The sequence below is a fragment of the Pseudomonas parafulva genome (assembly GCF_002021815.1).
Lineage (GTDB): Bacteria > Pseudomonadota > Gammaproteobacteria > Pseudomonadales > Pseudomonadaceae > Aquipseudomonas > Aquipseudomonas parafulva_B.
The window spans coordinates 1,649,675-1,706,920 of record NZ_CP019952.1 but is presented as its reverse complement, the minus strand read 5'-3'; the positions used below and the strand labels follow the sequence as shown (position 1 = coordinate 1,706,920).

Here is a 57,246-nt window from a genome sequence, read left to right as displayed (position 1 = left end):
CAGCCAAGTCAAGGTGCATTTATCGCCTGCAATAATAAGTCGTGGGACGCGCTGTACAGCATCTAAATACTTGGCCAGGAGCCATGACACTGCATTGAAGAAAACCTACTACACAACTAAATGCGTATCCGTTTCTTCTTGTTACAACAGAATAGACACAGAAGCCGCAATAGGAATATGTTTCGTTTTATCTCATTATCTTGCGTGCGCCCGGGTTCTTTTTTAAGGTTCCTGAGCCGAGAGCAACCTCACGGCACCCCACTCAAACGTAACATCTAGATAATGGTCATTTAAATGCCAAGAGAGCTACCTGCCACGGTCATTACTGATCGTCGTCCCGATTTTTCGCCACTCACTGTCCGTCCAGTTGTGGAACCTCTTGACCCCCAAGCACAGGACACATTGGACTGGTTGATTCGCGCTAACGAATATGTCCAAGACTGGATGACACAGAAAGAAAATGAAATTAATCAGCAACATGATGAAAACTTAAACGCATTGGATGCCGAACTAGATGCTGACATCTTGGAGGCAGGCGGACTAAACACGACCATCGACATATTAACACCCATCAATATTGTCAGGAACGAGAAAAATGTATTAATCAAACTCTACATGGCCAAAGAATCAACCGCCACTGAAAAAAACGCCATTGCACTGCGTTTCGCCAGCAATCACGGCTTTGATCCGGCCAGTGCCAAACCCTCCAGCTTTGTACGCGCCAAAGGCTACAAGGTGGTAGTCGACCAAAAGCGCCTAGCGGACTGGGCGGACAGTTTACAAGCTGTTAAACTTTTTCAAATTTACACTGAAATGGCACAACGTCTACGAGCGCGTGTAGAAACCCTTTTAGCTATCGAAAGCACACAAAATATCCGCGCAGCGGAAGCACTAAGCGCGGCAATGGAACAGATTCGTCTGAATCAGTATCCTTCTCCACCCCCAGGTGTATCACTTGACCAGAACCTCGAAGAATCCAAAGCTCAAAAAGAGCACTTCAAGAATGGTGGTACCGCTTTTCTACTGAGCTGGTTTTATAAGAAAGTGCGTAATCGTGGTGAGTGGGATTACAAGCAGCTGGGCTCGCAGTTTGAAAGCTTTGGAAATTTCAATTATGGTGCTACAGGTACTGCAAGCGGGATATCCGAAGCCGTCCTCTTAAGAGCTGCAGGGGCTGCACAGTTGGTTTCAGGCACATCGCAAGCGGATTTCGACGCTTGGTGGGCAGAGGCGCCATACGGTGACGATCCAGTAGATCAAGCATGGATTAAAGCAGGTATTGATTATGCCAAGTCCAAAGAACACTAGGATTTGCCTCTGGTTATTAACACTGCTCTGCCTAGGCCAGATGATCTACATTTATGCATCCAACCGTACTTTGCCAGATCCCGATGAAATCATTTCCGTGTCCCGTGTCGGAGAGAACGGCGCCATCTATGAAGTTCGGTACAGTGGTGGGGGCGCTACAGTCCCTCACGTGTACAGGCACTTCGTGATGGAGGTCCAGCCCAGTCATGAAGCCGCCTTGCAAAGAAGCAAAGATTCAGTTCCTTTTTTGGTGACGAGAAGTACGGGTGCGGTCTACGAGATTACGAGCCGATCCGTAAAACTACGCACCCTAAATAAGATCTACGAATTCCACAATACGGCCTATTACAAGGTCGAAGGTAACTTGAATGAGGTGAAATTCGAACTGGAGGCACGAATGCCATAATGGAGGTATATTAAGGCACACCAGTGCTGCAAAAAATCGTTCCCAGCGGGAGAAACGGACACCCCGCTGACTATCAAAGTCATGATCTTAACTGCCCTATCGATTAGCCTATAGAAATAAGGAAAATCCGACCCGACTCAGTCGGCAATGCTTCAGGCAGAAACTCACTTAACCATAGTGTCTGGGCAAGCACACATTAATGAAGCAACGACGCGAACCCTGACTCTGCTCGCACGCCACGTATTAACTCCTGACCTTACATCGTCAACTTTTTGCTGTTGCTGTTGATCTTGATCTTGCTTTGGCTTTTGATCTTGCTTTTGATCTTCGCGACTTCAGAAGGCCGAACGCAGGTCTTGCGGAGGGAGGTGACAGGCATGGATGCCTGTCAAGCGCTGGGCCCCAGGATGGGGCCTACAGCGCGCTCCTCCCGGGAGCAAGACCGGAGTGAGGGAACCCCGAAGCGCAGCGTAGGGGCCGTATGAATGGAGCGCAGCGTTTTTTGGTTACTTTTTGTCGCGTTTGACAAAAAGTGACTCGCCGTAATGGCGAAAAGGTGATTAAGCGTCGCCATCGCAAATGGACTATGCTCTCTTTCAACACCCACACCAACGCAATCAAACTTAAACTTAAAACTTAAAACTTAAAACTTAAAACTTAAAACTTAAAACTTAAAACTTAAAACTTAAAACTTAAAACTTAAAACTTAAAACTTAAAAGCGTGGGCGCACATAGCAAGTTGGTATTCATTGGCGCGAGTGGCGCACAGTCACCTTTCCGCCCTTACGGCGGCTCACTTTTTGTCTTGTCAAAAAGTAAGCAAAAACCGCCTGCTCCTATCATCCGGCCCCTACGCTACGCTCCGGGGTTCCCTCGCTCCAGGCTTGCTCCCGGGAGGACCGCGCTGCAGGCCCCATCCTGGGGCCCAGCGCTTGACAGGCATCCATGCCTGTCACCTCCCTCCGCAAGCCCTGCGCTCGGCCTCCTGAAGTCGCGATCTGCGGCGCCTGGACGACCGCGCGCTTAGAAGCAAGAGCAAGAGCAAGAGCAGCGGCAGCGGCAGCGGCAGCGGCAGCGGCAGCGGCAGCGGCAGCGGCAGCGGCAAGGATTAAAAGCCACTTTGGCTACTTGATCAATGCCTCCGACTCTAGCTGCGGCAAACGCCGCTCGTCCTGCAACATGATCTCAACTGTCGTCTCGGTAACCCGCCGCTCAGGCTGCACCGCCTGTTGCTGCGCTTTGCGCGCTTCAACCCTGCGCTCGATCATGCTGGGATACCGAGACGCCAACATCATAAGCGCAGCAACAAACAGGAACACCAAAAGTATCGCACCTGCATCACCCTGAGCGCGACGCTTCTTCATCCTTGAACCACCGTGCAAATCCCTGCAAAACGCCCCCATCAACGATCCTTGAATTGCGCCTCACGCTTGGCGATGAACGCGGCCATGCCTTCTTTCTGATCTTCGGTAGAGAACGCCGCATGAAACACCCGCCGCTCGAATCGCACACCTTCGCTGAGGGTGACTTCGAACGCGCGGTTAACGCTCTCCTTGACCATCATGCTTACCGGAATGGACTTGGCAGCGATAGTGGCGGCCACTTTCAGCGCCTCCTGCAACAGCTCGTCCTGCGGCACGACACGCGCCACCAGCCCTGAGCGCTCCGCTTCCTCAGCACCCATCAGGCGACCGGTCAGGCACAACTCCATGGCTTTGGCCTTGCCCACCGCACGGGTCAAGCGCTGCGTGCCTCCCATGCCCGGCAACACCCCAAGGTTGATTTCAGGCTGACCGAACTTGGCATTATCGCCAGCCAAAATGAAGTCGCACATCATCGCCAGCTCACAACCACCGCCCAGCGCAAACCCCGACACGGCGGCAATGATCGGCTTGCGCCGGTTGGCGATGCGGTCGGCATCGCTGAACAGGTCGTCCACGTAGATTTGCGGGTACTTGAGCTCAGCCATTTCCTTGATGTCAGCGCCAGCGGCAAACGCCTTCGCCGAACCTGTGAGCACCACGCAGCCAATGCCAGGGTCGCGCTCGAGCTGATCCAAGGCCTGGTTCAGTTCGCTGACAATCTGCGCGTTCAAGGCGTTGAGCGCCTGCGGGCGATTGAGCGTGATCAGGCCAACCTTGCCATGAATGTCCAACAGGATGGTTTCAAATGCCATGTGGTCTGCTCCTTCAAAGATTGCGCGCAATGACCATGCGCTGAATATCGCTGGTGCCTTCGTAAATCTGGCAAACCCGCACATCGCGATAGATGCGCTCCAGCGGGAAGTCGCTCAGATAGCCATAACCGCCCAGGGTCTGCAAGGCGTGTGAGCACACCTTCTCTGCCATTTCCGAAGCAAAGAGCTTGGCCATGGACGCTTCCACCAGCGCAGGTTGCCCCGCATCGCGCAAGGCGGCAGCGTGCAACACCATCTGCCGGGCGACGGCGACCTGGGTTGCCATGTCCGCCAAGCGAAAAGCCACAGCCTGATGCTCAATCAGCGGCTTGCCAAAACTCTGCCGCTCCTTGGCATAGTCACGGGCCACTTCGAAGGCGGCGCGCGCCATGCCTACCGACTGGGCCGCGATGCCGATGCGCCCGCCCTCAAGGTTGGCCAAGGCAATCTTGTAGCCCTCACCTTCCTCACCCAGTCGGTTGGCCACAGGCACGCGCACGTTGTCGAACACGATCTGACAGGTATCGGAAGCATGCTGGCCGAGCTTGTCCTCGACACGGGCCACCTGATAACCCGGTGCGTCGGTCGGCACGATGAACGCGCTGATGCCGCGCTTGCCGGCCTGCGGATCCGTCACGGCGAACACGATCACCACCCCGGCATTCTGGCCGGAGGTGATGAACTGCTTGCTGCCATTGAGCACGTAGTGCTCGCCCTCACGGCGCGCGCGGGTTTTCAGGCTGCTGGCATCGGAGCCTGCCTGTGGCTCGGTCAGGGCGAATGCCCCGAGCATGGCGCCGGTTGCCAGGGGCGTTAGAAACGCACGCTTTTGCTGTTCAGAGCCAAAACGCAGAATAGGCACACACCCGACCGAGTTGTGCACGCTCATGATGGTCGAGCAGGCACCATCGCCGGCCGCGATCTCCTCCAGAGCCATAGCATAGGCCACATAACCGGTGTCGCTTCCGCCCCACTGTTCAGGCACCAGCATGCCGAACAGGCCGAGCGCTGCCATTTCCTCGATGGCTTCGCGGGGAAACCGATGCTCCTTGTCCCACTGTTCGGCAAAAGGGCGCAGCCGCTCCTGAGCAAAGCTGCGCACGGCATCGGCGATCTGTTGTTGTTCTTCGTTGACCAGCATGGTTTACCTCACTCCAGGCATTCGACAGCCATGGCCGTGGCTTCACCACCGCCAATGCAGATGGCCGCCACCCCACGACGCAGGTTGTTCTGGCGCAGGGCGTGCAGCAGCGTGACCAGGATGCGCGCCCCTGAAGCGCCGATCGGGTGGCCCAGTGCGCAGGCGCCGCCATGGATGTTGACCTTGCCGTGGGGCAGGTCCAGATGCTTCATGGCTGCCAGGGTCACCACGGCGAACGCTTCATTGATTTCAAACAGGTCGACATCGGCAAGCGCCCAACCCGTGCGCTTGATCAGCTTGTCGATTGCCCCGATAGGCGCGGTCGGGAACAGGGCCGGTGCATCGGCGAAGGCCGCATGACCGTGGATAACGGCCATCGGTTTCAAACCTCGCTTGTGCGCCTCGGAGCGACGCATCAGCACGAGTGCCGCCGCGCCATCTGAAATGGAGCTGGCGTTGGCAGCCGTTACCGTACCGCCGTCTCGAAACGCCGGGCGCAATTGCGCGATCTTGTCCAGGCGCGCCTTGGGCGGCTGCTCGTCGTCCTTGACCAGACGGCGTTGCTTGCTTTCAGTCACCTCCACCGGGACGATTTCATCCGTAAAGCGACCATTGAGAATGGCCTGCTGGGCACGGGTAAGCGATGCGATGGCAAAATCGTCCTGGTCTTTACGGCTGAAACCATTGGCCTGGGCACAGTCTTCGGCAAACGTGCCCATCAAGCGACCCTTGTCATAGGCGTCCTCAAGACCATCCATGAACATGTGATCGATCACCTTGCCATGGCCCATGCGGTAACCGCCGCGGGCCTTGTCCAGCAGGTATGGGGCGTTGCTCATGCTCTCCATGCCACCGGCGACCACCACGTCGGCGCTGCCTGCCGCCAGCAGGTCATGGGCAAGAATGGCGGCCTGCATGCCGGACCCACACATCTTGTTAAGCGTCGTACAGGTAGTGTGCTTGCCCAGGCCAGCGCCCAGTGCAGCCTGACGCGCCGGCGCCTGCCCAAGGCCTGCCGGCAACACGCAGCCGAACAGCACTTGATCGACGCTGTGCACCTGCACACCAGCGCGCTCAATCGCGGCGCCAATGGCCGCACTGCCCAACTGCACGGCAGACAGGCTGCTAAGCTCGCCTTGCAACCCCCCCATCGGGGTGCGTACTGCGCTGACGATGACGATGGGATCTTCTCGGGTATTCATGGGTGTAATCCTCACTTGGCTGCCATGCGCAAGGCACCGTCCAGACGGATGACCTCACCATTGAGCATGCTGTTCTCGATGATGTGGCGCGCCAGCGCCGCGTATTCCTCCGGACGCCCAAGGCGCGGAGGAAAAGGCACGCCCGCTGCGAGCGAGTCACGAACCTCGGGCGTCATCCCGGCCATCATCGGGGTTTCGAAAATGCCCGGCGCAATGGTCATCACGCGAATCCCGTAGCGCGCCAGCTCGCGCGCTGCGGGCAACGTCAGGCTGGCAACGGCCCCTTTGGACGCTGCATAGGCACATTGCCCGATCTGACCATCGTAGGCCGCGACGGAGGCCGTGTTGATGATCACGCCCCGTTCGCCTTCGTCGTCCGCCTCTGCGTCGGCCATCGCCTCGGCACATAACCTCAGCAAGTTGAAGCTGCCCACCAGGTTGATATTGATGACACGGGCAAAACTGGCCAGGCCGTGCGGGCCTTGTTTTCCCAATACCTTTTCAGCGCCCACGATGCCTGCGCAGTTCACCAGACCGTGCAGACTACCGAACGCTGCAAGTGCTGCCGATACGGCCGCTTTTGCAGCTGCTTCGTCACTGATGTCGGCCACGCTGAAACGCGCGCGCTCGCCCAGCTCGCGGGCTTTGGCTTGCACGGCGTCGCCGTTGAGGTCCACAAGCATGACCGAGGCGCCTGCCTCGATGAGCATGTGCGCGGTGGCGGCGCCTAGACCGGAGGCAGCGCCGCTGACGATGAAGTGTTTGTTGGCTATTTGCATGGTCGGTTTCCTTTCAAGCGCTGGCCGTGGTGGCGAGCTGCGCGTGTTGTCGAGCTATTTCCTGATTGCGCAGGATGAAGCGTTGCAGCTTGCCGCTGGGGGTCTTCGGCAACTCGCTGACGAACTCGACTTCTCTGGGGTAGGCATGGGCGTATAGGCGCTGGCGAACATGCTGGCGCAGCTGCTCTTCAAGCTCGGCGCTGGCGCCGTAACCCTTGGCCAGTACCACGAATGCCTTGATCACCTCGGTGCGCTCAGGATCAGGCTTGCCGATCACTGCAGCCTCAATAACGGCTGGGTGCTCGATCAATGCGCTCTCCACATCGAAAGGCCCAACCCGATACCCGGACGTGGTAATCACATCATCGCTGCGCCCGACGAAGCTGATGCTGCCGTCGGGGTTCAGTTCGACGGTATCGCCGCTCAGGTAGTACTTGCCGACAAAGGCCTTGGTCGGCAACCCGTGGTAACCGGCGAACCAGCATAAGGGCGATTGTTCGCGATCCACCGCCAGGATACCCGGCTGACCGGCGGGTAGTTCGCGTCCCTGCTCATCGAGCACCACAATCCGATGCCCCGGTACGGCAAAACCTGCAGAACCTACGTGCACCGGGTGGCCCAGCCCGTGATGGTTACACAGCACCATGCCCAGCTCCGTCTGCCCGTAGTGATCATGAATGGTTACCCCGGCATGCTCGGCGAACCAGCGGATCACTTCCGGGTTCAACGGCTCCCCTGCACTGCTCACCACGCGCAGGCGTCCTTTGACTGGGGTACTGAACTGCTCGCCGGCTGCAATGAGCATGCGAAAGGCCGTTGGCGAGCCGGCCAGGTTGTTGATGCCCAACTGGGTAATGACCTGCGTGCAGCTGTCGACACTGAAGGGGCCATTGTAGAAGGTGGTCGCGTGGCCCAATGAAAGCGGCCCGGTGACTGCGTAATACAAGCCATACGCCCAGCCCGGATCAGCCAGGTTCCAGAACCTGTCCTCGGGGCGCAGATCGATGGCATCACGCATGTAGCCTTGGAACGCTACGATGGCCCGTAGCGGTACTTCAAGGGGTTTTGCAGGCCCGGTGGTTCCAGATGTGAACATCAACAGGAAGGGATCGTCACCTGTGAGCATGACCGGCTCGCAATCAGGCGAGGCGTTTTCAAGACACCGCTGGAAGTCCGGTTCGCCATCGCGGGCATCGACCGTGATCGTGAGCGGGCAAGCTTTGACATCATCGAGCTTTATCCGATTACTGCGGTCAGTCACCACAACACGGGCATGCGACTGATGCAGTCGGTGCTCGATCGCAGCAGGCCCGAAGGCGGTGAACAACGGCTGATAAACGGCACCCAGGCGCCAGGTGGCGAGAATGGTGATCAGCAGTTGCGGGGTGCGAGGCAACAGCCCCGCTACGCGGTCGCCCACACTGACACCATGGGCACGCAGGACACTGGCAAAGCGGGAGGCCAGCGCTTGCAGCCTATCGAAATTCAGCTGCTCGTAGTTGCCTTCACTGTCCAGCCAGTGCAGGGCCACCTTGTCGACGCCCGTGTGGCGATCACAACACTCGACACAGGCGTTAAGGGCCTGCAGCTCGCCCTGCAAGGCCGCCTGCGCGGCACCAAGGTAATGGAACGAGCGAGCGGCCTCGGCGTAGTCACGCATCGTCAGACTCCTGCTTTTTTATTGTTGGAGTGCACGGTTAAGTCCGGACGATGTTCGCGCCGCTCAGGCGTAACCACAATGGCCAAACCATTCATTGTGGATGATCGGTTTGGCCACAACGGCGGTTAGCCCAATCCGCGTTCGCGCCCCAACAGCAATTGCCGGGTCAATTCGAATACCAGCGACTGGTCCTGAGCGGCTTGTTCGGTGTCCAGGCTGTCGAGCTGGAGCTGATAATCGCCAGCGTCCATCGTCGACTGACGCAAGGCCAACGCTGTTCGACGTGCGACAAACTGGGCCTGGTGCGCATCGAACACCTCGGGGTGCCGTTCATGGATGAACCTTGTCCAGAACACACGTTGGGACAGGCTCATTGATAGCGCGTCAGGGGTCATCGCTGCCATCACCTCACGGTAGGCGTTCTCAAGCTGAATGCTGGTCAGCTCGGCAGCATCGGCGTAGAGCATGCTATGGGGCTGACACGGCAAGTTCAGGCGAGCCCGCAACCTCACACGGTAGGCCAGGCTGACGGCAGCCTGGTCCACCCTTTCCCGCGCAGCCAGGCGCTGCAATACATCGCGCCTGGCGACCTGCTCAAGTCGGTCCAGGCGAAACAGTTGCTGCCCGATACCCAATAGATCATTGCCACGCTCCGGCGCGACGTTGCGCTCAGCCCCATCGACGAGTGCTCTGAGTTGTAGCTCACTGAACCGATCAGCAACGGTGTTCATGCAGGTCAATGGCAGACGAGCCAGACTTTGGATTCGCTGCCGCAGTTGCTCGTTGCCATCAATGGCTTGGAGTAGAGCCCACACCCGCTCCGCCAGCTGGAACGATGCAGTGTCGTAATCACCGGTATCTTCAAGAAGCCCTAGCAGCCGTACCAGGCCATCGCTGTCCGAATCAGTCATCAGGCGCGACCAGAGAGCCTGACGGCTTACACGCAATTGCGGATCGCCTGCATCGAGCCAAAGATCACAGGTCACCTGCGGGTCGATTACTCGCCGCGGCTCGGGAAGATGGAAATGCTCGGCGATTGAATCAAGGGCAAAGAGCCGCTGCATCTCGACGCTGCTCAACCGGTTTCGCTCCACCATGAAGCTCATTCGGCGGGCGTGTGGCAGCTGTAGAATTTCCGCAGGCACAATGTGCAGGAGGTTGTCACGCAGGTCGACGCGTTCTAAGGTGCTGCACAACTCCAACCCGTGAGGCCATCCACCCAACCTGCAGTGACGCAAGTTGAGTTCCACCAGGCGCGTCAACTGGTTATAGCGCATCCCAAATGCCCCCAGCGGGTTGTAGCTCAGATCCAGGTGAGTCAACTGCGGCAGGCGGGTGAGCGCGTTCAAGGCGTGATCGTCCAGCCGAATGCTGTTGCGTGCAAGGCGCAGGGTTCGCAACTCGACCAGGTAGGCAATTTCCGTAGGCACGCCCAGCAGACCGTTGCTGCTCAGGTTCAACTCTCTCAAACGGGTGAAGCATGAAAGGAATCCAGCGGGCATGTGCGTAATCGGCACGTCACTGATGACCAATGATCTTGTGAGTTCGAACTCGATATGGGCAGGCAGCTCGGGCAAGCTGCCCACATTCAGATTGACAAGGCTCAGCCGCTGACCGGCCGCCTCATCGCCCAGAGGTTCGCTCGTCTGTCGCCAGGCCCGGCGGATCTGGTCGGCGACCTGCCGACGGACCCGCTGACGGGCCGGATTGGACTCGAAGTCTGTCCAGCGGCTCAGGTGTCGTTCGAGATCAGCATGGTCCTCTTCCAGCTCCAACAAGGCGTCATAGGGAGCATGAGGGCCCTCAAGCAAACGCGCTAAGCGGTTGTCGATTGCACTTTCATCCAGGCCAGGGTACAGATTGCGCAAACGGTTCCTTAGCAGGCTGTCGGGGCTACGCCTTAGAGCCGGACGACCGCTGAGTGGGTAGCCTACGCGACCGTCGGGCATACGTCGGCCTGGATTGAACCAACGATCCTTTCCAGGCCAGCCGAGTAGTTGTTCGACCTCGGCGTGCGTTTCAGGCATCTGTGCAATGAGGCGATCACGCAAGGTCGCGGCAGCGTGGTCGCCATCCAGATCAAGCGCTGTGCGCTGGGCAGGCTCCAGCAATGCGAGTAGCGTCTGGTAGAAGTCGTGCGACTCGTCTATCAAAGCTCCATAGCCTACACTTGCCTCTTCGATGGCCCGGAAACGCCCCTCCTTGTGAACGATTTTGATCAGATTTGCATCCGGCGACTGATCACCTATCGTCGCAATCCGGCGTGCACCCGGGCCGTCTGTCCAGAGCTCTATGTGCAAGGCCGGCCATGCGTCCAATCGCTGCAGCAGGGCCAATGCGAGTTCGCCCGCTTCATCGCAGTAAGCGTTGGGCAGGTACACACCGCACATGGCCCGGGTCAGCCTGGCAACACGCAGCAACGACGCACCCTGGCACAGGCAACGCAATGGCAGTTTTCCCGTGCTCAGGGCAAGATCACGCTCGGTTCGCCCAATGTCAGCGGCCAGAGCTTGGACATAACGCTCGGGCAGACCTGGCATGTCGGATCTGATGACTGAGGACAATGGATCATCGCCCTTCGGTATCTGGCAGAGGTGCTTGAACATGAGCCCGCGTAAGCGACCTGCATCTTCAAGAAGGCGCTCATGCAACTGCGACCCTCCACCAGCAACGGTTTGCTCCAGGCACCACTGCATCAACGCTTCTTCGTTTCGTGGGCTTGCACCAGCTTGCAGGGTTGTAAAAAACCTGCTGACACGCGCATCGGCTTCGAAACGCTCCAGGCTGTCACGCAGACTGGCTGGAATGTCCCGCGCCTCTACCAGTAAACCCCGTAGCGCGGCAACATCGATTCCGGCGGCCTGTAACACTTTGCTCGCCTGCTGGTGAGTGAGCGGTCTTGCCTGAGGCCAAAGCTGTTCGAGCATGAGATCGGGCTGATCCGCTTCCAGTGGTCGACCATCGTTCAACCGCCAGCTTCGCTCGCCAAAGTGTTCGAGAACAGGCCCGAAGCCTTCCGGACGCTGAGCATGACGCAAGCGCCATGGCCCACTAGGATCAGGGCGATGCGCCTGGAAATAGCGTTTGCCACTACGGAAGAACGCTCGCCCCCAGTCCCTGTACAAACCGTCGCTCCCAAGTTGTGGGTCCTCCGGCAAGCTGGCGTAGACCTTGAGGTCGTTGGCCCATAGCCGCGACTTCCCATCGAACCCGCGCACCGGTTCCAGTCCTTCTACAAAATCAGTGGTTGCATATCCCCTGGCCAGTATGTTGGCTCCGGCGCCGATAACGGCAGTCACTGCTATCGTCTCGGCCACACCAAGCATGTGCTCCAGAGCTTCGTGCTGATGACCGTGATGCCAGTCCGCTGCGCCCTCGAAGACTTCCGAAAGCGTTTGCACTACCAATTGTCCAAGCAGCATTGCGCCCATCACAGGTATGAAAAGTCCAGCCAGATTGACCAGATTCCAACCCAACGAGCGCCACTGGTTGCGTCGCACTTCAGAAGCGTGTCGGTCCACCTGCGCGGTTGGCACCAACAACAGACGCGCGTCGTCCTTGATTCGCTGAACCTGCTGGTCGACCAGCCTTGAGAAAATATCCTCCGTTCCTGTGACGCCTTCAAGCGACAGGTCAGGCACGGGGTCGCTCAAGCGCTTGTTCAATGTATCGAGAAAGGAAGCGCGCCCCTCCACAGAGACCAACTGACTGAAGTAAGCCCGGTAATTCTCTTTCTGCAGAGCGGTCGCGAGCACGGCGTTCATTTCCTGGATGGACGTGAAATGGCGCAATGCCTGGCCAGGATCGCTGGGCCTGTAGAGTATGCTCCCTCGATCCGTACCGTGCTCATCGCGCAACTGGACGAGCACGACATCGCACAGGGTATGCCCCAGCATGCTCAGCAAGCCTGGGTAGGCACGCAGCTCGCCGTGATCGACCTCATCGCTCGCCAAGCCCGCCAACGCAATCTGTTGTCCAGCCGTCAGATCGCCGCGCAGTGCTGCCACTTCGGTAGCTAACTCAAGCGCCGCTCGCTTGTCTGCAATCAGTGCGTTGCAGGTGTCGTCGGTGAACACCTGCGACAAGAGCTTCTGATAGCGCCCGCCAGCATTCAGGTCCCGGCATGCCTGCACCAGGGCATCGATGTCTGCGGTGAGCAAGCTGTCTTCACCTGTATTCACCAGACCAGTGCCCAGGTAGAAGCTAGCCTGCTCGTGAAAATTCTGCATCAGGCGCAAAACGGCAGGCTCTCTCAACTCGATTACCTCATCGATCGGGAGGCCGGTGCCTTGCGGGACTTTGAAATTGCGCCGTATCTCCCGCCACTGCAGCGCATCCAGGGCCGGGCTGCCCGGCAGATCTGCAACCAGCCTCTGCATATGCAACTCAGCGAAGCTTTGCAGTGGAATCAACCGCCGCGTAGAGGCGCGCACGCGTTCCTGGCTGGCCTGGTGCGCTTTGAAGCGGTCACGCAGCCGGTTGAGCTGAGCGGGAGAAGCGCGCTTGAGCCACTCAGGCAGGCGCGCGGCTATGAAGTCATGGGTAGCGCTTGCGACCTTGGCAGAGGACGCATTGAAGCCGGAAGCAGTCGTGAGGGAAGCTGACATCGTGTAGGTCCTGTCGATGCTGATTCAACCTGGACTGTGTGATGGGCGCTCAGCGAGTGGCAGACGGAAACCCGACCTAATCGACCTTCCCTGCACCCAGGACCAACGTTCGGTAGTGACCCGGATTGCAGCCAAACCACTTGCGGAAGGCCTTGTAGAACGAACTGCTGTCGGCAAAGCCCAAACGCGCTGCGATTTCCAGCATCCCAACCTGCTCCTGCGCCAACCAGCTGATAGCCAATTGGCGCCGCACGCTGTCCTTGAGGGCCTGATAGCTATGCCCCTCCTCTGCCAACCTGCGCCGCAGCGTGGAAGCCGACAGGCATAACCGGCGGGCGAGCCCATTCGCATCGGGCCACGACGCTGGGTCTTGCTCACTCAGCTCGCGTCGAATGCGTCGAGCGAGGCTGTCGGGATCTCGATACTTGACCAGGATGTTGGCAGGCGCCTGGGCCAGGAAACGGTGCAGCTCGTCATCGCTGCGCCGGATGGGCTGATCGAAGCAATCGGCGGCCAGGATCATACGGGTGCGCGGTCGAGAGAACTGTAGGTTTTCCGAAAACATGACACGGTAGTCATCGCAGAATGCAGGTTCGGTACAGCGCAATTCGATGGCCAGAATCGGAATGCGACGCCCTGCCAGCCAACACGCCACACCATGGACGATCATCCAGAATGTGAAGTAGGTGAAGGCTCGTCGAGGCTCATCAGTGGGCTCGACGATGACGATCTCGGCCAGGCTTTGCTGGCGAATCAAGTGAGGCTGTAGATAATCCAGGGTCAACGACAGGAAAGCCAGTGCGGTTTCGATGCCTGCCCCGACCGTTGGTTGCCCCCTGCTGGCACGGCAGAGAAATGCCAGGCTGCCGCTGCGTAGCCCGCGCGGGTCCATGGCAAAGAACTCATCGTTGCAGCGCCGCGCCAGCAGGCGCCAGAGGCGCGCGTAAGCAGTTGCCGGCACACGCGCACCTGGCAGCGAAAGCAGGTGCGGCTCGATGCCTGCCTTGCGTAGCACCAGAGGCGCGTGGCCTGCTTGAGGACAAGCCTGCAACAACGCCTCGCGTACCAATTCGATGGAGATAGTGTCCTTGTCGCTCATTGGCGGCCCAGTTTGCTCGAATGCAGCCATCTTAGGACCACTGGACAAAAACGCTAGCCTTCATGGCTATTGCTCTTGCGGTTGCCCACCCTCCCGCGCCAAGGATTGACGCGTCAGTTCAAGCGCCTTGGCTTTGACTGCCTCATCACTGGCCTTGGCAATCGATCTGGCCTGGGCATCGTAGTCGGCATCCGTGAGGCTTTCACGCCCTTCGTAGAGCGCTTCCATTTGTTGCACGAACGGCTCGCGCACCTGTTCAAACATGGCTTGATGTTGCCGTTGCAGATATTCGAACCAGAAGCCGCGCTCACTGATGTCAACGGCCAGTTCATCGCTGGCCTCGGCCTCGCGAACTGCGGCTTCGGCCTCTGCCAGGTGTTGCTCCGTCACACCTGCAATGGTCCTGAACTGCATGGTGATTGGCTGGCCTGGCAGCTCAAGTGTGCTCGCCAGCCCCACTCTGTATGCCAGGCTGACTTCGACCTGATCGACCTCCGAGCCACTGGCCCCGCGGCTGCTCATGTCCCGTCGCGCATAGGCCTCCACCCGGTCCAGACGAAAGAACCTTCGCGCCAAGTTCAATAATTGGCCTTCTGCTTGATCGCCAGCTCCGGCCTCAAGCGAGGCGCTGAGCAATCTGGTCTCCAGCCAGCCGAAACTGGATATGACACTGTCCACGCACGTTCGAGGTTCACTGGCCAGGGTGAACATAAGCTCCCGAAGGGCTGTATTGCTTTCAATCCTGTCCATCAGGGCCCACAGCCTAGCCTCAAGGTCATCTCTGGCCAGGCGAAAATCACTGGTGTCGGTCAGTTCGCCGACGAGCCTGAAGAAGTCTTCGCTACCCGACTCGTTCAGTAAACGGTTCCACTGAGCGGTACGAGAGGCGCGTTGCGTCGGGTCCAGACGCTCGAGCCACTGGTTGAAGTGGTAGGCGTCGCCGTCTGGGCTGCTATCGCTTGCAGAAGTGCGGCTGGCGTCGATCCACAGATCGCGGTAGAGCGCAGGGAGCGGATTGCCGACCAGTGCCAATCGGTTACGCCAGCGAGTGCGCTGGGCTCTCAAGCTCAGCGGCAACTCAGCGATATGGTTGTCACGCAGATCCACATACTCCAGCGAAACCGCTTGATCGAGGTGAGTCGGAACTTGGGTCAAGCCTGTTCTGCGCAGACCAAGTTGGCGTAGCCGGGGTAGTCGGTTCATCTCGATCGGGATGGCGCCGATGGTGTTATCGCTCAAGTCAAGAACGCTCAACCTCGGGATGCCGGCCAGCAACCGGAAACCAGCATCGCCGATGCTCAAACTGTTTTGTGAAAGGGTCAGTTCGGTCAACTCACGCAACTGAGACAGCCCCTGAGGAAGTTGAGTCAGCGCGTTGTTGTCCAGATTCAAGGTCAAGATGCCTCGAAACGGTGCGAGAAACTCTCCGGGAAGATCGGTAAGGCGCATGTTGACCAGAGAGAGCTCGCTGACGTGGCTGAAACCTTGCGCCGCGCTCAAGTCGGGCAGCTCGCCAACACCGATCCCCGATAGCGACAGCGCCATGCCTTGATCCCCATTGGCATGACGTCTGCCCGCGTACCCCTGAAAGCGCCAGCAGCGCCGTAGCTCGTCCGCGACCGTTCGCCGCAGCGCTACATCTGCTGCAGCTGCAGGTTGTGCTGTCCATTGCTCCAACGTCAGATCCAGGCGCGAATAATCGTTCTCGAGCTCAAGCAGAACCGTGAAAGGCGAACCAGGCTGCTCTTGGAGCACTTGCAGGAACCGCTCCAGATTCTGCGCGCTGAACCCAGGAAAAAGGCTACGGACGCGGTCCTGGAGCGTGCGTTCAGCCAAGTGATTCGCGCTGGCGCGACCACTCAACAGGTAACCGAAACGCCGGTCAGCCAGGCGCGCTGGAGCTCGGAAAGTGGGTTGGTGCACCTGCATGCCCATCAGTTCCTGCACAGCCTCCCTGCGTGCCGGTAGTCTCGACTGCAAGCTTGCCCGCATCTGTTGTACGCCATTGGGCCCTGACCAGCCAAACCGCTCAAGCTCGGCTTCAGGTAAAAGCTGCCAGAGCCTTTCCAAAAGCCCGCCAGGCCCTGAAAGGCTGTCTGAAGACAATTGGCCATGCTCGTAGAGCGACACCTGTCCTTGCTTCCAAACTAGCATCTTCACCTGTGCAGAATCGTTGACCGGGTACAGCTCAGCCATCACCCGCCCGGTGGGGGAAGACTCACGAATCTGAACATTGCAAGCCAACGGCCATGCGGGCTCCGTTCGCAGCAGCCCGAAGACCAGCGACGGCATATCAGGGTGATAAGCATTGTTCAGATACAGGCTCTGCAATGCACGACAGGCGCGAGCCTCCTGCAATGCCAGGCGTGCCTTTTCGGCAAGTGCCAGATCAATACGACCGCGCTCGAGTAGTCGTTGGCGCTGGTCAGCAGAAGCATTGGCTATCACATCTTCGGCATAGCGCGCAGGCAAGCCAGGAAAAACACGTCTGATTGCCGCGGCTTCAGGAGAGAGGACAAGTTCGTCCGTCAGGTGGCTCATCAGCCCCTGGCGCAGGGTGGGTGCATGCGCGAGCATCGATGCGGTTAATGACGAAGGTTCACGCTGAGGCTCGGTCAACGCACCGACGCACCACTGCAATAGACGTGGGTCACCGCTACCGTGATCGTCCGTGAATGTGGCAAAGAAGCTGTCGATTCGCGCGTCGGCCTCGAAACGCTCCAGCGTGTCGCGCAAGCTGACAGGCAGCGCCCGTTGTTCACCCACCAGCCGACGTAACGAGGTCTGATCCACATCAGCCACGTTGAGTATCTGCGTCAGGCGTGCCGAGTCCAGCTCGACAGGTACGGGCCATAGATGCCCCAACAAGGCTCGCTCGCCCTCCCACATTTGCGGCCGCTGCCATTTCAGACGCCAGCCCTGCTCGCCGTTCCAGCTTAGCGCCGGCGCGAACCCTGGCTTACCGTCGTTGCGCACCAAGCGCCAGGGGTGGGACTCGGTTTTGCGGCTGACTTCGTAATAGTTGCCCTCGTGAAGCCACCAGTGAGTGTCGCCGTGCCTAAACAGCCCATCCCGACCACGCATGGCTTGGCGAGGCACTCCTACCGCCCGGTAGGGCTTGAGGTCTTCAGCCCATAATCGAGAAGCGCCATCCTCCTGTTCGACCGGCATCATCTCATCAACAAAAGCACTGCGCTTGAAGCCGCGTGCCACGGCCTCACCACCCGTTGCCATCAGCGCAGTGACGGCTACCGTTTCAGCCACGCCCAGCACATGCTCCAGCGCTTCATGCTGATGGCCCCGTGACCAGTCGTGTACCGCGGCCATGACTTCACTCAGCACCTCGGTCACCGTAGCGGCCAGCATCAGCGCCCCCAATTGAGGTACGAACAATGCTGCCATTTGAGTCAGGTTCAGCCCGACTTGCTCGAGCGTGCGCAGCCGCTCAAGCCTTTGCAGCCGATCCACGTCTGCAACCGGCACCAGAAGAAAACGGGCGTCTGCCTTGATACGGGCCACTTGCAACTCGGCCATCTCCGGAAAAAGCAAGGCACGGGCGACCTTGCCTGTCACTTCAAGATCGGGCACGGCGTCGCTCAGACGTTTTTTCAGTGCTGCCTGAAACGCTATCCGAGCGTCGGCCGCGACCTGGCCCAGCAGGCAAGATGCGTGCTCAGGTTGCCTGAACAAGCTCGCCAAGTGGGCGTTGAGACTTGTCAAGTTCGCGAACTGTCGCAAAGGTTGGTGAGGGAGATAGAGCAAGACCCCTCCAGCAGGATCCGCCGAGCCGCCCGACGAGTCATTCGAGCGCTCGAAGATCAGCCCTCCGACCATGGCGTGCCCAAGCACATGAAGATGCTTGGGTACGACCGTGGGATGCCGCGGATCGGGTACTGGCACCTCTCCCAGGGTGTATTCGAAGCTGGTGACATCCGACTCAGGGACCTCCCCCCGTATCCCTGCAAGCTCCATAGCAAGCGCAACCCTTTTGCGCACACTCTGAGCAAGGAGCGTTACGGCGGCATCGTCGAAGAAGGTCTGCAGGTAGGCTTGGTAGCGCTTGCCTGTATCCACCGAACGGCAAACCCCCGCCAATTTCGCGCTGTCTACCAGGAGCGGCGCATTGGGTGACATCCCATGTGCCCCCGAGATGATGCCGCTGCGCGCATCGAAGCTCGATCCGGCCGGAAAATTCTGCATCAGATGGGTGATGGCCGGATGAAACGTGTAATGGTCACGAAGCCCTTCACCACCAAGCATGCTGTAGTAGTCGAGGCGCTCACGCCAGAGGGTATGGGCTAGCTCAACAGATACTCCGAGCTTCTGCTTTATCGCTGTGGTCAGCGTCTGGCGCGCGAACGAATCTGGGGAAAGCAGGCGCTTGAACATGGCTTCCAGCCGCTGCTCGACCCAGCGATTTTCCTCTACGCGCTTGCGTAGACTCTGTATCTGCTCTAAAGAGGCTGCGTGCAGCCAGGAAGGAAGCTGTTTGTCAATAAAACTATCGGTATGGTTTGAGGGCGTAACGAGGCTGACCATCATCGGCTCCAGGTAGGTGACTACACCGCACCTTTGCCGAGTTTTCGAGATTAAAGCAGTTGGAAGTCAGCCAGTGGGAATCCTGCCTTGCGCCCGCCTTGACCCAGCTTTTCAGGGGTGACCGCCAGGGCCAATCCCTTCTTTGCGACGGCCGAGCCCCTGGCGAGTCATTGCGGAAGTTGAACCCGAGGCTTGCTCGAGGCAAAAATCGCCCAACTGGAAATGAACAGTGCTGCGATCAGCGGGCCAATAACGAAACCGTTAAGACCGAATACCGACAGGCCGCCCAAGGTGGAGACCAGGATCAGGTAATCTGGCATACGGGTATCCTTGCCGACCAGAATAGGCCTAAGCACGTTGTCGACAAGGCCGATCACCAGCACGCCAAATGCGGTCAGGATCACACCTTGCAAGATCGCCCCGGTCATCAGGAAGTAGATCGCCACCGGCCCCCAGACGATGCCTGCACCAACGGCGGGCAGCAGCGAAAGGAACGCCATCATCACCGCCCAGACCAGCGCGCTGGGGATCCCCAGTATCCAGAAAATCAAGCCGCCCAGCGCTCCTTGAGTGATGGCCACTAGCACGTTGCCCTTGACCGTGGCACGCACCACACGCTTGAACTTCAACTGCAGGCGGCGCTTCTGGTGTTCAGGCAGTGGCACGGCCATGCGCACCTTGCGCACCACCTCGGCACCTTCGCGCAGGAAGAAGAACAGCAGGTACATCATGATGCCGAAGCCCACCACGAAATCGAATGTGCCCTGGCCAAAGCTGAAGGCCTGGGTAGCCAGGACCTGGCTGCCTTGGGAGGCCCAGGTGGTGATCTTGTCACGCAGGGCTTCCAGGTTGCCCATGCCCAGGTTATCCAGCGCGTTCTGGGCAAACGTTGGCAGCATGTCCTTGCCCCGCTCAACATACCCTGCGATGTCCAGCTGGCCGCTCTGAATGCGTTGATACAGCGTTGCCCCCTCCTGCACCAGCAGGCCGCTGATGATGATCACCGGCAATACCGCCACCAGTAAGCAGATCAGCGTGGTCACGGCAGCGGCCACGTTGCGGCGGCGCCCGAAGCGCATGAGCAGGTTGCGTTGCAACGGCGCGAACAGGATGCCCAGGATTACTGCCCAGAAGATGGCGCCGTAGTAAGGCAGCAAAATCCAGACGAAGGCAACGGTCACCAGTGCCAGGAGCACCGCCAGCGCCTTGTTCTGCAAAGCAGTTTCGTTCATTTCCGGTCCTCGGATGGGTTCTGGGGTATTAGTGCGTGGCGCTGGGGTAAAAGTGCCACCTGCCCCTTGATTCAGATCAATAAGGCCGAACCGCAAGCGGCTTAGCATCCGCGCCCTTTACCCGGTGTATTCATGACTTCTGTTGCCAAGCCCGAATTGCTGGCGCCTGCCGGCACGCTCCACACCATGCGCTATGCCTTCGCCTACGGTGCTGACGCGGTCTATGCCGGTCAGCCCCGCTACAGCCTGCGGGTGCGCAACAATGCCTTCGACCATGCCAATCTGGCGTTGGGCATCCAGGAGGCTCATGCGCTGGGCAAGCGCTTCTATGTGGTGGTCAACATCGCGCCTCACAATGCCAAGCTCAAGACCTTCCTCAAGGACCTGGCGCCTGTGATCGCCATGGCACCGGACGCGTTGATCATGTCCGACCCGGGCCTGATCATGCTGGTACGCCAGCACTACCCGCAGATGCCGGTGCACCTCTCGGTGCAGGCCAACACGGTGAACTGGGCCAGCGTGCAGTTCTGGCAGCAGCAAGGCATCAGCCGCGTGATCCTGTCGCGGGAGCTGTCACTTGAAGAGATCGAGGAAATTGGTCAGCAAGTACCTGGCATGGAGCTGGAAGTCTTCGTGCATGGGGCGCTGTGCATGGCCTATTCAGGCCGCTGCCTACTGTCGGGCTACCTGAACAAGCGTGATGCCAATCAGGGCACCTGTACCAACGCCTGCCGCTGGAAGTATGACGTCACGCCGGCGACCGAGAGCGTCACCGGCGATATCGTGCACCACGTGCAGCCGACGCTGGGCCAGGGTGCGCCCACCGACCAGGTGTTCCTGTTGCAGGAAAGCGAGCGTCCCGGTACCGAAATGCCCGCGTTCGAAGACGAGCACGGCACCTACATCATGAACGCCAAGGACCTGCGGGCCATCCAGCACGTCGAGCGACTGGCGCGCATGGGCGTGCACTCGCTCAAGATCGAGGGCCGCACCAAATCGCATTTCTACTGCGCACGGGCCGTGCAGTCCTACCGCAAGGCCATCGACGATGCGGCCAATGGGCAGCCTTTCGACCGCACCTTGATGGACAACCTCGAGTCCCTGGCGCAACGGGGCTACACCGAAGGTTTTTTGCGCCGTCATGTGCACGATGAGTACCAGAATTACCAGCGCGGCAGCTCGGTGTCCGAGCGCCAGCAGTTCGTGGGTGAACTGACTGGGCTGCGGGTAAATGGTTGGGCCGAGGTCAAGGTCAAGAACCGCTTCGCCCTGGGCGACCATCTGGAGCTGATGACACCTCGCGGCAACTACCACTTCGACCTGAATCAGCTGCACAACCGGCAACAGCAGCCCATCGAAGTCGCACCCGGGGATGGCCATGTGGTGTATCTGCCAGTCCCTGAACAGGTGTCGTTGGCGTTCGGGCTACTGATGCGCGACCTACGCAATGACCAAGCCACTGGCTGACGAAACTGTAATGCGCCGGTCAGCAGGTTGAAAGCCAGAGGGGGCGACCCTGCCGCCTTGCACGTTTGGACCAGGCCGTGCGCTATGCTGGCCGCAGGTCACACGTTTATAAGGAACTTGTCCATGCTGCGTTCAAATTGCCTGGCCCTTGGCCTGTTGACCTTCACCGCCCTTGCACAGGCCACCGACACCATCGACGTCTACCGCGACCCCCACTGTGGTTGTTGCAAAGCCTGGATCAGTCACCTCCAAGAGAACGGCTTTACCGTGAACGACCATGTCGAACCAGACATGAGCGCCGTCAAGCAACGCCTGCAAGTACCGCCGCGCCATGCGTCGTGTCATACCGGGGTCATCGCTGGCAAGTTCGTCGAAGGCCATGTCCCCGCTACCCACGTGCGTGAACTGGTTAGCCGCAGTGATCTCAAGGGCATGGCCGTTCCAGGCATGCCAGCCGGTTCACCGGGCATGGAAATGGGTGAGCGCAGGGATGCCTATCGGGTGATCGGTATCGACTCGGAGGGGAAAGATACAGTAGTCGCCGATTACTGACGTGGCGCCGGTTTCACGGTTGGTAACACCTTGGGCCTCTATGGCCACTGTCCTGCTGCTACAGTCGAGTCTTCCTACTTGATCTGACATGGAGTGCCTCATGCTGCGTGCATCCGCCCTGGCCATGGTGTGCCTGGCCAGCGGCCCGGCCATTGCCGGCCAATCGCCTACCTACGGCGCACAGCTCGAAGGGTTTGACTACCCGCATACGCTCAAGCACTTCGACTTCGAATCACAGCGCCAATCGCTGCAAATGGGTTACATGGACGTCCCGGCGTCGGGCAATGCCAACGGCCGCACGGTCGTGCTCATGCACGGCAAGAATTTTTGCGCAGCCACCTGGGAAACCAGCATCGATGCCTTGAGCAAGGCAGGCTACCGCGTTATCGCCCCAGACCAGATCGGTTTCTGCACATCCAGTAAACCTGCGCACTACCAGTACAGCTTCCAGCAACTGGCCAGCAACACCCATGCACTGCTCGAGCACCTGGGGGTGAAGCAGAGCATCGTGCTGGGGCATTCGACCGGGGGGATGCTAGCCACCCGCTACGCCTTGATGTACCCGCAGCAGGTCACGCGCCTGGCCATGGTCAACCCCATCGGCCTGGAGGACTGGAAGGCCCTGGGGGTGCCCTACCGCACCGTTGACCAGTGGTATGCCCGCGAACTCAAGCTCGATGCGGCCGGGGTGCGTGACTATGAGCGCAAAACCTACTATGCCGGCCGCTGGAAACCTGAATATGAGCGCTGGGTGCAGATGCTGGTGGGCCTGAACCAGGGCCCAGGGCACGAGCGGGTGGCGTGGAACTCTGCCTTGATCTACGACATGATCTTCACCCAACCGGTTTATCACGAGTTCAAGGACCTGCAGATGCCAACCCTTTTGTTGATCGGTGACAAGGACACCACGGCAATCGGCAGTGACATCGCACCACCGCAAGTCAAGGCCAGGCTGGGCAACTACGCCTTGCTCGGCCCGCAGGTGGCCAAGCTCATTCCCAAAGGCGAACTGATCACTTTCGAAGGCATGGGCCACGCGCCGCAGATCGAAGAACCCAAGCGTTTCAATCGCACACTGATCCAGTGGCTGGATCGCTAATCGTGCGTGGCTGCATCAGGCGAAGCGCTGCAGCTGCATTTCACGCAGCCGGCTGAGGGTGCGCTGGTAGGGGAAGGCGAGATACCCCTGCGTGTACAGCGCCTCGAGCGGCACCTGTGCCTCCAAGTACAGCGCCACACGGCGGTCGTAGCATTCATCGACCAAGGCGATGAAGCGGCGCACGGCATCGTCCTTGGGCGAGAGTGCCGGCAAGTCGCGGTCGCCCGCTAGCACACGGGAGGCGCCGTCCTCTGTGCCACGGGCGATACGCCCGGCCTGTTGCTGACCACTCAGCGCCGGTATGTCCGCGACCAGGATCGCCGCGAAACGGTCGCACAGCGCCATGAATTCCTGGGTAGCCATCGGCTGTTCGCACAACGCGTCGAAACGGCACCAGATGGCCTTCGCACTTCGGCGCACCACCTGCACCTGCCGACTGCCCAGCATGAGGGGCTGGTCGGTGCCTGGGTCGTCCGGGCTCAGTCGCTCGAAGACCGCGGCAAGGTGACTGCCCCGGTCGTCGGTGACCCAGTAGCGCTGGCACGGCAGGCCCGGGTGTTGCCGATGGTCTTGCTCGCCCGCTACCGGCAGCACACGCATGTGCCGCTCGATGGCAGCGATGGCGGGCAGGAAGCGTTCGCGGTTGAAGCCATCGCGGTACAGTTGCCCTGGCGGCTGGTTGGACGTGGCAACCATCACCACGCCCAGGTTGAACAGCACCTGGAACAAACGGCCGAGAATGATTGCGTCGGCAATGTCACTGACGAACAACTCATCGAAGCACAGCACGCGGATTTCGCTTCCTAGCTCCTGCGCCAGCGCCATAAGGGGATCCGCCGTGCCATTGAGCTGAAACAACCGACGGTGCACCCAAGCCATGAAGTGGTGAAAATGCTGGCGGCGACTCGGCACGGTCAGGCACCGGTGAAACTGATCCATCAACCAGGTCTTGCCCCGCCCCACTGGCCCCCACAGGTAGAGGCCCTGGCTGGATCGTCCACGTTCGACAGCCTCGAAGCAGGCCTGCAGCGCCTCGATGGCGAGGCGCTGTGCGGGGTCAACGACAAAGCCCTCGGTTTCCAGGGCTTGCTGGTAGCGTTGCAAGGGTTCGATGGTCATGGCGCATTGTACCTGTCGCCTCCTTGCCGACGACAGCGCGGCTTCAGTCAGGCCGCGCCAGGCCCACCTTCAGCAGCTCGCCATCCTTGGCATCGGTCAACACGTACAGGTAACCGTCCGGCCCTACCCGAACATCACGAATGCGCGCTTTCATATCGCCCAGCAGGCGCTCCTCGTGCACCACCTTGTCGCCCTTGAGCTGCAAGCGGATCAGCTCCTGCGTGGCCAATGCGCCGATGAACACGTTGTGATCCCATGCGGTGAATACGGGGCTGTCATAGAACGCCATGCCGCTGACACCGGGCGACTTCTCCCACACGTGGTGCGGATCGACCATGCCATCTACATGTTTACCCTTGGCCTCTGGTATGGGCAGCATCGAATAGTTGATGCCGTGGGTTGCGATGGGCCAACCGTAGTTCTTGCCCGGCTTCGGGATGTTGATTTCGTCACCGCCACGGGGGCCGTGTTCGTTGGTCCACAACGCGCCCGTCCAAGGATTCAACGCAGCGCCCTGCTGGTTACGGTGGCCAAACGACCAGATTTCGGGGCGCACGTTCTTCTGGCCATAAAATGGGTTGTCCTTGGGAACCTCGCCATCTGGCAGGATGCGCACGACCTTGCCCTGCAGCTTATCCAGGTCCTGAGCCGTCGGGCGCTGATTGTTCTCACCCAGGGCGATGAACAGATACCCGTTGCGGTCGAACACCAGGCGCGACCCAAAATGATTGCCCTCCGACAACTTGGGTTGCTGGCGGAAGATAACGGTGAAGTTTTCCAGGCGGGCACGATCGGTCGACAGCTGGCCACGGCCCACAGCGGTCCCGGCCTTGCCGTCGCTGCCCTCCTCGGCATAGGACAGGTACACCGTACGGTCCTGGTCGAACTCGGGCGACAAGGCCACATCCAGCAGGCCGCCCTGGCCCTCGGCCCAGACTTTGGGCACGCCACTGATGGGCGGGCCGACCTTGCCCTCGGCATTGATCACGCGCAGGTTGCCGATGCGTTCGGTGACCAGCATGTCCTGGCCGCCAGGCAGGAACGCCAGCGCCCACGGCGTACGCAGACCGTTGGCCACGGTATCGACGGTAAGGGTGCCGTCTTCACTTTTGAACGTCTGCTGGGCAGCGGCATGGGTTAACAGAGGCGCTAGTGCAGCAGCGGCCAGGGTAACCAGCCAGGTTGCTCGGGACATGCGAAGTTCCTTTGACAGATACGGGATGCTGGAGTCAGGGCGCGCGCGGGTTGTCCCGCGGGGGCCGCGTAGGTTCCAGATTGGGCGTTCGCTGCTGACGGCGCAGGTTCTCACCGTTGCCGATGCCGCGGTTCTCTACCGTCGGGGTGCGCGGCACGGGCTGGGTAGACGGGCCGCGCACAGGCGGCGTCGCCGGGACGCTGCCCTGACGGCTGTTGGGGTTGGCGCGTTGCACGGGGCTGTTGTAGGGGTTGTTGCCATTGGCGGCAATGTGCAGCCACGGCTGCGCGGTCGCATGGGTAGGTAACCAAACCGCCATACCTATTACCAACAACGGTAGTGTCAGTTTCATGCTTCACCTCCGTACGAAAACGCCTGGCCTGGTGGCTTTGATAGCCTACGGCCCAAAGGGTTCGAGTCAAAAGGCTTGGCGACGCCGCAGGTGATTCACGATGTTTCAACCAGCGCCCCTTGATCGGGGCGCCGGCGTTGCCTGGGCCGAGCGCATAAGCCTTAGTACGCAAGGCTCCAGGTCAGCGTGTAGGTCCTGCCTCGCCCTTGGTAATCGTAGAGGTAGGCAGGCCCGTAGGTGGGCGAGTAGAACAGCGTCGCCCGCTGGCCCCACACAGTGCTGTACTGCTTGTCCAGCAAGTTCTGGATACCTGCGCTGAAGGTGCCGTAGTCGGTGTCCTGGCTGCCCAGTAAATCGAGCGTGGTATAGCCATCGATCTTGTGTTGGGCATCGTCCTTCAAGCTGAAGGCCCGATTGGCCTGCAACCGCGCACTGCGCCCGTCATCCTTCCAGCCAACGAACGCGGTGGCTTTGGACAAGGAAGCATAACGCGCATCACGCTTGCGCCACCCGCCGCCGTCTGCCTCTTCCTCGGAACGGGTGAGGTGCAGCGTGCCGCCGGCTTCCCAACCTCGGTCGAAGTGGCGGGTGAGTGCCCCTTCGAAGCCAAAGTCGCGACTTTTCTGGTCTTCGACGTCAATGGTGAGGGTTTGCGAATCCACATTGATGATCTTGTCCGACCAGATGTAGTACAGCGCGGCTTGAGCGTCCCACTGCACGTCGGCATAGCGCCAGCCTAGCTCCACCTGGCGGCTCTTGATCCCGGCCAGCGGGTTGTCCCCGACACTAAGACCAGGTTTGCCGTAATACTTGGCCGGATCGGGCAGGTCAAAGCCTTCGCCGTAGTTGGCCCACAGCTGGTGGCCGTTCTTGAAGTCGTAGATCGCCCCCAGGTTGTAGAGATTGACCTGATAGTCGTTACTCCCACCTGGAACGCCCTTGTAGTCACCCACCTCCACATCCATCTGCTGGCGCCGGGCGCCGCCGGAGAACGTCAGGTTGTCGGTGGCGCGCCATTCAAGCTGGCCATACAGCGAGACCCCATCGATCACGTAGCTGGGGTAGCGCGCAGCCTTGCTGGCCTTGTCCAGGTCCAGCCCGCCGCTTTCAGAGGACACCCGCGCATCGAACACGGTCTGGTCAGCGTTGAAACGTTCGCGGTCAATGTCCACGCCATAGGTGAATTTCAGCGTGTCCCACTGCTTGGCGAACAGCCCTTTGAGGCTGGTGACCTCGAAGTTCTGCTGCGAGGCTGCAAAATACACACCGCGCGAGCCGGTCGGTGTACCACGGTTGTAGTACGGGAACGGGTAGAAGTTGTTGTTTTCCTTGCGGTAGGAAGCCTGCAGGTAGAAATCCTGGCCCAGCACATCATTGTGGTGGTAATTGGCATTGAGCAGCACGCGCCGGGTGCGCGGGTTCAGGTCGGACGAGTACCCGCTGCGCAACTGGGCCTCTTCGAGGTCGGAGGGGCCATTGTAATTGAGGTTGGGAAACCAGATGCCGGTGCTGCCATGGTTGCCGGAATCGTAGTACTGGGCCAGCAGGTCAAGGCTCTGTTGATCATCGAACTGCATGCCCAGGCTGCCAAGCAGGTCCAGGGTGCGGTTGTATTGCAGGTCGGTCTGGGTATTGTCAATGAAGATCTGATCGCCTGCTCCATCGTAGAACGCCTCGTTCTGCTCGCCGGACACACCAAGACGCGCATTGAACCGCTCGTTGCCACCGCTGATCGACTGGGCGAAGCGGGTCGCCAGATCATCGCTGTTGTTGAAACCGCTGCTGGCGCCGAGCTGGGTTTCGAAACGCGCAGGGCCTGCCTCGCCCTTTTTTGTCACGATGTTGATGATGCCCCCGGTCGCACCGCCCCCGTAGATGGCGCTGGCGCCGGACAGCACTTCGACGCGCTGCACGTTGAAAGGCGAGATACTGTCGAACTGGCGCGACAGGCCTCGCGAGCTGTTCTGGCTGACGCCATCGATCATCACCAGCACGCTGCGCCCACGCATGTTCTGCCCGTAGTTGGTGCGCCCCTCCGGCGCCAGGTCAAGGCCAGGCACCAGTTTGCCGATGGCTTCCTTGAGGCTTACGCCACTGTCGATCTGCTCGCGCAGTTGCTGCTGATCGACCACCCACACGGTGCCTGGGATCTCGCTGATGGCAGTACTGGTGCGCGAGGCCACGCTTACTTCAATCGGCTTGAGGTTGATGGCCTGCAGGGAGGTATCGTGCTTGCGCAGCGTCACCGTCCGCGCATCGGTGAACTGCCAGCTCAAGCCGGTGCCTTCGAGCAACCGCTGCAAGGCTTGCTCGACACTGTAGGCGCCCTGCAGGTTCGGGCTCTGCAGGCCAGCCACGTCAGCGGTGGTGTACAGCAAATGCAGGCCGGCCTGATCGGCAAAGCGCGTCAACGCCTGGTCCAGCGGCTGCACCGGGACATCCAGCTGTACCTGCGCGGTCTGCACATATCCCTGCTGTGTTGCAGCAGCGACGTGAGCGGGCAGCGCGCCGGCCAATACGGCCAACGCGCCGCACGACATCAACACAGGTGGCAGAAAACGGCAGCGGCTATTCGAGAGCGTGGGCATGAGAGGCACAAGAAAGCTTCCAGGCGAGTCGTGAATGGGAATGGTTTGCGGCTTAGCCCCACTACGACGATCCAGCCCACGAGAACTTGCAGTGCCGATGAAAAGTTTTTTCGGTAGGTTTCGACAGGGCCGCTTTGAAGATCAATACACCACGGCGAGCCACGGCAGGTAGGTGACTTTCAGGCCATACCGCTGCTCCAGGGTGCGCAGCATGGCATGCGGATCATCCAGGTCGAACACGCCACTGACCTCAAGGCCCGCTAGCTGTTGATCCGACAACACGATACGCCCAAGGCGATAGCGCTCAAGCTCAGCCAGCACTTGGCCTAGAGGCTTGCCATTGAAGATCAACTTGCCCCGTTGCCAGGCCAGTTGCGCATCGGCATCGGCCGCTACGCTCAAGGCTTGAGCGCCCTGCCGCGCAGCACCCTGGCCAAGGACCACATGCCCGTCGCGCCGCACGCTGAACCTCGCCCCGGTGCCGTTTACCGGCAGCCCTGCCGTTTCGACCACGAAAGGACGGGCCTCGGCGGACGTCTCGAACAGCGCCTCGCCAGCCACTATCACCACCCGACGTGCGTGCGCGTCGAATTCCACCTTTATGGCACTGGCGCTGTTGAGGGTGACGCGGGTGCCATCGGGCAAGGTGAGCATGTGCCGCTCGCCGGTACCGGTGTGATAGTCGGACAACCATACAGGTGCCTGCTGCCACGCCAACCAACTGCCCAGCATCAACGCCATGCACGCCGCGACACCGGCCTTCTGCAGCCATCCCCGGCAATGCCGCAGCGCCTGTCCGATGTACTTGGCCACCATGCTTTCGGACACGCCGAGCCTTTGCGCCACCTGCCTTTGCGTCAACCCTTCCACGCGATTGAGCAACAGCGCCTGGCGCGCTTTGGGGGGCAGTTGCAGCAGAGCCTGATCGAGAATCTGCAGGCGCTCGCTGGCCAGTAACGCCGCCTCCGGTGCCGGCGCGCCACAGGCCACGTGTACCATGCCCTCACTGTCGTCGTGGCAGGCGGCAAGGCGCTGGTCACGACGCAGGGCATCGATCGCAATGTTTCCCGCCACGCGAAAGATGAAGCTACGCGGGTGCAGCACCGGCACAGCGTGCACATCGATCTGCGCAAGCCTCAAGTAGGTTTCGTGGGCAACGTCCGCAGCGCGCTGGCGATCACGCATGCGCCGGGTCAGAAACTGCAACAAGTCGTCATAGTGTTCCTGGAAACTTGCCAGCAGGCCCGGCACGTGAGACGTCAGCATGGTTAGGCAACTACACAGTAAGAGAAATTATCGGGCGTTAATGAGAAACAGTATCTTTCATCTCTACCGACACTTTCAACGCTGCCGAGCATTTGCCACACTGCCGGACGATTCTTTCCAAGGCCTCGCCCATGACCCTTCGCCCTTCGCTCATCACCCGTCTGCTCACTGTCCTGCTGATGTCGGCGACCTTGGGCGCGTGCGCGCTGTTGCAACCCCGGGATCCGGTTTCGATCAGCGTGATCGGCTTGGAGCCCTTGCCTGGACAGGACCTGGAGTTGCGCATGGCGGTAAAGTTACGGGTGCAGAACCCCAATGAGACGCCGATCGAGTACAACGGTATTGCAGTGAACCTGGAGGTCAACGGCCAGCCATTGGCAGCGGGCGTCAGCGACCAGGCCGGACAGATTGGCCGGTATGGCGAGGCGGTGGTCCAAGTGCCGGTGAGCATCACCGCATTTGCGTTTCTGCGCCAGGCCTATGGGCTAGGCAAGCTGAACGCGCTGCAAGGCCTGCCCTACACGCTGCGCGGCAAACTGGCCAGCGGCCCTTTCGGCACGGTGCGGTTCAGTGACAAAGGCACGCTGGACCTGCCCAAGGGCGACGAGTGGTAAGACGGCACATGCACCCGCTCAGCGAGCGGCGCTGGCAGCGGCCATGAGCTTGTTGACTTCGCTGCGCACCATGCTGGCGTATTCGGGCGGGGTCATGTTGTCCAGCTCATTGCGCACCCATTCGGCCCACTTGCCCTTGCGCCGAGGTTTTTCGGCGATAAGCCGGGCCGCCTCGCCCTTGGCCTTACCCAGGTTGGCCTGCCACATCTCGAACAGCCGGGCTTTCTCGGCCTCGATCTGTGCCCGTTCCTCGTAGCTCATGTTGGCCAGATTGAAACTCATGAATCACCTGCCTGATGGAAATGACCGGTATCTTACACCAAGGCGCCAGCGCCCACTGCGAGGCAACTTTTCTGGCGCACGAGTATCCATTGTTCTAACGACCCGTCCAGGAGGAGCATGGCATGGCCCGTAAAAATGCCGCAGTACCCGACAGCGACCAGATCAAGGACCAAGTATTCAGCGAGCTGCAGGCGCTGATCGAGGAATCCGAGCGGTTGCTCAACGACAGCGCTGCGCTGGTTGGCGAAGAGGCCGAAACCCTGCGCACCCAGATCAGCCTCAAGCTGCGTCAGGCCCGGGAAGCGGCCGGCAACCTGCGTGACAAGGCAAAGCCCATGGTCGCGGCCACCCAGGACTACATTGGCGGCCACCCGTGGCAGACCGTGGCACTTTCAGCGGGCGTTGGCCTGGTGGTGGGCCTGCTGCTGGGCCGGCGCGACTGACACCTATCCTGCCGCCTGCTGTGCTCAGGCGGCCAGTGCCAGCGGTATACCGCTGTGAAAACGCAGCTCTTGATCCGGTGAGGCGATGAGTTCCGCTTCAGCGGCGCGTACCAGTTCAACCCGGCGCGCAATGTCCGCCTCATCGCCATAGTGGTGCGCCAACTTCAGGTAGCCCTGATAGTGGCGCGCTTCACTCTTGAGCAGGCCGTGATAGAAACGGCCCAGTTCTTCATCCAGGTGCGGCGCCAGGGCCGCGAAGCGTTCGCAGCTGCGTGCCTCGATAAATGCCCCGACCACCAGCGTATCTACCAGCTTGACCGGCTCGTGGGCACGCACCAGACGACGCAGGCCCGAGGCGTAGCGACCCGCCGACACAGGGCGCAGGGGTATGCCTCGGCGCTTCATCAGCCGCAAGACCTGCTCGTGATGAACCAGCTCCTCGCGCGCCAGGCGCGACATCATGTTGATCAGGTCAACATGGGTGTTGTACTTGGCGATCAGGCTCAATGCCGTGCTGGCCGCCTTGAACTCGCAATTCTTATGGTCGATCAGCAGTGTTTCCTGATCGGCCAGCGCCGCCTCGATCCAGGCATCGGGTGTAGGGCAGCCCAGGAAGGCGTCGATTTCAGGGATCAGGGACATAAACGATACGACCATACAGAGACAGACAGGGGCGGCGATTATAGCGGCGGCAGGCAACGGCGTCAGTGGCTATGCTTGATGTGCATCAAGCGTCAGCGCCACGCGCGCGGCCTATAGTCTGGCACCGCCTGCCCACGTTCCAGGGAGTACACGCCCATGCAAGCCGTCCGCAGCATTCTCGTCGTCCTTGACCCTGAGCACGCCCACAGCCGGGCGCTGACGCGCGCCAAGCTGATCGCCAGCGTCACTGACGCGCGCCTGCACTTGTTGATGTGTGACAAGCGCCGCGACCACAGTACGCTGTTGAGCCTGCTGGGCAAGCAGTTGCAGGAAGACGGCTTTGACCACGTCACCCATGAAGCGGCGTGGCGAGACAACCTGCATGACACCATCATCCACGTGCAGCAGCGCGAAGGCTGCGAGTTGGTGATCAAGGAGCATCGCCCCGACAATCCGCTCAAAAGGGCCCTGCTCACCCCTGCCGACTGGAAGCTGCTGCGCGCCTGTCCGTGCGCGGTGCTGATGGTCAAGAGCGAGCGCCCATGGACCGGCGGCAACGTACTGGCGGCGGTGGATGTGGGCAACCAGGACGAAGACCACCAGCGCCTGCATGCCAGTATCGTCGACCACGGCTACGAGATTGCCAGGCTGGCCAAGGGGGCGCTGCATGTGATCAGCGCCCACCCATCGCCGATGCTGTCGGCGGCCGACCCTGTCTATCAACTGAGCGACACCATCGAACAGCGTTATCGCCAGGCGTGCGCGGCTTTCCAGGCACAGTACGGTATCGCCGGCGATTGCCTGCACGTGGCTGAAGGCCCGGCCGATGTGCTCATTCCCCATACGGAAAAACAAATGGATGCGGTGGTGACGGTGATCGGTACCGTGTGCCGCACAGGGCTTACCGGCGCGTTGATTGGCAACACCTGCGAGGTAGTACTCGATGCACTGGAGGGGGATGTACTGGTGTTGAAGAGCGAGGAGGCGATGGCGCATCTGGCGGATGCAGCACGATAGTGAGCCGCATGCAGCCCCCTGTAAGAGCGGCCTAGTGCCGCGATGGGCCGCAGCGCGGCCCCGGCAATATGCGCTGCGAAGCTGAAATTCTGGGGCTGCTGCGCAGCCTATTGCGGCCGGTCCGGTGCCCCAGCAAGGCCGCCAGACGGCACCTCGCCAGCCGTGTACTAGATGACAGCTAACACCTTCTAACCCAACGCCTCCTTAACCTTAGGATCCAACCCCTCCCCCGCATTGGCCTCGATCCATTCTCCCAGCTGCCGGCGCATGGCCGGCGTCCAGAAGTTGTGTAGATGCTGGCGAACGCCCTGCACAGCCAGGTCCCGATTCGGCTCGCTGTCGAAGTAGTGGGCAATCTGGTTGGCCATCTTCACCAAGCTGTCCTGGCTCATTGGCGCACCTCGGCTTTCTCGACAGATCGGCGCTCCTGCAACAGCCGACGCTGTTCGTCACTGAAATCCTGGTAACGCTTTTGCCACTCAGACGGCTGGAACACTTTGACCACCTCAACTGCCGTTACCTTGTATTCGGGGCAGTTGGTCGCCCAGTCGGAATTGTCGGTGGTGATCACGTTCGCGCCCGACTCCGGGAAGTGGAAGGTGGTGTAAACGACGCCTGGCGCCACGCGGCTGCTGACCTTGGCGCGCAGCACGGTCTGCCCGGCACGGCTGCCGATACCGACCCAGTCACCGTCCTGGATGCCACGGCTTTCGGCATCGGTCGGATGGATCTCGAGGCGATCGGCATCGTGCCAGGCGACGTTGCCCGTGCGCCGGGTCTGGGCACCGACGTTGTACTGGCTGAGAATGCGCCCGGTGGTCAGCAGCAGCGGATAGCGGCTGTTAACCTTCTCGTCGGTCGGTACGTACCCGGTCAGCATGAACCGCCCCTTGCCCCTGACGAACTGATCGATGTGCATGGTGGGCGTGCCATCGGGCGCTGCATCGTTGCACGGCCACTGCAGGCTGCCGTGACGCTCGATTTCGGCGTAGCTCACCCGGCGGAAGGTCGGCGTCAAGCGGGCGATCTCATCCATGATCTCGGAGGGGTGACGGTAATTCATCGGGTAGCCCAGCGCATTGGCCAATGCCACGGTCGCTTCCCAGTCGGCCTTGCCCGCCAGTGGCTCCATGACCTTGCGAACCCGCGAGATACGGCGCTCGGCGTTGGTGAACGTGCCGTCCTTTTCCAGGAACGAGCTACCCGGCAGGAACACATGGGCGAACTTGGCGGTTTCGTTGAGGAAAATGTCCTGCACCACCACGCACTCCATGGCCAGCAGGGCGGCGGTAACGTGCTGGGTGTTCGGATCGCTCTGGGCGATATCCTCGCCCTGGCAGTACAACGCCTTGAAGCTGCCATCAAGGGCCGCTTCGAACATGTTGGGGATGCGCAGGCCCGGATCAGGGTGCAGCGTCACACCCCAGGCCTGCTCGAACTCGGCCCGTACACCCTCGTTGGAAATGTGCCGGTAACCGGGCAGCTCGTGAGGGAACGAGCCCATGTCACAGGAACCCTGGACGTTGTTCTGCCCACGCAGCGGGTTGACGCCTACCCCTTCACGACCGATGTTGCCAGTGGCCATGGCCAGGTTGGCAATGCCCATCACCGCGGTGCTGCCCTGGCTGTGCTCGGTCACGCCCAGGCCATAGTAGATGGCCGCGTTGCCGCCGGTGGCATACAACCGGGCCGCGGCGCGAATCTGCTGCGCTGCAACGCCACACACCTGGCCCAGCACTTCGGGGGCATTTTCCGGCAGGCTGACGAAGTCGCGCCAGCGGGCGAATTCTGTGGTTTCGCAGCGCTCGTCGATAAAGTCCTGGGCCAGTAGCCCCTCGGTCACGATCACATGGGCCAGGGCGTTGAGCATGGCCACGTTGGTGCCGGGACGAAGTTGCAGGTGCAACTCGGCCCGGGCATGGGGCGAATCCACCAGGTCGATGCGGCGAGGGTCGATCACGATCAGGCGAGCGCCTTCGCGCAGACGGCGCTTGAGCTGTGAACCGAACACCGGGTGCGCATCGGTCGGGTTGGCGCCGATAACCAGCACCACATCGGCCTTCATCACCGAATCGAAGCTCTGCGTACCGGCCGACTCGCCCAGCGTCTGTTTCAAGCCATAGCCGGTGGGGGAATGGCAGACACGCGCGCAGGTGTCGACGTTGTTGTTGCCGAAGGCCGTGCGCACCAGCTTCTGAACCAGATAGGCCTCCTCGTTGGTGCAGCGGCTGGAGGTGATACCGCCAATGGATTCCCGACCATACTTGAGCTGGATGCGGCGCAACTCGCTGGCGGCGTAGGCCACCGCCTCGTCCCAGCTCACTTCCTGCCACGGATCTTCCAGGCGCTTGCGAATCATGGGTTTGGTGATGCGGTCCGGGTGCGTGGCGTAGCCCCAGGCGAAACGGCCCTTGACACAGGCATGGCCGTGGTTGGCCCCGCCGTTCTTGTCCGGGACCATGCGCACCAGTTGGTCGCCCTTCATTTCGGCACGGAACGAGCAGCCAACCCCGCAATAGGCGCAAGTGGTGATCACCGCACGTTCCGGCTGGCCCAGTTGCACCAGGCTTTTCTCGGTCAGCGTCGCGGTCGGACAGGCCTGCACGCAGGCACCGCATGACACGCACTCGGAGGTCAGGAAATTATCGCCGCCTGCCGCCGCCACCCGGGATTCGAAGCCACGTCCGGTGATGGTCAGGGCAAAGGTGCCCTGGATGTCCTCGCAGGCACGCACGCATCGGCTGCAGACGATGCACTTGCTGGGTTCGTAGTCGAAGTACGGGTTGGAAATGTCCTTCTTTTCGGCCAGATGGTTGGCACCGTCATAGCCGTAGCGCACCTCGCGCAGCCCCACCTGCCCGGCCACGGTCTGCAGTTCGCAGTTGCCGTTGGCCGAACAGGTCAGGCAATCGAGGGGGTGATCGGAGATGTACAGTTCCATCACGTTACGGCGCAAGCCCGCCAGGCGCGGCGTTTCGGTGCGCACGACCATGCCTTCGGTGACGGGCGTGGTGCAGGAGGCCGGGTAACCGCGCATGCCCTCGATTTCCACCATGCACATGCGGCAGGAGCCGAAGGCTTCGAGGCTATCAGTGGCGCACAGCTTTGGAATGGTCGTGCCAAGCATGGCGGCTGCACGCATCACCGACGTGCCAGCAGGAACGCTGATCGCGCGGCCGTCGATGTTCAGGCTGACCTGCACTTCGCTGTCACGGGCTGGCGTGCCCAGGTCGGTTTGCGGATCGAAGATATGGATCATTGCGCGGCCTCCGCTTGGGTCAGCCCGAAATCGGCAGGGAAATACTTGAGGGCGCTGGCGACCGGGTAAGCGGTCATGCCGCCCATGGCGCACAGCGAGCCGTACTGCATGGTGTCGCACAAATCGCGAAGCAGCAGTGCCTGGTCATGGCGCTCGGTGATGTCATCGCTGGCAATCAGCCGGTCCACCACTTCCATGCCACGGGTCGAGCCGATACGGCACGGGGTGCACTTGCCGCAGGACTCCTCGGCACAGAACTGCAAGGCGAAGCGGGCCATGCTGGCCATGTTCAAGGTGTCGTCGGCCACCACCACACCGCCGTGGCCGAGCATGGCGCCCACGGCCGCGAAGGCCTCGTAGTCCAGCGGCGTGTCGAAATGGCTGGGGGGTACCCAGGCGCCCAACGGCCCACCCACCTGGGCGGCCTTCAGCGGCCGGCCACTGGCCGTGCCGCCGCCGTAGCCCTCCACCAGTTCACGCAGCGTCAAGCCGAAGGCGCGCTCCACCAGGCCGCCGTGGCGAACATTGCCGGCCAGCTGGAACGGCATGGTGCCCAACGAGCGGCCCATGCCGAAATCGCGGTAGAACGGTGCTCCCTTGGCCAGGATGACAGGCACCGAGGCCAGGGTCAGCACGTTGTGCACCAAGGTCGGCAGGCCGAACAGGCCTTCCAGCGCCGGGAGCGGCGGCTTGGCGCGAACGATGCCGCGCTTGCCTTCGATGGACTCGAGCAGCGCGGTTTCTTCACCGCAAATGTAGGCGCCTGCGCCCACGCGCACTTCGAGGTCGAACGCCTTGCCGCTACCGGCCACATTGGTACCCAGGTAGCCTGCCTGACGTGCGATGACGAATGCCTGGTCGAGTGTGGCGATGGCGTCCGGGTACTCCGAGCGCACATAGATGTAGCCCTTGTCGGCACCCACCGCCAGGCCAGCGATGATCATGCCCTCGATCAACAGGTACGGGTCGCCTTCCATCAACATGCGGTCGGCGAAGGTGCCGGAGTCGCCTTCGTCGGCGTTGCACACCACGTACTTCTGGGCAGGCTTGGCGTCGCGCACGGTGCGCCACTTGATGCCGGCAGGAAACGCAGCCCCGCCACGACCACGCAGGCCGGAATCGAGCACGGCAGCCACCACCTCGGCGCCGTCCATGGCAACGGCCGCTTCCAAGCCGGCAAAGCCGCCATGGGCGCGGTAATCATCCAAGGACAAGGGGCGGGTAATGCCAGCACGCGCGAACAGCAGGCGCTGCTGGGTCTTGAGGTAAGGCATGTCTTCCACAGGCCCCAACGCCAGCGGATGGTTTGCCTGCGAACCGATCATGGCGTCCAGCAGGCCGGGTACATCCTGCGGCGTTACCGGTCCGAAACCCTGCCGGCCCTGCTCGCTGTCGCACTCGAGCAGCGGCTCGAGCCAATAGAGGCCACGGGAACTGGTACGCCGAATGTCCAGCTGCACATTGCGCCGCTCGGCCTCGCGCTGCAACGCCTCGACCACCTGGTCTGCGCCGACGGCACGGGCCACCGAATCACGGGGTACATGGACCTTCAGCATGCGGCGCCCTCCTGGCAACCTTTGACCAACTCGCGTAGCCGCTCGGGCGTGAGCCGGGCGTGCACCTGACCGTCCAGTTCAAGGGCTGGCGAACAGGCACAGGCGCCCAGGCAATAGACCGGGCGCAGGCTGATGGCACCGTCGGCGCTGGTGCCATGGTCATCGAGCGCCAATTGCTCGCGCAGCTGCGCGGCCAGGGCCTCGGCGCCACGGCTCTGGCACGACTCGGCCCGGCACAGGCGCAGGGTGTGCCGGGCTGGCGCGGCAGTGCGGAAATCATGATAGAAGCTGATGACGCCCTGGACCTCGGCCCGGCTCAGGTTGAGTGCGTGGGCGACCTCGCCGACGGCGGCATCGGGAATGTACCCGACAGCATGCTGGATGGCGTGCAGTATCGGTAGCAGCGCACCAGGGGTTTCTTGGTGATCGGCCACGATACGTTGGACAGCGGGCAGGTGGAGCATTTGATCAGGCATACAGCGGACCTCGGCATCACGGCCCGCCCCTGTTGTTGTACTGGCGGGTTCCGGCGTGTTCTGCTGCGGCGCGCCAGCCACGTCACGGGTGCGTGGAGCAGGCGGCCTCCTTGCCATCGTCCATGCGTCTGCGCGCGGGTCCAATGGCATCCTGCAAGCATGGCACTTGCTGCACCGGAAGGTTGCGCGCGAACGACCAGCCGCATTCTGAAACCGACGTCCCACGGCTTTACGGGCTGATCGAGCTTCGGGCTCGCCAGCACGCGCTTGTGCCCCCTGACGGTCAAGGACGTGCGAAAACCGCTTCCCAGGCACCTGCCACCGACACGTGTGGCCAGAACCGGCTCGACTCCCCTTGGCGCTACGTTTAAGCTGGCGCCTTTTCCTACGCATGGAATCGCGTTTGTCTAGCACATACCAGGGAAGCTGCCTTTGCGCGGCAATCGGTTATGAACTGCTCGGCCCGCCCAAGGCCGTGAGCCACTGCCATTGCAGCCAGTGCCGCAAAGGCCATGGGGCTGCCTATGCCTCATACGGCAGTGTGCCGCGTGAGGCGCTGCGCATGCTGCGCGGCGCTGACCAGCTTGCGGCCTATGCCTCATCCCCCACGGTCCTACGGCAATTCTGTGCAGCCTGCGGCTCGAGCCTGTTCTGGTCACGCAATGCAGGCCAATACGCCGATTGGATCTCAATCGCCCTTGGCACGCTCGATACCCCCTTCGTACCCACACGTGATACCCACCTGCATCTCGACGCCGCGGCGCCATGGCACCTGCCATCGACCCTGTCGAACGAGATTGACTCACTGAAAAGGAAGCTCAATGCGTAAACTCAAACTCGCCCTCGCCGCCCTGCCGTTTTTCGTCATCGCCGGTTGTGGCAACGACGCCCTGGAAGGCACCTACGAGCAAACCACAACCGTGATGGGTATCCAGAGCCCGAAACAGACCTGGGAGTTTTCCAAGGACTCCATCATCACCAACGGCAACAAGCTGAAGGTGGATGAATGGGAGCGCAAGGATGACGTGGTCACCGCGCGCAACAAAGATGGCATGGCGCTGATCAACGTACGCGTGCTCGACGGCGGCAAGCGCCTGGAGGCCGTCGGCGGTAGCGACATGGCCAAGAACGTCTTCGTGCGCGTCGACTGAAAGCCCTCGCGCCGCCCACCGCAGGTAAGTGCACCACTGCGGTGAGCGGGGCATGACACGCTACAGATCGTCTACGCCCTGTTCAGAGCTTGAAGGTGCTGACCATGTCGTTGAACGAGATGGCCAGGCGGGACAGCTCCTGGCTGGATGCGCTGGTTTGATGCGCACCGGCCGAGGTCTGGGTCGACAGGTCCTGGATGTTGATCAGGTTGCGGTCCACCTCGCGGGCCACATTGGCCTGCTCTTCGGACGCCGTGGCGATCAGCAGGTTGCGGTCGTTGATCTGGGCGATGTTCCGGGCGATCCGCTCCAGCGATTCCCCGGTCGCCTGGGCCAAGGCCTGGGTGCTATCGGCCAGGTTTCGGCTGTTGCCCATGGCCTTGACCGCATCGTCGGCACGGGCCTGAACGCCTGTGATCATGGCTTCGATCTCGCCCGTTGAGGCCTGGGTACGCGCCGCCAATGCCCGCACTTCGTCTGCCACCACCGCAAAACCTCGACCCTGCTCGCCAGCCCGCGCCGCCTCGATGGCCGCGTTGAGCGCCAGCAGATTGGTCTGTTCGGCAATGCCGCGGATCACATCGACCACCTTGGCGATGTCGCGCACGCTACCGGCCAACTCCCCAACGATGACCGTGGACTGTCCGATTTCGCTGTTCACGCTGGTTATGGCCTGCACGGCTTCGCGCGCCTGGTCACGGCCACTGGCCGCTTCCTCGGACGTCTGCCGGGAGGCTTCGGAGGTGGAGGTGGCGTTGCGTGCCACTTCCTCGACCGCCGCACTCATTTGCGTGACGGCCGTGGCGGCCAGCTGAATTTCATCATTCTGGCGCGTGAGCCCGCGGGTGCTCTCATCGGTGACGGCGTTGAGCTCTTCGGCCGCGGAGGCGAGCTGATCCGCTGCGTTGGCGATTTGCTCCAGGGTGCGCTTGAGGCCTTGCTGCATGACCCCCAGGGCGTTTAGCAGTTGGCCCGTCTCGTCGGCGTGACCTGTCGCCACGGGTTTGCTCAGGTCGCCGCCTGCGATGCGCTCGGCCGTATTGACCGCCAGCGCGATCGGTTTGCTGATGACCCGGCTGATGAACATACCCAGCAAAATGGCGGCTACGAACGCCGCACCGATACCCAAGTACAGGTTGAACTTGGCCGCCGCCTCGTTGTGTTTTGCAGCTCGCGCACCTTCATCGATCTGCCGGTTATTGGACTCGACCATGGTGGTCAAGTCGTCGAGCACGGTACGAAATGCCTGGTGCAATTCGCCGGCCATCAATTGCCTGGCTTCGGCCAAGTCACCTCGTGCGATGGTGGCTACCGTCCGATCCATGATGGCCTGGTAGGCTGGCCAGTCTTTTTCCATGCGATCGCCGGCAAGGCGTTCATCGTCGGACAACGGCGTTGCTCGATAGATCGCGAATGCCTGCTCGCTGCTCTGCCGGTTTTCTTTCATGGACGCAAGAATGGCAGCGCGTTCAGCTTCGGGCGCATTGATTGCGGTAGCCGCTACAAGCCGGTAAAGGTCCTGGCTCTGGGCAATGGCACTGGAACGCGCCTCTGCAACCTGGGCCACCGACACGAGATTGTTGGCAAATACACTTTGCAAACTAGACGAAAGCGAGCCGATTCCTTGGCTACCGACAACTCCTACACTCAAGGTGATCAGCGCGCACAGCGCGAAAGCGAGGTACAGCTTGACCGACAACCTGGCATCGTAGAACCAATTCATGAGTTAAACCCTGGAACGAAGTGAGAGAAAAACGAGCTGTCAGCCGCGCATCATGTCGGCCGCCTGCTCGGTAGCCTCCGTCGTGCGCGTGGCCAACTTGCGTACTTCATCGGCCACCACCGCAAACCCCCTGCCCGCCTCCCCGGCACGTGCTGCCTCGATAGCGGCATTGAGCGCCAGCAGGTTGGTCTGGCTGGCAATGCTCTGAATGGTGCCGACGATCTGGGTAAGCTTGGTGATGTTGGATTCCAGGGTGCGCTGGTGGGCTGCTTCGGTCTCACGCATGGCAGACTGCTGGTGCTCCAGATCAACGTCCACCAATGCCCCGACCACACGTAACGGCGCGCCGTAGGAATCGCGTTTGGTCTGGCCACGGGCGCGGAACCAGCGGTACTCCCCGCTTTTCATTTTCAATCGGTACTCGATGTCGAACGGCGTCTTGCCCGTACGGTCGTTCAGGTGCGCCTGGAAGGCTTCCAGGCTGTAGGCCTTGTCCTCCGGGTGCAGGCGTGAGGCCCAGCTGTCCAACACGTCCGGGAATTCTTCGACGGTTTCGAAGCCCAGCAAACGGCGGAACTGCGGCGACCACCAGAAGGGGTTCTTGGGATTGACGGGGTCACCGGCGATCACTTCCATGTCCCACAGCCCGTCCGAGAGCATTTCCCGCGCCAGTTCGAAACGGGTGATGATCACGTCGTGCTCATGTTCGCGCTGCAACTCGTCGTGGATGTCGCGCAAGGCGCCGGCAACGCGCAAAGGCACGCCCCGTGCATCGCGCAGGGTTTCACCCTGGGCGAAGAACCAGCGGTAGCTGCCGTCTTTCATGGCCAGACGGTTGCGCACCCGGTAGGGGGTCATGCCTGATTTGTCGTTCAGGTGGCGAGCGAAGGCGTCCAGGGTGGCGGCCTTGTCTTCCGGGTGTAGGCGGTCAGCCCAGCTGGCCAGGACATTGGGAAAATCGCGCTCGTCGCGAAACCCCAGCATTTCGCGAAATTGCTGCGACCACCAGAAGCGGTTGCGCGGGTTGACCGGGTCACCAGCCACCACTTCCATGTCCCACAAGCCTTCGCTAGATGCACGATTGACCAGGTCGAATCGGGTTTCCGAGGCGCGCGCATTGGCGTCGGCCTCGGCCAGCATCAACCGGGCGTTTTCCAGCTCGCGCTCAAGCTCGGCAATACGGCCTTCACGCTCAATGGCATGCAACTCACGCGAGGTCCATTCACGTTGCACGTCTGTCCAACTGGCGGCAGTGCGGCCACCGTCGGTGTGTGTTTGCGGGAGGGAGGCAGCCAGCTGCGTGAGCGCCTGGCGCTCGCCGCGGTTACGAAAAAGATGAAGCATGGGTCGGTACTCGGAGGAAGACAAAAAAGACCAATCCCTGGCTTCGTTACCGGCTCACGCATGGCCATCGCAGGATGCGACCCTTGCTGCCTGACCGGTAGTGCGAACTACGACAGCGGCACAACGACAAAGGTTGCGCGACAATGACATCATTACGATATCAGTTATGGAAGGGTACGGGCACGTCCCTCGCCCAACAGCACGAAAGAAGATCCTACTGGCACTCCTTGAAATGAAACTGTAACACCTGACTTCAGATTCCCTTCAGATAAGCCCCCGACACTGTCCCCCATCGAACCTGTTGGGAGACGTTTCATGACCCACCGTGACTGGAGCCATCTGCTTCCATTGGCCATCGGTAACCAGGCCGATCGTCAGGCAACATTGTCGCTACACCTGCAAGACGACCCTGGACGAATGCCACTCGAGCGGTTCATCCATCAGTGCTTTGCGTTGAGCCATCAGGCCGATATTCAGCATTTCCTGCCGCAGTTACTGGCGTTTCACGACAGCCAAGGCCGGTTGACAGCCGCCGCGGGCATTCGCCCAGCCGATGACGGGTCCCTGTTTCTGGAGCGCTACCTCGACATGCCTCTGGAAGACGCCGTGTCCCGTGTGGTCGGGACAACCCTGCCGCGCAGTTGCATGGTCGAGGTGGGCAACCTGGCCTCGCTCAGCGCCGGCAGCGCGCGCCTGATGATCGCTGCGGTCACGTGGTTGCTGGCCTCACGCGGCCTGCACTGGGTCGCGTTCACCGGCGCGGCGAAGCTGATCAACAGCTTCCAGCGACTGGGGCTGATGCCCGTCGTCCTGGCGCCAGCCGATCCTGCTCGCCTTGAGGACCAGGCTGAAAAATGGGGCACCTACTACAGCCATTGCCCTCAGGTGTTTGCCGGAAATATCCGTTACGGCTTCGATGCCTTGACGCGCACAGGTGTCTTTCAGCGCCTTGGCTTGCCGGTCCTGAGAGAGGAATCCGGTCATGCGGCATGAACTGAACCGCTTCAAGGCCTTGCTGAAGGAACACGCCCTACGTCAGCCTGACGCCATCGCCGTGCAAGGTGCCGACCAGCACCTGACCTATCGCGCCTTGTTCGAGGCGGTCGAGGTACGTGCCGCCTGGCTTGGGAGCCAACCTCAGGGTGCATTCGCACTGGCCTTGGACAATGGCCCGCAACTGTTGCTGTGGGACCTTGCAGCGCTGTTCGCCGAACGCCCATGCGTGATCATTCCCCCGTTTTTCACCTGCGCTCAAATGTCCCACTGTCTCAGCCAAAGCGGCGTCACCCTGGTGCTGAGCGAAACCGGGTGGGACTCACGTCTTGTCGAGCTGGGCTACGTGCCACAGGCTCGGCCGGGGTTCTGGCTCTGCAAGTCGCTCGCAGGGGTGGCCATTGCGCCGGAAACGGCAAAAATCACCTACACCTCCGGCAGTACGGGATCCCCGAAAGGTGTCTGCCTGAGTGCCGAGGCATTGCTTGGCGTGGCCCGTGAGCTTGAGGCAGCTAGCCGAGCCAGCGCACCCGAGCATCACCTGGCGGTGCTGCCACTGGGCGTTCTGCTGGAAAACCTGGGCGTGTATGCCGCGCTGATCGCCGGAGCCTGCGTGCACCTGCTCAGTCAACAGCAACTGGGGATCAGTGGCGCCACCCAGGTGGACTTCAAGCGACTGGTGGGTGCAATCGTCCAGAGTCAGGCCCAGAGCCTGATCCTTGTGCCGCAGTTGCTGCTAGGGCTGGTCACTGCTGTTGAACAAGGGGCGATGTCAGCTGAGCAGTTGAGGTTCGTCGCCGTAGGCGGCGCTCGGGTGTCGCCCAGCTTGCTGGCTCGCGCCGAGGCTGTCGGGCTTGCGGTGTACGAGGGCTATGGGCTGTCTGAATGCGCCTCGGTGGTCGCCCTCAACCGTCCGGGCAGCGTACGCCGGGGCAGTGTGGGCAAGCCGCTACCCCATGTGCAGGTGCGCATCGCGGAAGATGGCGAGGTGCTGGTGGCCGGTTGCACGCTGCTGGGCTACCTCGATACCGCGCTTTTCCACGGTCCATGGTGGGCAACCGGGGACCTGGGCCATTTGGATGACGATGGTTTCCTGTACCTCGATGGGCGCAAGAAGCACCAATTCATCACCAGTTTCGGTCGAAACGTCAGCCCTGAGTGGGTAGAGGCCGAACTTACCCAGAGCGGCATCATCGCCCAAGCATTCGTACATGGCGAGAGCCTGCCCAGCAATGTGGCGTTGATCTGGCCGATGGACCCAAGCCTGAGCGACGACCAGATCGATCAAGTGGTGAGCCAGTGCAATGCACGGCTGCCCGACTACGCACGTGCCCACCACTGGCGACGCCTGACGGCGCCGCTGAGCCTCACCGATCAAACCCTGACAGCCAACGGCCGCCCTCGGCGCGAGGCAATTCTTGAACGCTATCAATCCCTGATCTGCATACCCCAGGAGTAAGCTGACCATGTCCTTCTTTGAAACGTTGCAACTGCAAACCACCCACGAGCGCCAGGCGTTGTTCGGCGTGCCGGTGATCCGCGAGGCCATGGCTGGACAGGTCAGTCTCGATAGCTACATCGCATTTCTCACCCAGGCCTATTACCACGTGCGCCACACTGTCCCGCTGATGATGGCATGCGGGGCGCGCCTACCTGCCCGGCTCGAATGGCTGCGCGGTGCAGTGTGCGAGTACATCGAGGAAGAGTACGGCCATGAGCAGTGGATCCTCAACGACATCGAGGCCTGTGGGGGCGACTGGGAAGCGGTACGCGACGGCCGGCCCGCACCGTCGATCGAGCTCATGGTCGCCTATCTTTACGACTTGATCGCACGGGGCAATCCGGTAGGGCTATTCGGTATGGTCAACGTCCTGGAAGGCACCAGCATTGCCTTGGCCACACAGGCCGCCGGCGCCATAGCACAGAGCCTGTCGCTGCCAGACCGGGCCATGAGCTACCTCAAGTCCCACGGCGCGCTCGACCAGGACCATATGGTGACCTACAGGCAGTTGATGGACCGCCTGGACAACGCCGAAGACCAGCAGGCGGTCATCCAGGCAGCCAAGATGGTCTACCGCCTGTACACCGAGATGTTCCAGGGGCTGCCCCGCGCGGACCAGCCAGAGGTGCGCCATGCGGTTGCATGAGTCGGTCGTGGTGCTCACCGGCGCCAGCGGCGGGATTGGCCTTGAGCTGGCCGAGCAGCTGTGCCATGCCGGCGCGCAGGTCCTGGCCGTCAGTCGGCACATGGGCAAACTGGCAAGCCTGATGAACCGCTACCCAGGCAGCCTGCGCTGGCAGTCGGCGGACTTGCGTACACAGGAAGGCCGAGCACAGGTCGTGTCGCGCGCGCGCGAACTGGGCGGCTTCAATGTGCTGATCAACGCTGCCGGGGTCAATCGCTTCGCCTTGCTCGAACAGCTGGACGAACAGGCCCTCGATGAGCTGCTGGACATCAACCTGAAGGCACCTTTGCAACTGACCCGGGCTTGCTTGCCACTTCTGCGCGAGCAGTCCAAGGCGCTAATCGTCAACGTCGGCTCGACGTATGGCTCGATCGGCTACCCCGGCTATGCCAGCTACTGCGCCAGCAAGTTCGCGCTGCGCGGGTTCTGTGAAGCACTGCGCCGTGAATTGGCCGACACCCCGGTCAACGTGCTGTACGTCGCGCCGCGCGCAACCCGCACCAGCATGAACAGCAGCGCCGCTACCGCCCTCAACCAGGCGCTGAAAGTAGGCATGGACGACCCGGTCTACGTTGCACGGGCTGTACTCCAGGTGGTCCAGTCCGAGCGCAGCGAGCTCTACCTGGGCTGGCCGGAGAAAATGTTCGTGCGCCTGAACGGCATCCTGCCAGGGCTGGTGGATCGAGCCTTGCGTAAACAACTGCCATTGATTCGGCGCCATATCGGCAGCCCCCTGAAGGAACCGAGCAAATGAAGCCTATCGTATTGGCCAGCTTGCTGGCATTTACCCCGCTTGGCTGGGCGCTTGATCAGACAGGGGCCCAACACCTGCACGACTTGCAGCAGCAATGGGCGCATATCCAATATCAATTGCCCAAGGATCAACGCGCAGGCGCGTTCGAGAAGCTGGCGAACGAGGCGGCCGTTTTCGTCCGCCAGAACCCCAATGCCCCGGAGCCTCTGATCTGGGACGGCATCATCAATAGCAGTTGGGCTGGCGCGACCGGTGGGCTGAGTGCGCTTGGCAAGGTCAAGGCCGCCAAGGCCAGCCTGGAAAAGGCCATCACCCTCGACCCTCAAGCCCTGCAAGGCTCGGCCTACACCAGCCTGGGCACTTTGTATGACCAGGTTCCAGGCTGGCCCGTTGGCTTCGGGGATGACGACAAAGCCGACACGCTGCTCAGGCAGGCCTTGAAAATCAATCCCGCAGGCATCGACAGCAACTACTTCTGGGGCGATCATCTGGTGCGTCAGAAACGCTACAGTGAGGCCAGAGTTGCGCTGCGCAAGGCCTTGCAGGCGCCGCCCAGACCCGGCCGAGAATTGGCCGATGAGGGCCGACGTGCCGATATCAATGCTTTACTCGACACCATCAAGGACAAACAGGACTAGACATGCGCCTGCTGCTGGTTGAGGACGATAGCGCGTTGGGTGAAGGCATCTGCGATGGTTTGCGCCAGGAGGGCTACACCCTTGACTGGTTGCAGGACGGCGTCAGTGGCTTGCACGCCCTGCAGCATGAGGCATTCGACGTGCTGATACTGGACCTGGGCCTCCCACGCCTGGACGGTATCGAATTGCTGCGCCGGCTTCGAGCAGGAGGCAACAGCCTGCCGGTGCTGATTCTCACCGCACGCGATGCCCTGGAGGACCGCATCGCGGGGCTTGATGCCGGGGCGGATGACTATCTGGTCAAACCCTTCGACCTCAACGAACTCAAGGCACGCCTGCGTGCCCTGCTGCGCCGCAGCGCTGGCCGGGCCACGGTGCTGATCGAGCACGGTGGTGTCAGCTTGGACCCGGCAACCCAGCAGGTGCATTTCAAGGGTGCCGAAGTGGTGCTGACGCCCAAGGAGTACCGACTGCTGCATGAGCTACTCGCCCAGCCAGGCAAGGTCTTCACCCGCGAACGCCTGACGCAGTTGCTCTATGGCTGGGACGAGGAGCCGGAAAGCAACACCCTGGAAGTGAACATCTACCAACTGCGCAAGAAACTGTTCAATGGCCTGATACGCACTGTGCGCGGCATCGGCTACCTGGTCGAGGCCAAGGTATGAGGTCGCTACGCCAGCGCACGCTGTGGCGCGTCATGCTCTTGCTGCTGATCGGCACCGGCTTGCTGGCGTTGTACAACTACCATGACAGCCGCCATGAAATTAACGAAGTGTACGACGCGCACCTTGCCCAGAATGCTCGCCTGCTGCAGGGAGTAATGAGCATGCCGGTTCAAGGCGGCGCACGTGACGAGCTGTACCGTGCCTTCAACACCGCGCTGGCCCAGGCGGGCCGCCACCGGGTAGGGCATCCCTACGAGAGCAAGCTGGCCTTCCAGGTCTGGGACGAAAACGCCGCACTGATGGTGCAAACGCCCAGCGCACCTCGTCTGGATCCGCGGCCCAGGCGGCCTGGGTTTTACGATTTCACCAGCAACGACGAGCAATGGCGCGGTTTCGTGCTACCGGTGCCCGACAAAGGCTGGGTGATCTGGGTGGGTGAGCGCGATGACGTGCGCTATGACTTGATCGACCGAATCGTTCGTCACACCCTGATGCCATTTCTGGTGGGCGGCCTGGCGCTTGCCGTGCTGGTATGGGCCGCCATCGGCTGGGGGCTCAAGCCGTTGAAGAACATGGCCGACGTCATTCGCGCGCGGCATGCCGAATCACTCGAACCGCTGCAACTGGTGCCGCTGCCCTCGGAGCTCGAACCCATGCAGGCTGCCCTCAATCGCTTGCTGGCCCAGATCAAGGACCTGCTGCGCCGTGAACATCGCTTCATTGCCGACGCTGCTCACGAAATGCGAACACCCTTGGCGGTGCTGCGCCTGCATGCGCAGAACGCACTGGCTGCCAGCAACGAAGCCGAACGCACCAAGGCCTTGACGTTCCTGATGGGCGGCGTTGATCGATTGACGCGGGTGGTCAACCAACTGCTGACACTGGCCCGGGTGGAGCCTCGAATCGGCCAGCGCCCCCATGAGCACGTCGACCTTGCCGAGGTGGTCACTGACATCCTGGCCGAGCTTACCCCCTGGATACTGGACAAAGGCCTGGAACCCTCCCTGGAAATAGAGGGCGGCGAGCACCGTGTAGCCGTCGATGCCAGCGCGTTGGGCATTGCGCTGCAGAACCTGATGTCCAATGCAGTCGAGCACTCGCCCCTTGGGGGGCGCATCACCGTCTCGCTGCGGGGCAACGATGAGCGTGTCGAATTGGTGGTGCAGGACGAAGGGCCAGGTATCGACGAGGCGAGCCTCTCGCGGGTGTTCGAACGTTTCTACAGCCGCAACAGCCCCAACGGCGCTGGCCTTGGGCTGTCGATCGTGGCAGCCATCATGGAGCACCTGGGTGGCCGGGTGGTCCTGAAAAACCGGGCGCCAGGTGGGCTTGAGGCTGCGCTGCTCCTACCGAGGGAATAAGCCGCGGTACCGAGCCTACGTCCCAAGGCCTACGATACATGCCTGCGCCGCCTCCCCCAACATCTCCCCCGCCAACACCCGAAACCGTCGAGTCAGCACGTTCTCAGGCCGGTCGGATGAGAGGAGCAGATACGTGTAGAACCGCAACTGCGGCGTAAACGGCCGTATGTCGATGCCGGTGTGCAAGTATTCTGCCGCCACTAGCGGACTGACCACGCTCACCCCCAGCCCTAGCCCGACCAGTGAGCACACGGTGGCGGCATGGGTGGCGTCCAGGTTGAGCACCCGCGGGTCATCCTCGGCGAACAGCCGGTCGAGCCGCGTGCGGGAGCCGTCGGTATGCGAAAGCGAAATGAATTCTTCGCCCTTGAGGTCAGCAGGCGTCACGGCTTGCAAGGCACCGAGCCGGTGGCCCTTGGGGAAGATGCACACGCCAGGGACATCGCAGATGATCTGGGACTGCACGCCCGCCATGTCCTCGGCCACATAGGACACCAGGCACACATCGCAGAACCGGGTCGCGGCCCAGTGCGCCACGTTCGGCGAGTCGTTGGTGTGGATGGAAATATGAACGTGCGGGTTCTGCTGGCGAAAGCGCTGGATGATCTTGGGCAGCAGACCATGGGTCAGGGACGGCACCGCACCGATCCGCAACTGCCCGGTACCGCCGCGCTTGAGGTGCTCGGCGGAGGTTTCCAGGCTGTGCAGCCCGATGAAGGCGCGCTCTACGTCGGCGAAAAACTGCGCGCCCTCATCGGTTGGCAGCAAACGCCCCCCTACCCGTTCGAACAACTTGAACCCATTGGCCCGTTCCAGTTGCGCAATCAGCCGGCTGACATTGGGCTGGGAGGTATGCAGCGCCTGCGCCGCTGCTGTCATGGAGCCGCTGAGCATGACCGCGCGGAAGGTTTCGATCTGCTTGAAATTGATGGCCATATCATTTCTGCATGACGGGTTGATGTATTGTCATTTGATTGCATGACGCGCAGATTTTATAACTACAACCACATCGACGTCTGCTCCGATGCAGCGCGATACCCCCGAGCGCATACCGGCAACAACACACATAACACCGGTGCTCCAGCGTCACTTCAGCTCTGCCCTTGTACTCACGCATCGCCCCCGCACAGTGGCGCGGTGCAGCCCGGTAATCAGGAGGCATCATGTCGTTCTCGTATAAGAAACTAAGCGCTGCACTGGCCCTGACGTGCGTGTCGTGGGCGGCGGTACCCACCGTTCAGGCCGCCGACCTGCCCGCCGTCCCCCCAGCCATCAAGGAGGCGGACCACCTGCGCGCTGGCGTGCGCTGCGACCAGCCACCGTATGGCTACCAGGACAAAAAGGGTGAATTCGCCGGCGTCGAGGTCGAGATGGCCAAGCAGATTTCGCTATGGGCCCTGGGCTCGAAGGACAAGGTCAGCTTCACCTGCGTGACCGCCGAAAACCGTGTGCCGCAGTTGCTGGGGCGCAAGGTGGACTTGCTGATCGCCACCCTGGGCGTCACCCCGGAACGCCAACGGGTGATCGACTTCACCACGCCCTACCGGTGGGGCGCCAGTGACGTGGTGGTAAAGAAGGACAGCCCGGCCCGCGCGATCGCCGACCTTAAGGGCAAGACCCTCGCCACGCTCAAAGGGTCGGTGCAGGCCAAATGGTTCGAAGACCACATGCCCGACGTCAAGACCCTGCGCATGAACAGCGCCGCCGATGCCTTGCAAGCCTTTCGCCAGGGCCGCGCCGACGCCTACACCCACGATGCCGCCACCCTCGTGGTGGTCGCCGACAACGACCAGAATGCCCGCCTGATAGGTCAACCGTTCCAGATCTCCGACGCGGCCATCGGCGTGCGCAAGAGTGAAGCGCAGTGGCGCGACTTCCTGAGCGCGGCGGTGTTGCGCATGCGTGAAGAACACCTGTTCCGAGGCTGGGTGCAGCAGTTCGTACCCGAAAACATCCAAAGCTACTACATCAGCGTCTTCGAGCAGGCCAAGCCTGCCGAAGCGCTTTGATCGGCCGCCATCATGGAGTTCGACGTCCATTATCTGATCGAGCAATGGCCTGCCCTGCTCGACGGTGTGCTGATGACACTGCGCATCACAGCCCTGGCCATCCTCTGCTCGCTGTTGATCGGGGTGCTGGGCGGGGCGGTGCGCGTCATGAAGATCCCGGTGCTGTCCCAGGCCGTGGCGCTGTACGTGGAGCTGATCCGCAATACGCCGATCCTGGTGCAGTTGTTCTTCATCTTCTACGGCCTGCCGGCCATTGGGCTTGGGTTATCGCTGTTCTGGTCGGGTGTGGTGTGCCTGTCGCTGTGGGCCGGTGCGTACCAGATCGAGAACATCCGCGGCGGGCTGGCCACGGTGGAGCGTGGCATGCGCGAGGCGAGCCTGGCACTGAGCCTCAAGCCCGTGCAGTACTTTGCCCTGATCGCCATGCCCATCGCGTTTCGCACCAGCCTGCCGGCGATGCTCAACACCGCGATCTCACTGCTGAAGAACTCTTCCTACCTACAGGCCATCGGCCTTGCGGAATTGACCTTCGTCGCAGTGGACCGCATCGCCACGGACTTTCGCGCCATCGAGATGTTCACGGCCATCTGCGTCATGTACCTGGTGCTGGTGGGAGTGCTCGCGTTGATGACTGCGCGGCTGTCCGCCCACCTGCAACGCCCTTTCCGGCAGTGAGGCGACCATGAATTTCCTACTCGAAAACTGGAGCTTCGTGTGCAAAGGGTTGTTGATGACCCTGTACCTGGCATTGGTGGTGCTGCTGTTCACCACGCTGATCTCGGCCGTGCTCGGCGTGCTGGCCACGGTCAAGAACCGCCTGTTGGGGTGGACGATCCATGGCTACGTGGAGCTGTTTCGCTCCATTCCGCTGATCGTCAACGTGTTCTTCATCTTCTTCGGTGCGCCGATGTTCGGTGTGGACCTGAGCCCTTTCGCCGCCGTTACCGTGGGCCTGACCTTGTGGGGAAGCGCCAACGGCATCGAGATCGTGCGTGGCGGGCTGGAGTCGGTGTCCAGGCATCAGTGGAAAAGTGCCTGGGCCCTGGGCCTGCGCCCCTGGCAGATCTACCTGCATGTGGTTGTACCGCAGTCGATGCAAGCCATCCTGCCGGCCTACACCGGGTTGCTGACGATCCTGGTGCAAGCCACGTCCCTGGGCGCCCTTGTGGGTGTGGGGGAGTTTCTCAAGGTCGGTCAGATCATCATCGAGCGGGAAACCGTCATGACCGGCGTGAGCCCCGCCTTCGCAGTCTACGGCGTGGTGCTGTTGGTGTACTTCGTCATCTGTTCGGCGCTGACCTGGCTCAGCCGTTATCTCGAACGTCGTCTGGGTCGTCCGGCGGCACGTACTTCCACTGAAGAGGTTCCAGCATGCAAGCATCCAAAGTCAGTCGGCGCCTGAAGGAAAGCACCGCGCCGCAAGTGAACGAGTACATCTACCGCCCGCGCCTGGAAGGCTTTGCCAGCGGCTTCGCGAACCTGGGTAACGTCAACAAGGCGCACATTCTGATGCTGGCCGAACAAGGCCTGATCCGCGGCGACCATGCCAGCGTGCTGGCCAAGGGTGTGCTGGACATGGAGCAGGCAGGCCCGGATGCGGTCGAGCTGGATCCTTCGCGCGAGGACGCCTACTTCAACTACGAGGCGCACCTGATCGAGCAGATTGGCGCTGACATTGGCGGGCGCCTGCACACCGGTCGCAGCCGCAACGACATCCTGGCCACCCTCGACCGCCTGCGCTGCCGCGACCTGCTGATGGACCTGATCGACGAGTTGGCAACGGTACGCGCCACGGCCCTTGACTGCGCCAAGCGGTACGCCGAAGTGGTGATGCCTGGCTACACGCACCTTCAGCCGGCGCAGCCGATCACCTACGGCTATTACCTGAGTGCGGTGGAACAGGCCCTGGAGCGCGACAGCAAACGCCTGACCCAGACCCTGGAATCGATGAACCAGTGCCCGCTTGGAGCAGCCGCCTTCGCCGGCACGCCGTTCGACATCGACCGCGCCCGCACCGCCGAGCTGCTGGGCTTCGACGGCTACCTGGACAATGCCCTGGATGCCATAGGCTCGCGGGATTTTCTGCTCGAAAGCCTGTCGCACCTGAGCAACCTGGCGGTGTTCTGGAGCCGCGTGGCGCAGGACTACTTCGTGTGGAGTACCCATGAGTTCAACCTCATCGACTTCCCCGACAGCGTCGCTGCCACTTCCAGCATCATGCCGCAAAAGAAGAACCCCACCGTGCTGGAGTACCTCAAGGGCCGCAGTGGCCATATCGTCGGCCTGCTGATGGGTGCGAGCGTGACCATCAAGGGCACCAATTTTTCCCATACCGGCGACGGCAATCGCGAAGGGACACGGGGCTTCTGGGAAGCTGCCGAAGAAAGCCTGCGCTGCCTGAAACTGCTGGACCTGGTGCTGCGCACCGCCACCCCCAACAGTGACCTGGCGGCACGCCGCGCCGGTGAGGATTTTTCCACCGCCACCGGCTTGGCCGACCTGATGGTGCGCGAGGTCGACCTGTCGTTCCGCGAAGCCCACCATGTGGTCGGGGGCGTGGTGCGCATGGCCATGGACCAGGGCCTGCCGGCCAATCAGATCACCACCCGGATGATCGACACCTGCGCCCTGGAGCAGTTGGGCCATGCCCTGCACCTACCCGAGCAGAAGGTGCGTGATTGCCTGGACCCGGCCAGCAACGTGCAGGGCCGCAGCTCTGCCGGCGGCCCGTCGCTTGGGTCCTTGATGCCCAGCCTGGCGCGCGCCAGCAAGCGCCTGGACGCAGAGCGTGCGGCCAACCAGCAGCGCCGCGAGCGCATGAGCGCCGCCGACCTCAACCTGCAAGCCCTGACCCGGGCACAGGCGGGCCTATGAGCACAATCCTGACAGTTCGCGGCCTGCATAAAAGCTTTGGCACCCATGAAGTGGTCAAGGGCGTCGACATGGACGTGCGCCAAGGCGAGGTGGTGGTCATCATCGGCCCCAGCGGCTCGGGCAAGTCCACCTTCATCCGCTGCCTGAACAGCCTGGAACCGCCCTCCAAGGGTACCGTGGTGGTTGGCGATGGCGATCAGACGCGTGCGGCAGACCGCAAGGCCTTGGCCCGGCTACGCGAGGACGTGGGCATGGTGTTCCAGGACTACACGCTGTTCCCGCACATGACGGTGCTGGCCAACATGATGCTCGCCCCGGTCAAGCTCAGGCGCGCAACCAAGGCGCAAGCCCAGGCCCACGCCCTGGCCTTGCTCGAGCGCGTCGGCCTGCGGCACAAGGCCGGGCATTACCCGGCCGAGCTGTCCGGCGGCCAGCAGCAGCGGGTGGCGATCGTTCGCGCCTTGGCGATGAAACCCAAGCTGATGCTGTTCGACGAGCCCACCTCTGCGCTGGACCCGGAAACCGTCGGCGACGTGCTCAATGTCATGAAGGGCCTGGCGGCCGAGGGCATGACCATGATCGTCGTCACCCACGAAATGGGCTTCGCCCGCGAAGTGGCCGACCGCGTGGTGTTCTTCGACGCCGGCAAGGTCATCGAGACCGGGCCGCCATCTCAGCTCTTCAGCGCGCCGAAAGAGGCTCGCACCCGGCAGTTTCTGCATAGCGTTCTGCACTGAACGAACAGCGTGTTCAACCCTATCTTCCCGCAGCCAGCGCCCGCTTGCACCGGCCAAGCGTGTCTGCGCGCCAGCCAGGAGTATTTCAGATGAACGAAGCGACCCCATCCCTGGATACACCGGCCATCCAACCCATGATCCAGATGGAGAACGTCAACAAGTGGTACGGCGACTTTCAGGTGCTCAAGAACATCAACCTCAGCGTGCAGCCAGGTGAGCGCATCGTGCTGTGCGGCCCGTCCGGCTCAGGCAAGTCGACCACCATTCGCTGCCTGAACCGCCTCGAAGAACACCAGCAGGGCCGCATCGTGGTCGAGGGCGTCGAGCTGACCCACGACGCGAGGCAGGTCGAGACCATCCGCCGCGAAATCGGCATGGTGTTCCAGCACTTCAACCTGTTTCCCCACCTGACCATCCTGCAGAACTGCACCCTGGCGCCCATGTGGGCGCGCAAGATGCCGCGCCACGAAGCGCAAGCCCTGGCGATGCATTACCTGGAACGGGTGCGTATTCCCGAACAAGCGCACAAGTACCCTGGCCAATTGTCCGGCGGCCAGCAGCAGCGCGTGGCGATTGCCCGGGCGCTGTGCATGAAACCCAAGATCATGCTGTTTGACGAACCCACCTCGGCACTGGACCCGGAAATGGTCAAGGAGGTGCTCGACACCATGGTCAGCCTGGCCGAGGACGGCATGACCATGGTGTGCGTGACCCATGAAATGGGCTTCGCCAGGACCGTGGCGCACCGGGTGGTGTTCATGGACCAGGGCGAGGTGGTCGAGCAGGCCGCGCCGGCGGTGTTTTTCGAACGGCCTCAGAGTGAGCGAGGGCGGTTGTTCTTGAGTCAGGTGTTGCATTGAGCATGGGGCGCCCCTCGGGCGCCAACCGTGCTGCATTCGAGAATTACAGCGACGACCTGCTTTCGTTCTCAGCGATTGGACCGAGCCGCGCTTTTCCCGCAGGCATGCCCCGCACGTATTGGATGTCGGGGCAGCTTAACCTGCTGCTTCCACGTTCTTGAACACTGCCTCTACTTCACTTTCCAGTTGATTGATCGCGCCGAGGTACTCGATCAATTCCGCCGCCCGGCTGCCCCGCAGCCCCGCCGTGGTCATTTCCCCATCGACCACGTAGCTGTACACGCCACTGACCGCGAAAGCCTTCAAACTTCCGATGTGCCGGGCCTGATCCGCCAGCGTCCGCTTGAACGCCTGCCCCTCGAAAAACCGGCGCCGGGCCACAGGGTTTCCGAAGGCGACTTCCATGATTACCAGTTCGGCACGCTCCTGCGTGGCCGTGTGCGCAACGTCTGGTGCCGGCGGATGATTCCCATCGTTCTGGAAGGGGGCACACAGGTGCACTTGCACTTTCAATACCGAGGCATCCTGCGCTAGGGTCGGCGCGAGTTTGTCGCGCACATACGCTTGCAGATCTTCAAGGCTTTGTCGCGGGCTCATGTGCACATGAATCCGGTCGGCATGATCGAGCCCATTGAGGCGCTCGTCCGCCAGCCGATTGACCACCATCGTTGACCCTTGCGGGAGATCGTACGCCAGCGTTTCGTCGAACATGTTCTGTTCGTCAGAAAACAGGATAGGGCTGGCTTGCTTGAAGCGCGCCTGCTGGTCGGCGGACTTGAAGCCGATCTCCACACCGCCATCGAGTTCGTAGTCTGCGATCTCTCCCACGCCCTCGGCCAATGGCCAGAGGTGTGCGTCCTGGGTGCGCGAGAAGTGGTGCTGGATGTACAAGCCCAGCCCTGGCAGCCGTGAGCACAACGGGCCGTGCACGTCGCGCCAGTAGTGGGCGAAGATCGCGTGAGGGACACGTTCGCGTCTTTTGACGGTGGTGTAGCTGTTGAGAGTGATCGTCATGGCTTGACCTTGTTGAGCTTGAGGTGTGTTTAGAGTCAGAGCTGCCTGTGGGGATGGCGTTCAGTCAAGCTCGTCGTGACTTGGCAAGAGGTAATTTGGCTTAACAGATCGAGAGGTTTCCCGGCCGAGAGGTGCAGTCAACAGGGACTTACGGAGTAGCAGACCTGATAGAATTCACGTTTTTGCGCTTGATCGTGGTCTGAGCACTAGACCTGGCTAACTAGGCCTCCTCTCTGAGGCGGTAACGGCAGTGACCTGTCAGCAGAAAGCGCTAAACATCCGTAACCGAGAGATTTTCGAATGCCCCCCGAAACGCCAGAAAACGCGGCCCGCCCAATGGATACGGTAGTGAGGCGGTTTTCTGTTGCCCCCATGATGGACTGGACCGACCGCCACTGCCGGTTCTTCCTGCGCCTGCTCTCCAAGCACACCCTGCTCTACACCGAAATGGTCACCACTGGTGCCCTGCTGCACAACGACGCCCAGCGTTTCCTGCGCCACGATGCCTCCGAGCACCCGCTGGCCCTGCAACTGGGCGGCAGCGTGCCAGTGGACCTGGCGGCGTGTGCGCGCCTGGCTGAGGCAGATGGCTATGATGAGGTCAACCTCAATGTCGGCTGCCCCAGCGACCGGGTGCAGAACAATATGATCGGTGCCTGCCTGATGGCGCACCCGGCGCTGGTGGCCGATTGCGTGAAGGCCATGCGCGACGCCGTCTCGACACCGGTGACGGTCAAGCACCGCATCGGCATCAATGGCCGCGACAGCTATGCACAGTTGTGCGACTTCGTCGGGCAGGTGCGCGAGGCGGGTTGCCGCAGTTTCACCGTGCACGCACGCATCGCCATTCTCGAAGGGTTG

The 57,246-nt window shown here is 61.4% G+C and carries 47 protein-coding genes and 3 pseudogenes (1 of these 50 running past the window's edge); 23 read left to right on the top strand and 27 right to left on the bottom strand.

The window, feature by feature from the left end:
* Positions 1-294: 294 nt before the first annotated feature.
* A complete protein-coding gene (locus B2J77_RS21610; protein ID WP_228385168.1) occupies positions 295-1,308 on the top strand; it encodes a polymorphic toxin type 44 domain-containing protein in 1,014 nt (337 codons plus the stop codon).
* 1,530 nt (positions 1,309-2,838) lie between these two features.
* Here the strand turns inward: B2J77_RS21610 and B2J77_RS07595 are convergent.
* The 10 genes from B2J77_RS07595 to B2J77_RS07550 all read right to left on the bottom strand — a co-directional run bounded on the left by B2J77_RS07595 (position 2,839) and on the right by B2J77_RS07550 (position 20,149).
* Positions 2,839-3,078, bottom strand: coding sequence for a hypothetical protein (locus B2J77_RS07595; RefSeq protein WP_145257510.1), 240 nt, complete (start codon positions 3,076-3,078; stop codon positions 2,839-2,841).
* Between the two features lie 38 nt (positions 3,079-3,116).
* Positions 3,117-3,890 carry an enoyl-CoA hydratase gene (locus B2J77_RS07590; protein ID WP_058605646.1) on the bottom strand — a complete coding sequence of 258 codons (774 nt, stop codon included), beginning with the start codon at positions 3,888-3,890 and terminating at the stop codon, positions 3,117-3,119.
* A gap of 13 nt (positions 3,891-3,903) precedes the next feature.
* A complete protein-coding gene (locus B2J77_RS07585) occupies positions 3,904-5,031 on the bottom strand; it encodes an acyl-CoA dehydrogenase (protein ID WP_058639406.1) in 1,128 nt (375 codons plus the stop codon).
* Between the two features lie 8 nt (positions 5,032-5,039).
* Positions 5,040-6,233: an acetyl-CoA C-acyltransferase gene (locus tag B2J77_RS07580; RefSeq protein ID WP_058639405.1), complete on the bottom strand. Its 1,194-nt coding sequence runs from the start codon at positions 6,231-6,233 to the stop codon at positions 5,040-5,042.
* Positions 6,234-6,244: 11 nt separating this feature from the next.
* On the bottom strand, positions 6,245-7,012 hold the full coding sequence (locus tag B2J77_RS07575) for an SDR family NAD(P)-dependent oxidoreductase (RefSeq protein WP_078478299.1): 768 nt from the start codon (positions 7,010-7,012) through the stop codon (positions 6,245-6,247).
* A gap of 13 nt (positions 7,013-7,025) precedes the next feature.
* Positions 7,026-8,672 (bottom strand): AMP-binding protein, encoded by a 1,647-nt coding sequence (locus B2J77_RS07570; RefSeq protein ID WP_078478298.1) that lies wholly within the window; start codon positions 8,670-8,672, stop codon positions 7,026-7,028.
* 125 nt (positions 8,673-8,797) lie between these two features.
* Positions 8,798-13,279, bottom strand: coding sequence for an NEL-type E3 ubiquitin ligase domain-containing protein (locus B2J77_RS07565; RefSeq protein WP_078478297.1), 4,482 nt, complete (start codon positions 13,277-13,279; stop codon positions 8,798-8,800).
* Between the two features lie 76 nt (positions 13,280-13,355).
* Complete coding sequence (locus B2J77_RS07560; protein ID WP_058639409.1) at positions 13,356-14,378, bottom strand: AraC family transcriptional regulator; 1,023 nt, start codon at positions 14,376-14,378, stop codon at positions 13,356-13,358.
* A gap of 66 nt (positions 14,379-14,444) precedes the next feature.
* On the bottom strand, positions 14,445-18,920 hold the full coding sequence (locus B2J77_RS07555) for an NEL-type E3 ubiquitin ligase domain-containing protein (protein WP_078478296.1): 4,476 nt from the start codon (positions 18,918-18,920) through the stop codon (positions 14,445-14,447).
* A 164-nt stretch (positions 18,921-19,084) separates the two neighbouring features.
* Positions 19,085-20,149, bottom strand: a complete 1,065-nt coding sequence (locus B2J77_RS07550) for an AI-2E family transporter (RefSeq protein ID WP_058639400.1) — start codon at positions 20,147-20,149, stop codon at positions 19,085-19,087.
* A 132-nt stretch (positions 20,150-20,281) separates the two neighbouring features.
* On the opposite strand from B2J77_RS07550, the gene yegQ reads away from it, so the two are divergent.
* The 3 genes from yegQ (at position 20,282) to B2J77_RS07535 (ending at position 23,267) form a co-directional block, all read left to right on the top strand.
* On the top strand, positions 20,282-21,616 hold the full coding sequence (gene yegQ, locus B2J77_RS07545) for a tRNA 5-hydroxyuridine modification protein YegQ (RefSeq protein WP_058639399.1): 1,335 nt from the start codon (positions 20,282-20,284) through the stop codon (positions 21,614-21,616).
* Between the two features lie 123 nt (positions 21,617-21,739).
* The gene (locus B2J77_RS07540) at positions 21,740-22,168 is read left to right on the top strand and encodes a DUF411 domain-containing protein (protein WP_058639398.1); all 429 of its coding nucleotides are present in this window, start codon (positions 21,740-21,742) and stop codon (positions 22,166-22,168) included.
* Positions 22,169-22,268: 100 nt separating this feature from the next.
* Entirely contained in the window at positions 22,269-23,267 is a 999-nt protein-coding gene (locus tag B2J77_RS07535) for an alpha/beta fold hydrolase (RefSeq protein ID WP_058605657.1), read from the top strand.
* Positions 23,268-23,282: 15 nt separating this feature from the next.
* On the opposite strand, the gene zapE is transcribed toward B2J77_RS07535, so the two are convergent.
* From zapE to B2J77_RS07510, 5 genes are all read right to left on the bottom strand, one after another.
* A complete protein-coding gene (gene zapE, locus B2J77_RS07530) occupies positions 23,283-24,386 on the bottom strand; it encodes a cell division protein ZapE (RefSeq protein ID WP_078478295.1) in 1,104 nt (367 codons plus the stop codon).
* Between the two features lie 43 nt (positions 24,387-24,429).
* Complete coding sequence (locus B2J77_RS07525) at positions 24,430-25,581, bottom strand: PQQ-dependent sugar dehydrogenase (protein ID WP_078478294.1); 1,152 nt, start codon at positions 25,579-25,581, stop codon at positions 24,430-24,432.
* Positions 25,582-25,615: 34 nt separating this feature from the next.
* Positions 25,616-25,933 (bottom strand): hypothetical protein, encoded by a 318-nt coding sequence (locus B2J77_RS07520; RefSeq protein WP_058639395.1) that lies wholly within the window; start codon positions 25,931-25,933, stop codon positions 25,616-25,618.
* 161 nt (positions 25,934-26,094) lie between these two features.
* Positions 26,095-28,521: a TonB-dependent receptor gene (locus B2J77_RS07515; RefSeq protein ID WP_058639394.1), complete on the bottom strand. Its 2,427-nt coding sequence runs from the start codon at positions 28,519-28,521 to the stop codon at positions 26,095-26,097.
* A gap of 141 nt (positions 28,522-28,662) precedes the next feature.
* Positions 28,663-29,787, bottom strand: coding sequence for a sigma-70 family RNA polymerase sigma factor (locus tag B2J77_RS07510; protein WP_078478293.1), 1,125 nt, complete (start codon positions 29,785-29,787; stop codon positions 28,663-28,665).
* Between the two features lie 131 nt (positions 29,788-29,918).
* On the opposite strand from B2J77_RS07510, the gene B2J77_RS07505 reads away from it, so the two are divergent.
* A complete protein-coding gene (locus B2J77_RS07505) occupies positions 29,919-30,401 on the top strand; it encodes an LEA type 2 family protein (protein WP_058639392.1) in 483 nt (160 codons plus the stop codon).
* An 18-nt stretch (positions 30,402-30,419) separates the two neighbouring features.
* Here B2J77_RS07505 and B2J77_RS07500 read toward each other — a convergent pair whose 3' ends face one another.
* Entirely contained in the window at positions 30,420-30,683 is a 264-nt protein-coding gene (locus B2J77_RS07500) for a hypothetical protein (RefSeq protein WP_058605664.1), read from the bottom strand.
* Positions 30,684-30,805: 122 nt separating this feature from the next.
* On the opposite strand from B2J77_RS07500, the gene B2J77_RS07495 reads away from it, so the two are divergent.
* Positions 30,806-31,126 carry a DUF883 family protein gene (locus tag B2J77_RS07495; RefSeq protein ID WP_027914998.1) on the top strand — a complete coding sequence of 107 codons (321 nt, stop codon included), beginning with the start codon at positions 30,806-30,808 and terminating at the stop codon, positions 31,124-31,126.
* A 24-nt stretch (positions 31,127-31,150) separates the two neighbouring features.
* Here B2J77_RS07495 and B2J77_RS07490 read toward each other — a convergent pair whose 3' ends face one another.
* A complete protein-coding gene (locus tag B2J77_RS07490) occupies positions 31,151-31,768 on the bottom strand; it encodes a tRNA-(ms[2]io[6]A)-hydroxylase (RefSeq protein ID WP_058639390.1) in 618 nt (205 codons plus the stop codon).
* Positions 31,769-31,924: 156 nt separating this feature from the next.
* Here B2J77_RS07490 and B2J77_RS07485 point away from each other — a divergent pair, with 156 nt between their 5' ends.
* Entirely contained in the window at positions 31,925-32,785 is an 861-nt protein-coding gene (locus B2J77_RS07485) for a universal stress protein (protein ID WP_078478292.1), read from the top strand.
* 188 nt (positions 32,786-32,973) lie between these two features.
* On the opposite strand, the gene B2J77_RS07480 is transcribed toward B2J77_RS07485, so the two are convergent.
* The 4 genes from B2J77_RS07480 to B2J77_RS07465 are packed head-to-tail and all read right to left on the bottom strand — an operon-like array spanning position 32,974 to position 38,076.
* Positions 32,974-33,177, bottom strand: a complete 204-nt coding sequence (locus tag B2J77_RS07480; RefSeq protein WP_058639388.1) for a formate dehydrogenase subunit delta — start codon at positions 33,175-33,177, stop codon at positions 32,974-32,976.
* A complete protein-coding gene (gene fdhF, locus B2J77_RS07475) occupies positions 33,174-36,044 on the bottom strand; it encodes a formate dehydrogenase subunit alpha (protein WP_078478291.1) in 2,871 nt (956 codons plus the stop codon). The genes B2J77_RS07480 and fdhF overlap by 4 nt, the downstream gene beginning before the upstream one ends.
* Complete coding sequence (locus B2J77_RS07470; protein ID WP_058639386.1) at positions 36,041-37,600, bottom strand: formate dehydrogenase beta subunit; 1,560 nt, start codon at positions 37,598-37,600, stop codon at positions 36,041-36,043. The genes fdhF and B2J77_RS07470 overlap by 4 nt, the downstream gene beginning before the upstream one ends.
* Positions 37,594-38,076: a formate dehydrogenase subunit gamma gene (locus B2J77_RS07465; RefSeq protein ID WP_058639385.1), complete on the bottom strand. Its 483-nt coding sequence runs from the start codon at positions 38,074-38,076 to the stop codon at positions 37,594-37,596. The genes B2J77_RS07470 and B2J77_RS07465 overlap by 7 nt, the downstream gene beginning before the upstream one ends.
* A gap of 403 nt (positions 38,077-38,479) precedes the next feature.
* Between B2J77_RS07465 and B2J77_RS07460 the strand changes: the two genes are divergently transcribed.
* Both B2J77_RS07460 and B2J77_RS07455 read left to right on the top strand, forming a co-directional pair.
* The gene (locus tag B2J77_RS07460) at positions 38,480-38,905 is read left to right on the top strand and encodes a GFA family protein (RefSeq protein ID WP_058639408.1); all 426 of its coding nucleotides are present in this window, start codon (positions 38,480-38,482) and stop codon (positions 38,903-38,905) included.
* Positions 38,898-39,227, top strand: a complete 330-nt coding sequence (locus tag B2J77_RS07455) for a hypothetical protein (protein WP_078478290.1) — start codon at positions 38,898-38,900, stop codon at positions 39,225-39,227. The genes B2J77_RS07460 and B2J77_RS07455 overlap by 8 nt, the downstream gene beginning before the upstream one ends.
* 82 nt (positions 39,228-39,309) lie before the next feature.
* Here B2J77_RS07455 and B2J77_RS21855 read toward each other — a convergent pair whose 3' ends face one another.
* The 4 genes and pseudogenes from B2J77_RS21855 to B2J77_RS21840 all read right to left on the bottom strand — a co-directional run.
* Entirely contained in the window at positions 39,310-40,173 is an 864-nt protein-coding gene (locus tag B2J77_RS21855) for a methyl-accepting chemotaxis protein (protein ID WP_409273809.1), read from the bottom strand.
* Positions 40,168-40,950, bottom strand: a pseudogene (locus B2J77_RS21850) (MCP four helix bundle domain-containing protein); the annotation flags it as partial. The pseudogene B2J77_RS21850 and the gene B2J77_RS21855, both read right to left, overlap by 6 nt.
* 63 nt (positions 40,951-41,013) lie before the next feature.
* A pseudogene (locus tag B2J77_RS21845) lies at positions 41,014-41,202 on the bottom strand (methyl-accepting chemotaxis protein); the annotation flags it as partial.
* A 129-nt stretch (positions 41,203-41,331) separates the two neighbouring features.
* Positions 41,332-41,934 (bottom strand): annotated as a pseudogene (locus B2J77_RS21840) (PAS domain-containing protein); the annotation flags it as partial.
* A gap of 675 nt (positions 41,935-42,609) precedes the next feature.
* Here B2J77_RS21840 and B2J77_RS07440 point away from each other — a divergent pair.
* Genes B2J77_RS07440 through B2J77_RS07410 form a run of 7 tightly spaced genes read left to right on the top strand, consistent with a single transcriptional unit; the run spans position 42,610 to position 48,891 of the window.
* Positions 42,610-43,287 (top strand): thermostable hemolysin, encoded by a 678-nt coding sequence (locus B2J77_RS07440; RefSeq protein ID WP_078478288.1) that lies wholly within the window; start codon positions 42,610-42,612, stop codon positions 43,285-43,287.
* Entirely contained in the window at positions 43,277-44,746 is a 1,470-nt protein-coding gene (locus B2J77_RS07435) for an AMP-binding protein (protein ID WP_078478287.1), read from the top strand. The genes B2J77_RS07440 and B2J77_RS07435 overlap by 11 nt, the downstream gene beginning before the upstream one ends.
* 7 nt (positions 44,747-44,753) lie before the next feature.
* Positions 44,754-45,434, top strand: coding sequence for a TenA family transcriptional regulator (locus B2J77_RS07430; protein ID WP_058639380.1), 681 nt, complete (start codon positions 44,754-44,756; stop codon positions 45,432-45,434).
* A complete protein-coding gene (locus B2J77_RS07425; protein ID WP_078478286.1) occupies positions 45,421-46,227 on the top strand; it encodes an SDR family oxidoreductase in 807 nt (268 codons plus the stop codon). The genes B2J77_RS07430 and B2J77_RS07425 overlap by 14 nt, the downstream gene beginning before the upstream one ends.
* A complete protein-coding gene (locus B2J77_RS07420; protein ID WP_058639378.1) occupies positions 46,224-46,865 on the top strand; it encodes a hypothetical protein in 642 nt (213 codons plus the stop codon). Before B2J77_RS07425 ends, B2J77_RS07420 begins: the two co-directional genes overlap by 4 nt.
* A 2-nt stretch (positions 46,866-46,867) precedes the next feature.
* On the top strand, positions 46,868-47,530 hold the full coding sequence (locus tag B2J77_RS07415) for a response regulator (RefSeq protein ID WP_058639377.1): 663 nt from the start codon (positions 46,868-46,870) through the stop codon (positions 47,528-47,530).
* Positions 47,527-48,891: an ATP-binding protein gene (locus B2J77_RS07410; RefSeq protein WP_078478285.1), complete on the top strand. Its 1,365-nt coding sequence runs from the start codon at positions 47,527-47,529 to the stop codon at positions 48,889-48,891. The genes B2J77_RS07415 and B2J77_RS07410 overlap by 4 nt, the downstream gene beginning before the upstream one ends.
* Before the next feature lie 15 nt (positions 48,892-48,906).
* Here B2J77_RS07410 and B2J77_RS07405 read toward each other — a convergent pair whose 3' ends face one another.
* Positions 48,907-49,827 carry a LysR substrate-binding domain-containing protein gene (locus B2J77_RS07405; protein ID WP_230375144.1) on the bottom strand — a complete coding sequence of 307 codons (921 nt, stop codon included), beginning with the start codon at positions 49,825-49,827 and terminating at the stop codon, positions 48,907-48,909.
* 227 nt (positions 49,828-50,054) lie between these two features.
* Between B2J77_RS07405 and B2J77_RS07400 the strand changes: the two genes are divergently transcribed.
* The 6 genes from B2J77_RS07400 (at position 50,055) to B2J77_RS07375 (ending at position 55,371) form a co-directional block, all read left to right on the top strand.
* Positions 50,055-50,900: a transporter substrate-binding domain-containing protein gene (locus B2J77_RS07400; protein ID WP_078478284.1), complete on the top strand. Its 846-nt coding sequence runs from the start codon at positions 50,055-50,057 to the stop codon at positions 50,898-50,900.
* 12 nt (positions 50,901-50,912) lie between these two features.
* Entirely contained in the window at positions 50,913-51,575 is a 663-nt protein-coding gene (locus B2J77_RS07395) for an amino acid ABC transporter permease (protein WP_078478283.1), read from the top strand.
* Positions 51,576-51,582: 7 nt separating this feature from the next.
* Entirely contained in the window at positions 51,583-52,302 is a 720-nt protein-coding gene (locus B2J77_RS07390; RefSeq protein ID WP_078478282.1) for an amino acid ABC transporter permease, read from the top strand.
* The gene (argH, locus tag B2J77_RS07385) at positions 52,272-53,774 is read left to right on the top strand and encodes an argininosuccinate lyase (RefSeq protein ID WP_078478281.1); all 1,503 of its coding nucleotides are present in this window, start codon (positions 52,272-52,274) and stop codon (positions 53,772-53,774) included. The genes B2J77_RS07390 and argH overlap by 31 nt, the downstream gene beginning before the upstream one ends.
* Positions 53,771-54,511, top strand: a complete 741-nt coding sequence (locus tag B2J77_RS07380) for an amino acid ABC transporter ATP-binding protein (protein WP_153008574.1) — start codon at positions 53,771-53,773, stop codon at positions 54,509-54,511. The genes argH and B2J77_RS07380 overlap by 4 nt, the downstream gene beginning before the upstream one ends.
* A gap of 89 nt (positions 54,512-54,600) precedes the next feature.
* Positions 54,601-55,371: an amino acid ABC transporter ATP-binding protein gene (locus B2J77_RS07375; RefSeq protein ID WP_058639629.1), complete on the top strand. Its 771-nt coding sequence runs from the start codon at positions 54,601-54,603 to the stop codon at positions 55,369-55,371.
* 135 nt (positions 55,372-55,506) lie between these two features.
* Here the strand turns inward: B2J77_RS07375 and B2J77_RS07370 are convergent, their stop codons facing one another.
* Positions 55,507-56,385, bottom strand: a complete 879-nt coding sequence (locus tag B2J77_RS07370) for an EthD domain-containing protein (RefSeq protein WP_058639630.1) — start codon at positions 56,383-56,385, stop codon at positions 55,507-55,509.
* Between the two features lie 300 nt (positions 56,386-56,685).
* Here B2J77_RS07370 and dusA point away from each other — a divergent pair, with 300 nt between their 5' ends.
* Positions 56,686-57,246 carry the 5' portion of a tRNA dihydrouridine(20/20a) synthase DusA gene (gene dusA, locus B2J77_RS07365; protein WP_392515962.1) on the top strand. Its footprint extends 450 nt past the window's final position, so 561 of the gene's 1,011 nt are visible here — the first part of the coding sequence; the start codon lies at positions 56,686-56,688; its stop codon lies beyond the right edge, outside the window.

Excerpts from the sequence above, each read along its gene's own strand:
- B2J77_RS21610 (WP_228385168.1), top strand. The coding sequence starts at position 295 with ATGCCAAGAGAGCTACCTGCCACGGTCATTACTGATCGTCGTCCCGAT.
- B2J77_RS07595 (WP_145257510.1), bottom strand. The coding sequence starts at position 3,078 with ATGAAGAAGCGTCGCGCTCAGGGTGATGCAGGTGCGATACTTTTGGTG.
- B2J77_RS07590 (WP_058605646.1), bottom strand. The coding sequence starts at position 3,890 with ATGGCATTTGAAACCATCCTGTTGGACATTCATGGCAAGGTTGGCCTG.
- B2J77_RS07585 (WP_058639406.1), bottom strand. The coding sequence starts at position 5,031 with ATGCTGGTCAACGAAGAACAACAACAGATCGCCGATGCCGTGCGCAGC.
- B2J77_RS07580 (WP_058639405.1), bottom strand. The coding sequence starts at position 6,233 with ATGAATACCCGAGAAGATCCCATCGTCATCGTCAGCGCAGTACGCACC.
- B2J77_RS07575 (WP_078478299.1), bottom strand. The coding sequence starts at position 7,012 with ATGCAAATAGCCAACAAACACTTCATCGTCAGCGGCGCTGCCTCCGGT.
- B2J77_RS07570 (WP_078478298.1), bottom strand. The coding sequence starts at position 8,672 with ATGCGTGACTACGCCGAGGCCGCTCGCTCGTTCCATTACCTTGGTGCC.
- B2J77_RS07565 (WP_078478297.1), bottom strand. The coding sequence starts at position 13,279 with ATGTCAGCTTCCCTCACGACTGCTTCCGGCTTCAATGCGTCCTCTGCC.
- B2J77_RS07560 (WP_058639409.1), bottom strand. The coding sequence starts at position 14,378 with ATGAGCGACAAGGACACTATCTCCATCGAATTGGTACGCGAGGCGTTG.
- B2J77_RS07555 (WP_078478296.1), bottom strand. The coding sequence starts at position 18,920 with ATGATGGTCAGCCTCGTTACGCCCTCAAACCATACCGATAGTTTTATT.
- B2J77_RS07550 (WP_058639400.1), bottom strand. The coding sequence starts at position 20,149 with ATGAACGAAACTGCTTTGCAGAACAAGGCGCTGGCGGTGCTCCTGGCA.
- yegQ (WP_058639399.1), top strand. The coding sequence starts at position 20,282 with ATGACTTCTGTTGCCAAGCCCGAATTGCTGGCGCCTGCCGGCACGCTC.
- B2J77_RS07540 (WP_058639398.1), top strand. The coding sequence starts at position 21,740 with ATGCTGCGTTCAAATTGCCTGGCCCTTGGCCTGTTGACCTTCACCGCC.
- B2J77_RS07535 (WP_058605657.1), top strand. The coding sequence starts at position 22,269 with ATGCTGCGTGCATCCGCCCTGGCCATGGTGTGCCTGGCCAGCGGCCCG.
- zapE (WP_078478295.1), bottom strand. The coding sequence starts at position 24,386 with ATGACCATCGAACCCTTGCAACGCTACCAGCAAGCCCTGGAAACCGAG.
- B2J77_RS07525 (WP_078478294.1), bottom strand. The coding sequence starts at position 25,581 with ATGTCCCGAGCAACCTGGCTGGTTACCCTGGCCGCTGCTGCACTAGCG.
- B2J77_RS07520 (WP_058639395.1), bottom strand. The coding sequence starts at position 25,933 with ATGAAACTGACACTACCGTTGTTGGTAATAGGTATGGCGGTTTGGTTA.
- B2J77_RS07515 (WP_058639394.1), bottom strand. The coding sequence starts at position 28,521 with ATGCCCACGCTCTCGAATAGCCGCTGCCGTTTTCTGCCACCTGTGTTG.
- B2J77_RS07510 (WP_078478293.1), bottom strand. The coding sequence starts at position 29,787 with ATGCTGACGTCTCACGTGCCGGGCCTGCTGGCAAGTTTCCAGGAACAC.
- B2J77_RS07505 (WP_058639392.1), top strand. The coding sequence starts at position 29,919 with ATGACCCTTCGCCCTTCGCTCATCACCCGTCTGCTCACTGTCCTGCTG.
- B2J77_RS07500 (WP_058605664.1), bottom strand. The coding sequence starts at position 30,683 with ATGAGTTTCAATCTGGCCAACATGAGCTACGAGGAACGGGCACAGATC.
- B2J77_RS07495 (WP_027914998.1), top strand. The coding sequence starts at position 30,806 with ATGGCCCGTAAAAATGCCGCAGTACCCGACAGCGACCAGATCAAGGAC.
- B2J77_RS07490 (WP_058639390.1), bottom strand. The coding sequence starts at position 31,768 with ATGTCCCTGATCCCTGAAATCGACGCCTTCCTGGGCTGCCCTACACCC.
- B2J77_RS07485 (WP_078478292.1), top strand. The coding sequence starts at position 31,925 with ATGCAAGCCGTCCGCAGCATTCTCGTCGTCCTTGACCCTGAGCACGCC.
- B2J77_RS07480 (WP_058639388.1), bottom strand. The coding sequence starts at position 33,177 with ATGAGCCAGGACAGCTTGGTGAAGATGGCCAACCAGATTGCCCACTAC.
- fdhF (WP_078478291.1), bottom strand. The coding sequence starts at position 36,044 with ATGATCCATATCTTCGATCCGCAAACCGACCTGGGCACGCCAGCCCGT.
- B2J77_RS07470 (WP_058639386.1), bottom strand. The coding sequence starts at position 37,600 with ATGCTGAAGGTCCATGTACCCCGTGATTCGGTGGCCCGTGCCGTCGGC.
- B2J77_RS07465 (WP_058639385.1), bottom strand. The coding sequence starts at position 38,076 with ATGCCTGATCAAATGCTCCACCTGCCCGCTGTCCAACGTATCGTGGCC.
- B2J77_RS07455 (WP_078478290.1), top strand. The coding sequence starts at position 38,898 with ATGCGTAAACTCAAACTCGCCCTCGCCGCCCTGCCGTTTTTCGTCATC.
- B2J77_RS21855 (WP_409273809.1), bottom strand. The coding sequence starts at position 40,173 with ATGCAGCAAGGCCTCAAGCGCACCCTGGAGCAAATCGCCAACGCAGCG.
- B2J77_RS07440 (WP_078478288.1), top strand. The coding sequence starts at position 42,610 with ATGACCCACCGTGACTGGAGCCATCTGCTTCCATTGGCCATCGGTAAC.
- B2J77_RS07435 (WP_078478287.1), top strand. The coding sequence starts at position 43,277 with ATGCGGCATGAACTGAACCGCTTCAAGGCCTTGCTGAAGGAACACGCC.
- B2J77_RS07430 (WP_058639380.1), top strand. The coding sequence starts at position 44,754 with ATGTCCTTCTTTGAAACGTTGCAACTGCAAACCACCCACGAGCGCCAG.
- B2J77_RS07425 (WP_078478286.1), top strand. The coding sequence starts at position 45,421 with ATGCGGTTGCATGAGTCGGTCGTGGTGCTCACCGGCGCCAGCGGCGGG.
- B2J77_RS07420 (WP_058639378.1), top strand. The coding sequence starts at position 46,224 with ATGAAGCCTATCGTATTGGCCAGCTTGCTGGCATTTACCCCGCTTGGC.
- B2J77_RS07415 (WP_058639377.1), top strand. The coding sequence starts at position 46,868 with ATGCGCCTGCTGCTGGTTGAGGACGATAGCGCGTTGGGTGAAGGCATC.
- B2J77_RS07410 (WP_078478285.1), top strand. The coding sequence starts at position 47,527 with ATGAGGTCGCTACGCCAGCGCACGCTGTGGCGCGTCATGCTCTTGCTG.
- B2J77_RS07405 (WP_230375144.1), bottom strand. The coding sequence starts at position 49,827 with ATGGCCATCAATTTCAAGCAGATCGAAACCTTCCGCGCGGTCATGCTC.
- B2J77_RS07400 (WP_078478284.1), top strand. The coding sequence starts at position 50,055 with ATGTCGTTCTCGTATAAGAAACTAAGCGCTGCACTGGCCCTGACGTGC.
- B2J77_RS07395 (WP_078478283.1), top strand. The coding sequence starts at position 50,913 with ATGGAGTTCGACGTCCATTATCTGATCGAGCAATGGCCTGCCCTGCTC.
- B2J77_RS07390 (WP_078478282.1), top strand. The coding sequence starts at position 51,583 with ATGAATTTCCTACTCGAAAACTGGAGCTTCGTGTGCAAAGGGTTGTTG.
- argH (WP_078478281.1), top strand. The coding sequence starts at position 52,272 with ATGCAAGCATCCAAAGTCAGTCGGCGCCTGAAGGAAAGCACCGCGCCG.
- B2J77_RS07380 (WP_153008574.1), top strand. The coding sequence starts at position 53,771 with ATGAGCACAATCCTGACAGTTCGCGGCCTGCATAAAAGCTTTGGCACC.
- B2J77_RS07375 (WP_058639629.1), top strand. The coding sequence starts at position 54,601 with ATGAACGAAGCGACCCCATCCCTGGATACACCGGCCATCCAACCCATG.
- B2J77_RS07370 (WP_058639630.1), bottom strand. The coding sequence starts at position 56,385 with ATGACGATCACTCTCAACAGCTACACCACCGTCAAAAGACGCGAACGT.